The organism is Actinokineospora baliensis, from assembly GCF_016907695.1.
Classification (GTDB): domain Bacteria; phylum Actinomycetota; class Actinomycetes; order Mycobacteriales; family Pseudonocardiaceae; genus Actinokineospora; species Actinokineospora baliensis.
Map to the genome: position 1 here is coordinate 3169388 of NZ_JAFBCK010000001.1, position 57671 is coordinate 3227058.

Here is a 57671-nt window from a genome sequence, read left to right on the forward strand (position 1 = left end):
TTCTCCGACACCGGCACGACGGTGGTGGAGATGGGGGAGCGACCCGCCGGGAGTTCGCGCAGCGCCGAGGTTTCCAGGTCGCCGTAGACGGTCATGGCGACGGTGCGGGGGATGGGCGTCGCGGTCATCACCAGCACGTGCGGGCTCTGGTTCTCGCCCGCCCTGCCGCGCAGCGCGTCGCGTTGCTCCACGCCGAAGCGGTGCTGTTCGTCGACCACCACCAGCCCCAGCGCGGCGAACGACACCTTGTCCTGGATGAGCGCGTGCGTGCCGACCACGATCCCGGCCGCCCCGCTCGCGGCGTCGAGCATGGCCTGCTTGCGTTGCGGCGCGGTCAACGAACCGGTGAGGAGGGTGACCCGGGTGGCGTTGTCCGCCGCGCCCAGTTCACCGCCCTGACCCAGGTCGCCCAAGAGTTCGCGCAGGGACCGGGCGTGCTGGGCGGCCAGGACCTCGGTGGGCGCGAGCATCGCGGCCTGGCGGCCGGAGTCGACGACCTGGAGCATGGCCCGCAGGGCGACGATCGTCTTGCCGGACCCGACTTCCCCCTGCAGCAGCCGGTTCATCGGGTGCGAGCCGGAGAGGTCGGCCGTGATCGCCTCGCCCACCTCGACCTGGCCCGCGGTCAGGGTGAACGGCAACCGCTTGTCGAACTCGTCGTGCAGACCCGCGGGCACGGGCGGGCACACCGGAGCCGGTCGGGCGCCCGCGGCGTGGCGGCGCTGCGCGAGGGCCAACTGCACCGACAGCGCCTCGTCCCACTTGAGCCTGGTGCGCGCCAACTCCAGGTCCGCCCACTCCGCGGGCCGGTGGATCGATCGCACCGCCTGCTCGTAGGGCGGCAGACCCAGCTTGTCGCGCAACGGGTCCGGGAACGGGTCTTCGATCTCGTCGAGCACCGCCAGCACCTGCTGCACGCACTGCGCGATCTGCCAGGACTGGATCTTCGCCGACGCCGGGTACACCGGGATCAGCCCGCCTGCGAACTCCTCCACCGCCTCGGTCTCGGCGTCCCCGTCGAGCAGTTGGTAGTCCGGGTTCGCCAGCTGCAGCTTCTGCCGGAACGCGGTGACCTTGCCGGCGAACAGGGCGCTGATCCCCGGCTTGAGCTTGTCCATGTGCCACGGCTGGTTGAAGAACGCGCAGTCCAGCGTCCGCTTGCCGTCGGTCAGCGACACCTCGACCAGGGTGCCCCGCTTGGTCTTCATCTGCCGCTTGTTCACCGACACGACCTTGGCCATCACCGTGACGTGCTCGCCGACCTCCAGGCCCGCGATGTCGGTCAGCTGGCCGCGCTCGGCGTAGCGGCGGGGGTAGTGGCGCAGCAGGTCGCCCGCCGTCGCCAGGTCGTAGGACGCGGCGAGCGCGTCCGCCGACTTCTTGCCCACCAGCCGGTCCAGCCGCTCGCCCAGCCCAGTCATCGCGCTCCAGCCCGCCTCGTCCGCCGCGTGTCCGCCCGCCACTTCCACCGGGCCGAGTGCATTCTGTCGTCACCCACCGACAGCCCGTCACTCCACTCCGAAGATCACGACCGCCTCGCGCTGGCCGCCCCGGTGCACCGCGAGGTCGGCGTCCGGGCGGTGCAGGCGCAGGTGCTCGGCCACCGCGTCGGCCACCCCGTCCGGGGCGTCCCGGCCGACCAGCGCGGTCACCAGCTCACCACCGGCGGCCAGCATCCGCTCGACGACCCCGACCGCGGCCCCGGCCAGCGCGGCCGGGTCGGCCGGGCCCGCCTCGATGAGCACGACCTCCCCGTCGGCGAACCCGAGCACGTCGCCAGCCCGGCACGGCCCGACCCAGGTGATGCCGTCCTCCTCGGCGACCACCACCTCACCGCGCCTGGTCGCCGCCGCGGCCTCGGCCATCGCCACCACGTCGTCACCGGCGCGCCTGCGCGGGTCGTGCACCGCGATCGCGGCCAGCACCTGCACCGGCGACGCGCACGGCACCACCACCACGTCCTGCCCCGCCGCGACCGCCCGGATCGCGGCCTCGTCGGCCACCGCCATCAGCCGCGCGTCGCCGGGCAGCACCGTCACGTGCGCCGCTGTGGTCCCGGTGATCACCTCGAGCAGTTCGTACGGGTCCGGGTCCCGCGACCGCAGCACCGCGACCCCCTCGGCCAGCAGCAGCTCCGCCAACTCCGCGTCGCGCACCGCGGCGACCACGGCGCGGTCCCTGGCGAAGCGCTCCGGCGCGCTGGCCGGGGCGTCGGCGAAGCGGGCCACCCGGATCCGCGTCGGTCGACCAGCCTCGATCCCCGCCTCGATGGCGCCGCCGATGTCGTTGCAGTGCACGTGCACGGTCCACAGCCCGGCGCCGTCGCCGACCACCGACACGCAGTCGCCGAGGTCGTCCAGCTCGTCGCGCAACCGGTCGGCCGCCGCGTCGTCGGTGTCGCGCAGCAGGTACATGACCTCGTAGGCGTACAGCTCCGAGCCGCCCTCCCTGGCCGTGACCAGCGAGGTCCCGATCGGCTCGGTGGCCCTCGCGCGCACCGCGGCCACCAGCGCAGCGGGCTGCTCGGCGATCACGGCCACCAGGGCGTCCAACAGAACAACGACCCCGCGCCCACCCGCATCGACCACCCCCGCCTCGGCCAACGCGGGCAACTGGTCGGGCGTCCGCTCCAGCGCCGCGGCCGCCGCCTTGGCCGCCGCCGACGCCACTGAGTGGAGATCGGGGCCACCCTTCGCCGCCGCCGCCGCGTCCAGAACGGTCAACATGGTCCCCGCGACCGGCTCGGACACCGCGGCCGACGCCTTCTTCGCGCCCGCGCGCAGCGCCGCCACCAGGTCGGGCCCGGTGATCACGGCCCGCCCGCGCAGCGCCTCGGCCATCCCGCGCAGCAGCTGCGACGCGATCACCCCCGAATTGCCCCGCGCCCCGGCCAACGCCCCCCGCGCTGCCACCCCCACCGCCGCCCCGGCGTCGGCGCGCTCCTCGGCGGGGGCCCGCAACAGCGCCTCCAGCGCCGCCCGCAGCGTGTCCAGCAGGTTCGACCCGGTGTCGCCGTCGGCCACCGGGTAGACGTTGATCCGGTCGATGCCCGCCCGGTGCGCGTCCAGCGACTGCGCGCACGCCGCCACCCACCGGCGCACCTCCGCCGCGTCCAACGCCTCGAGCACGTCCACCTCCAACCGGTTCCCGCGAGGGTAGCCCGCCTGCCCGCCCCGGTTTGGAGCCGCTTGGGCGCACCGGTTACCCTGTTCCGAGCGCCTGGGCACGCCCGGGCTCTCGTACGTGCGTCCGCGGTCGGTTGTTCGCTCGGCGAACGGAACCGGCGCGGGTGATACCCAACGTGAAGGAGTGTCTGACGTGGCTGCCGTGTGCGACGTCTGTGGCAAGGGGCCAGGCTTCGGCAAGTCGGTCTCGCACTCGAACCGGCGGACCAACCGCCGTTGGAACCCGAACATCCAGACCGTGCACGCTCGCCTGGGCATCTCCCAGCGCAAGCGCCTCAACGTGTGCACCTCCTGCCTCAAGGCGGGCAAGGTCGTCCGCGGCTGACGTTCGGCGAGTCACCACAGCAGTGCGGTGAGGCCGGTCCCCTCGGGGACCGGCCTCACTGGCGTTTCCGGCGCGTTCGGTGCACTGCGGCACCCGGACACAGGACAGTGGGGCAGCGAGACGGCTAGCGGGGGCGGCACCGGGTTGGTGTCGCCCCACTGGTGTGATGCGGCTCTAGCGGGGGCGCGGCTTTGGCAGGAGCCACCGTCGGCGGCTGGTCTACGGCGGTGCCGGGCTGCTGGTCGCCGAGGGACGGTGGCCGAGGCTGCTGTCGGCGGCTGGTCTCGCTGGTGGTGCCGGGCGGTGGCGGCAGGCGAGCCTGTGCGGGTGTCGGCTTCCGCACCGTGCTCCACGTGGCCGGCCTGTACCCGGCCGCCACCCCGGCGCTCGCCGAGGGACGGTGGCCGAGGCTGCCGTCGACGGCTGGCTTGATGGCGGTGCTAGTCCGTTCTGTGTGGCGGTGGCAGGGGCTGCCGTCGGCTGCTGGTGCCGGGCGGTGGCGGCAGGCGAGCCTGTGCGGGTGCCGGCCTCCGCACCGTGCTCCACGTGGCCGGGCGGTACCCGGCCGCCACCCCCGGCGCTCGCCGAGGTCGTGCGGCCGTTGCGCCCTCATCGGCGGCCGGCTCGGCAAGATCGGCGCCCGCACCCACCTCGGCACCGCTGCCGCTGGTCCTTCGGGTGTCCGGCCTCCAGCGTGTAGACCTCCCACACGCCAGTGGGCGGGCACCGAATCGGTGCCCGCCCACTGCAGCGACGGGGTTCTAGCGGGCGCCCGCCTTGGCGGGGGTGCCGTTCTTGGAGGCCGCCTTGGCGCCGAGGCTTTCGGCGAAGTGCTGCTTGGCCTCCTCCAGCACGGCGAAGGTGCTGGCGACCTGTTCGGACACCCGGCGCTCGAAGGCGTCGGCCTGCTCGTGGCGGGTGGTGGCGTCGGCGAGTTTGGCTTCGGCGTTGGCGACGAGGTCGCCCGCGTGCTTCTCCGCGCTCTCCCGCTTGGTCTTGATCTCCGCGTCGGCCTTGGTGCGGGCCTCGGTGAGCGACCGCTCGGTGTCGGCCTTCTGCTTCTCGGCGTCGGCGACCAGCTTGGCCGCTGCCTTCTCCGCGGCCTCGCGCTGGGCCTTGATGTCGGCGTCGGCCTTGGTGCGGGCTTCGGTGAGGGCGCGCTCGGTGTCGGCCTTCTGCTTCTCCGTGTCGGCGACCAGGCGGGCCGCGGCCTTCTCGGCGGCGTCGCGCTGGGTCTTGATGTCGGCTTCGGCGCTGGCGCGCTGGTCGGCGAGGGCCTGTTCGGTCTCCTCGGTCTGCGCCAGCAGCGCGGCCTCGATCGCGGCGGTCTGCTCGGCCAGGTTGGTCTCGACCTCGGTGGTGCGGGCGGACAGCGCCTGCTCCACCTCCTCGGTGCGCTTGGCGATCGCGGCCTCGGCGGCGCCGCGGCTGGCGGTGAGCTCGCGCTCGGCCTGCTCCTCGGCGGCGGTGCGGCGACCGGCGGACTCGGTGTCGAGCGCCTCGCGGGCGGCCAGCGCCTCGGTGTCGAGCTTGTCGCGGTGCGCGGCGGCCTCGTCGTAGAGCTGCGCGATGCGCGCCTCGTTCGCCTTGGCCTGCTGCTCGATCTCGGCGCGGGCGTCGGCCATCAGCTTCTTGTGCTCGGCGGCCAGCGCGGCCCGCATCGACTCGTACTCGGCGTCGAGCTCGGCGTGGTTGCGGGTGTAGTCGGCCTCGAGCTGCTTGCGCCGCTCCTCGAGGTCGGCGATCAGCTTGTCGTGCTTGGCCCGCAGGTCCTTGGCGTAGGCGTCGGCCTCGCCGCGGGTCTTGGCCGCCGCGTCGTCGGCCTGCTTGGCGGTCTTGCCCGCGTACGCCTCGGCGTTGAGCCGGGTCTGGGCGGCGTAGTCGTCGGCGGCGGTGCGCGTGGCCGCCGAGTACCCGTCCGCTTCCTTGCGGGTGTTGGCGCCGTAGCCCTCGGCCTCCGCCCGGGTCGCCGCGCCGTAGTCGTCGGCCTGCCGCTTGAACTCGGCGATCTCCTCCTCGGCCAGCTGCATCATCAACCGCACCCGCTCGGTCATGCCCTCGGTGCTGTTGGGGTTGGCGCTGATCCGGTTGAGCCGGGTCGTGGTCTCCAGCAGTTGCTGCTGCAGCGAGCCGAGCGACTTGGTCAGCTCGGCGACCTTCGACGCTGCGTCGTCGCGGCCCTTGGTCGCGTGGCGCAGGTCGTAGGTGAGGCGGGTGACCCGTTCGTTGACCTGCCGTGGGTTGTACCCGCGCAGAACGGTGTCGAAGTGCGGAAGTCGGTCGGTGGACTCGGCGTCACCAGAGGGCATTGCCCCACTTTAGTATGACCGCCTCGGGGGTGAACCCGCCGGAGTAGTTAATTCTCAGGGTAAGAGATGCCGCGTGCCCGCCGCCACGGCCGTGGCGTCCGGTTACGGATTGCCCTGGGGTGCCGCCGGAGCGCCACATTGCGCCCTGCCGCGCTCCATCCGCAACGCCAGGTTGGGGATGCGCAACGGCCGCGGGATCGACATCACCGAGATCTGTCCTTGCACCTGGCGGAATTCCGCGAATGTCGCATCGATCCCGATCCGGTGTTCGGTGGCCGGAACGCGAAGCGGATTCGGTACGGAATTCCCCGCCGCGTCCTTGATCGTTGTGACGTCTTCGCCGGGGACGCCGATTTTCACGACGCCGTCCATGTCCAGCGCGCCGGTCGCCGAGACCACGTCCAGTTCGACGTTGCCGGTCTGGATCTCCCAAGTGGACCGGTTCCCGTCGCCGCCGGTGAGGTAGACGGTGAACCAGGTGCCGAGGACCTGTTGCTGGAAGGACAGGCACAGCTCGTTGAGCCTGCCCTCGGCGAACCCGAGGCGCCCCACCCGGACCTGGGTGGTGCTGCCGTCGGCGTTCTGCCGCGTGACGTCGCCGACCGAGAGCCCGAAGTCAGTCCCATACAAGCCACTGGTGGACAGGGACAACGTGCCGCCTTGGACAACCACCTCCGAGGCGAGCGCACCTTCGGCCACACGTACCCCGAGCACGCCCGCGACCACCAACGCCGGGAGCGCCAGCAGCGCGGCCTTGCGCCAGTGGGTGCGGCCCCTCACGAGGTGCCCTTGCTCGTGACGGTCAACGACGCACCGGGCAGTCGAACCGGGTTGTCCCTGCCCGAGGTGGGGGAGGGGTTGAACGCCTTCAGCGCGTAGAGGTCCATCCGGACGTCGCACAGGTGGACGCTCAGCGAGATGCCGAGGCTCAGCAGCCACGCGGCGGGCAGCGCGCACAGCAGCAGCGGGCTCGACGCGTAGAGGTTGTTCGCCCACAGGTCGGTCTGCATCTGCTGCCCGGCCGAGTTGGTGCCGCCGAGTTGGGTGGTGCCGCTGGAACCGAGGGTGAGCGCGTAGTTGGTGCGGCTACCGTCGGAGATCGTCAGGTTGTCGAGGGTCAGCGCGCGGAAGGTGTAGTGCGCGGCCTGGAACGACACCCCGTTGGCGTCGACGACGGTCTCGGTGCCCTTGTACTGGATCGATGCGGCGTACCCGGCGCTCGCGGTGACCTTGAGCGGTTTGTCCTTGGGCGTGGTCAGGAACCCGATCTGCGGCGCGGGTGTCGGCGCGGGCGCGAGGGCGGCCTGGGCGCTCAGGTACGGCAGGTCGGGCAGCACGGCGCTGGCGACGACCACCGCCAGCGCCGTGCCGAACGCCAGCGCCCGCTTCACGCGGCCGCCTCGACTTCCTCGGTGTCCGCGGTGTCCTTTTCGGACTCCCTGACCCGCTTGGGCCCCCACCCGAAGGTCATCGACCCGCCCAGGACGCCCAGCAGCATGCCGATCAAGAACCCGCCCAGGTTCGAGGCCACCAGCGAGGCCAGCGCGAACAGCACCCCGAGGAAGCCCGCCAGGTGCCGGGACCGGGGGGCGAACCACGCGCACAGTCCGAACAGGACCAGGCCGCCGCCGAGCAGGTACCCGGCGATGCCGCCGAACCCGGCCCCCAGCACCACCGAGATCGGCGCGAAGGTCAGCGACATGATCGCCCACCCGCCCAGCACCAGCCACAGCCCGCCCCAGAACGGGCGGGTGCGCCGGAAGTCGGTGAACCAGCGCCACCCGGTTGCGAGCGCGGGCCAGACCGCTTTCAGAGTCGTCATGGAAGTTCCCTCAGCAGTTGACCGTGCCGGGCACGATGGCCAGGTTCAGCTTCGGCAGCGTGATGTTCCCGCTGATCTCCGCGGTGTAGGCGTCGGCGGTGAGTCCGGTTACCTGGACGACGCCCGCTTCGAGCCCGAATGCGCCGACCGTGCCGCCCTCGAGCGGTTGGCCGCCCATCTGCACCTGGTGCGCTGTCTTGCCGAGCACCATCTCCGAGAATTGGCTCTGCGCGCCCTGCACGGCTTTCGCCTCGAGGATCAGGTTGTAGGCGTCGATGACGTCCGGGCCGCCGTTGGGGGTGCCGTCGACGGGGGAGCCCGCGTTGAGCTTGAGCGTGTACGGCAGCCCGAGGATCGTTTGGTGGATCACCGCGCAGAGGCCGTCGAGCTTGGCCGACTGGAACCCGGCGCGGGCCATCGCCTCGCCCTTGCCAGCCTGGCTGCCGTCGGCGAGTTGCCTGCTGTGCAGGAAAGCGGCGAAACCGCTGCCGTTGACCTGGTCGGAACGCAGCGTGAACGGCTGGCCGGAGACGAAGAAGTTCGCCGCGAGCGCGCCCTGGGCCATCGCGACCCCCAGCGCCGCCGCGACCGCCGCCGCGGGCAGCGCCACCGCCGCGCTGCGGCCCCACCGCGTGCCCGTGCGGGGTCCGGCGGCCGCCGCGCGCATCCGGTCGTTCCAGGCGCGCACGGCGGACAGGCGGTGCTTGGCATGGCGCATCGGCGCTCCCGGCTGTGGTGGCTGCCCGTGGACCAGCACCCGCGCTGACCTGCGCGGGAACGCGTCGGCCCCCGGTGGTCGGGACACCATGGCAAACCGCGCGGGGCAGCGACAAGGGGCCGTTCGCAGTAGGACGTGACCTCAGGTCACAGTTACTTCGACGTAACAGCTACACATCGTGAGGTTGGCCAACAAAGATTGCGAGCGATCTCAATGGTCAGCGCTGTGCAGGCTGGTCGCGCCAAGGTTGGCGATCATCGGCGTGGTGACTGTCCGTACCTCTGTAACGTTTTGATAAGCACTACCGTCAGGTAACGTCTCCGGCTGTGCGGGTCCGGGGTTGGCGGGTGGTCGGTGCGGTCGCGGGGGTGCTCACCGCGCTCGTCGTGGTCGCGGTCGTCGCCGTCGCGGTGCTCGCCGTGCCGGTCTCCGGCGGCAGCATGAGCCCGACCTACCTCGACGGCGACCGCGTCCTGCCCCACCCGTTCCTCGACCAGGACGACGTCGAGCGCGGGGACGTGGTCGAGACCCGGTTCGCCGAGGGCGGCCCGCTGGTGATCAAGCGCGTGATCGCCACGGCGGGCGACCGGGTGCGGATCGATCCAGGCCCGGTCGTGCGTGTACTGCCCGCGGGGGAAACCGAGTGGCACGTCGTCGCGACCGCCACCGACTGGGGTACCAAGCCGGTCGCCTGCTGCGATCGGGACGGCTGTGCGACCGTGGCCGCGGATGCCCTGGTGCCGAACGGGAAAATGTTCTTGCTCGGCGACAACCCCGGCGGGTCCGACGATTCCCGAACCCTCGGTTGGGCCGACCGCGACCTGGTCCGCGCGATTGTCTGGACCAGGGTCTGGCCGCTGGCGCGGTGAACCGGCAACGGTCGTGGCAACTGGTGAACCTTGCCGCCCGACCGCCACCCCCAGTACCGAATTCGAAATGGACATCTCCCCGCGAGAACGGTTCCACCGCGCTTACGGACGGGTCGCCAAGGCCGGTTTAGCCGCCACCTGCCTCGTCGCCGTCATCACCACCCCAGCCACCGCCACCGATAGCGCCGCCCCTACCGGTGGCTACGTGGTCGTCCTGCGCCCCACCGCGACCGCCGACTACGGCACCAGGGTCACCGCGCTGGCCACCCGCTTCGGCGCCGAGGTCGGACACCACTACACCAGCGCCCTGTCCGGATTCTCCGCCCGCCTCACCGCGACCGGCGCCAAGGCGCTCGCCGCCGACCCGTCGGTCGCCTACGTCGTGCCGGACAGCCCGGTCCAGGCCTACGGCGACCAACCCAACCCGCCGTCCTGGGGCCTGGACCGGGTCGACCAGCGCAAGCTCCCGCTCGACAAGCGCTACCGCTACGCGACCACCGCCTCGAACGTCACGGCCTTCGTCCTCGACACCGGTGTCCGCGCCACCCACGGCGACTTCGGCGGCCGGGTCCGCGGCGGCCGCGACTTCGTCGACAACGACGACAACCCCGACGACCTGCACGGCCACGGCACCTTCCTGGCCGGGGTCATCGGCGGCAAGGAGTACGGCCTGGCCAAGGCCGTCACGATCGTCCCGGTCCGGGTGCTCGACAAGAACGGCTCGGGCAGCGTTTCCGGTGTCATCGCGGGCATCGACTGGATCACCGCCAACGCGCACGGCCCGTCCGTGGTGAACATGAGCCTCGGCGGCCCGGCGAACCAGGCCCTCGACGACGCCGTGCGCGGCTCCATCGCCGCGGGCACGACCTACTCCGTCCCGGCCGGGTCCTCCGGTGGTCAAGCGGGCAACATCTCGCCCGCGCGGGTCACCGAGGCCATCACCTCGGCGAGCATCGATCAGTCCGACTGCGCCTACCGCAGTTCCAACTCCGGCCCCGCGGTCGACATCTACGCCCCCGGCGTCGGCATCGTCGGGCCGTGGAACACCGCCGACGACGCCAAGGCCACCTTGAGCGGCACGTCGTTGGCCGCCGCGCACACCAGCGGTGCCGCGGTGCTGCGGTTGGGGCAGCAGCCGACGCTCACGCCCGCGCAGGTGCAGGCGGCGCTCGTGCGGTCCGCGAGCACGGGTGTCTGCAAACTCCCCGCGAACACAGCGGATCGGATCCTCTACACCGGACCGTTCCGGCTTTGAGCCACCTGTCGGCACCGACGCCGCCGTCCGGGTGAGGGCCCTGGCGTGGCGGCGTCGGTGCCGGCACCATCCCCGCGGGCGGGTCCGGCCTGGGGGTCGTGTCGCGGGCGCGCCCACCGCGTTCACCCTGCTGCGTTCTACGGGACGAGTTCGTCCTGACCGAGAGGACCCACCGTGCCCCCAGGTGGCGGACGGCCCCGTGCCGCCGTTCCCCTCGCCATCGCCGCGTTGACCACCGTGGTCGGCGCCGCGCTCGGCACCACCCCGGCCGCCGCGGCCGCCGACCCCGAGCCGGACCGCCTGGCCCCGCGTCGGTCCACTCAGGAGGCTCCGGTGGAGCTGCCCGGCGCGGTGGCCCGCTTCTGGGCCGCCTACGCCGGACGCGGTGACGTCCGCAAGAGCGCCGCGATCGTCGACGCCCTGCTGCGCTCCGAAGGTTCCTCGGCCGACCCGGTCCGCCGCGCGGTGCGGGTGCTGGTCGCGCACGCCACCGGCGACCAGCGGCGCGCTTGGTGTGAGCGGCTGCTGCTGCTCGGCGCGCAGGTCCCGCCCCGGCACGCCGTGTTCGTCGCCGCCGCGCTCACCGCCTCCGACCGGGCGTTCGGCCTGGTCAAGCCCGCACCGGTGTCGACGGCACCCGCCGCCTACGCCGACAACGTGCCCGCCAGGATGGCCGACGGCGACACCGCCACCTTCTACTGGTCCGACGGCGCGCCCCGGCCGGGTGCCCAGTTCGTCCTCGACCTCGGCCGGGTCCGCCCGGTCGAGGAGGTCGCGGTCGCCATGGGCACCTCGGCGCGGCCGAAGGACTTCCTGCGCTCCGGGGTGCTGGAGGGCTCGGTCGACGGCGTCGACTGGGTCACCGTCCGGCAGTTGCCCGGTCGGGCCACCGTGACCGCCACCCTCGGGCCGGACCCGCGTGATGTTCGTTACCTGCGGCTGCGCGCGACGGCGGGTCAGCGGCACTGGCTGGCGGTGCGCGAGGTGTCGGTGCTGCCCGGCCCCACCGACGTCACCACCGACGGCGACCCCGGCACCGGCTACCGGGTCACCGGCGAGCCGCTGGTGGTCAACCTGGGCACCGCCCAGGCCGTCGACCGGGTCGTCGTGCTCGCCGACACCGGCACCCGGCCGGGCGCCCCGATCCAGGTCCGCGACCCCAGCGGCACCTGGCGCACCGTCGGCCGGATCGCGGGCCAGTACACCGACGTGGCCGCGCACGGGCTGGTCGGCGAGCAGGTGCGCGTGCGGTTCGGCCCCGACTCGACGGGGACCTCGGTTCGTGAGATCGTGGTCCGACCCGCGAGGTGAACGCTCGTTAATCGGCGCCGTCGAGCTTTCCCCGCCGCGGTGTCCGCGCGAACCGGAAATCTTCGCAAGACCGGCACCGGACGGCGCAAAACCTAGAATGCTGATCGATCAGGATGGCGCCCGTCACGTGGGACAACGCTCCCGACGCGTGGGACATCCACGATATTCTCCGGCGACCGACTTCTCCAGGTAGCAGGAGGTAACCGGGCATGTTCCGCAAGGTGCTCGTCGCCAACCGAGGCGAGATCGCCATCCGGGCGTTCCGAGCCGGGTATGAACTCGGCGCTGGGACTGTCGCGGTCTTCCCCTACGAGGACCGCAATTCCCCGCACCGGATGAAAGCCGATGAGGCCTACGAGATCGGCGAGCCCGGTCACCCCGTGCGCGCCTACTTGTCGGTCGAGGAGATCATCAAGGCCGCCAAGAAGGCCGGGGCCGACGCGATCTACCCCGGGTACGGCTTCCTGTCGGAGAACCCGGAGCTGGCCGGGGCGTGCGCGGAGGCGGGCATCACCTTCGTCGGCCCCAACGCCGACATCCTCGAGCTGACCGGCAACAAGGCCCGGGCCATCGCGGCGGCCAGGGAGGCAGGCCTGCCGGTGCTGCGCTCCACGGCGCCCTCCACCGACGTCGAGGCGCTGCTGGCCGCGGCGGAGGAGATCGGCTTCCCGATCTTCGTCAAGGCCGTCGCGGGCGGCGGCGGCCGCGGCATGCGCCGGGTCGAGGAGGCCAAGGCGCTGCGCGAGTCGCTGGAGGCGGCGATGCGCGAGGCCGAGTCCGCTTTCGGCGACGCCACGGTGTTCCTCGAGCAGGCCGTGCTCGACCCGCGCCACATCGAGGTGCAGATCCTCGCCGACGGCGCGGGCAACGTGATCCACCTCTACGAGCGCGACTGCTCGCTGCAGCGCCGCCACCAGAAGGTGATCGAGATCGCGCCCGCGCCCAACCTCGACCCCGAGCTGCGCGACCGGATCTGCGCCGACGCCGTGGCCTTCGCCAGGCACATCGGCTACCAGAACGCGGGCACCGTCGAGTTCCTGCTCGACACCCGCGGCAACCACGTCTTCATCGAGATGAACCCGCGCATCCAGGTCGAGCACACGGTCACCGAGGAGGTCACCGACGTCGACCTGGTGCAGTCGCAGCTGCGCATCGCCTCCGGCGAGACCCTGGCCGACCTCGGCCTCGGCCAGGACGACATCTACCTGCGCGGCGCCGCGCTGCAGTGCCGGATCACCACCGAGGACCCGGCCAAGGGGTTCCGCCCGGACACCGGCATGATCAGCGCCTACCGCTCCCCGGGCGGCAGCGGCATCCGCCTCGACGGCGGCACCGCGGCGGGCGCCGAGGTCAGCGCGCACTTCGACTCGATGCTGGTCAAGCTCACCTGCCGCGGCCGCGACTTCGCCGCCGCGGTGCGCAGGGCCAAGCGCGCGGTCGCCGAGTTCCGCATCCGCGGCGTGGCCTCCAACATCCCGTTCCTGCAGGCCGTGCTCGACGACCCGGACTTCGTCGCCGGGCGCGCCACCACCGCCTTCATCGAGCAGCGCCCGCACCTGCTCACCGCCCGCAGCTCCGCCGACCGCGGCACCCGGCTGCTGACCTACCTCGCCGACGTCACGGTCAACAAGCCGCACGGGCCCCGCCCCAAGGTGATCGATCCGCGGGAGAAGCTGCCCGAGGTCGACCTCGCCGCCGAGCCTGCCGCGGGCACCAAGCAGAAGCTGGTCGAGCTCGGCCCGGAGGGCTTCGCCCGCTGGATGCGCGAGAACAAGCGGGTCGGGGTCACCGACACCACCTTCCGCGACGCGCACCAGTCGCTGCTGGCCACCCGGGTCCGCACCAAGGACCTGCTGGCGGTCGCCCCGCACGTGGCGCGCAGCACCCCGGAGCTGTTCTCGGTGGAGTGCTGGGGCGGCGCGACCTACGACGTGGCGCTGCGCTTCCTCGCCGAGGACCCGTGGGAGCGGCTGGCCGCCCTGCGCGAGGCGGTACCCAACATCTGCCTGCAGATGCTGCTGCGCGGGCGCAACACCGTGGGCTACACCCCGTACCCCACCGAGGTGACCGACGCGTTCGTCCGCGAGGCCACCGACACCGGCATCGACATCTTCCGCATCTTCGACGCCCTCAACGACGTCGAGCAGATGCGCCCGGCCATCGAGGCGGTCCGGGAGACCGGGACCGCGATCGCCGAGGTCGCCCTCTGCTACACCGCCGACCTGTCGAACCCGGCCGAGCAGCTCTACACCCTGGACTACTACCTCAAGCTGGCCGAGCAGATCGTCGGCGCGGGCGCGCACGTGCTGGCCGTCAAGGACATGGCGGGCCTGCTGCGCCCGCCTGCCGCGGCCAGGCTGATCACCGCGCTGCGCAAGGAGTTCGACCTCCCGGTGCACCTGCACACCCACGACACCGCTGGCGGGCAGCTGGCGACCTACCTGGCCGCCATCCAGTCCGGTGTGGACGCCGTGGACGGTGCCGTCGCGTCCATGTCGGGCACCACCTCGCAGCCCTCGCTCTCGGCGATCGTGGCCGCCACCGACCACAGCGACCGGGAGACCGGGCTGTCGCTGCAGGCGGTGTCGGACCTGGAGCCGTACTGGGAGACCGTGCGCCGGGTGTACGCGCCGTTCGAGGCGGGCCTGCCCGCGCCGACCGGCCGCGTCTACCTGCACGAGATCCCCGGTGGCCAGCTGTCGAACCTGCGCACCCAGGCCGTCGCGCTGGGCCTGGGCGACCGGTTCGAGGACATCGAGACCATGTACGCCGCCGCGGACCGGATGCTGGGCCGCCTGGTGAAGGTCACCCCGTCGTCCAAGGTGGTCGGCGACCTCGCGCTGCACCTGGTCGGGGCGGGCGTCGACCCGAAGGACTTCGAGGCCGACCCCGGCCGCTTCGACATCCCCGACTCGGTCATCGGCTTCCTGCACGGCGAGCTGGGCGACCCGGCGGGCGGCTGGCCGGAACCGTTCCGCAGCAAGGCGCTCAAGGGCCGCCCGGCCCCCAAGGGCATCGCCGAGCTCACCGAGGCCGACCGCGCCGGGCTGGCCGAGGACCGCCGCGGCACCCTCAACCGGCTGCTGTTCCCCGGCCCGACCAAGGAGTTCCTGGCCCACCGCGACCAGTACGGCGACACCAGCGTGCTGGCCAGCAAGGACTTCTTCTACGGGCTGGAGCAGGGCAAGGAGTACGCGGTGCACCTCGACCGCGGCGTCACCCTGCTGCTGGAGCTCGAGGCGGTCGCCGAGGCCGACGAGCGCGGCATGCGCACCGTGCTGGCCACCCTCAACGGGCAGCTGCGGCCGATCCAGGTCCGCGACCGCTCGGTGGCCTCCGACCTGCCCGCCGCCGAGAAGGCCGACCGGTCCAACGCCAACCACGTCGCCGCCCCGTTCGCGGGCGTGGTCACCCTCGCGGTGGCCGAGGGCGACGCGGTCGAGGCGGGCGCCACCGTCGCCACCATCGAGGCGATGAAGATGGAGGCGGCGATCACCGCCCCCAAGGCGGGCACCGTCGGCCGCCTCGCGATCGGCTCGGTGCAGCAGGTCGAGGGCGGCGACCTGCTGGTCGTGCTCGCCTAGCGGGAAACTGCCGGTTCGCACCCCACCGCCCCCGCGATGACCGCGGGGGCGGTGGCGTGCGCGGTGTCCGGAAAACTACGTACACGCGGGGTGATGTACCTCCCAGTGCTCGGCGTCGCCGCAGGACAGCGCCGGTGCCAGGGGGGTCGGGCGGTCGGGGTGGTGGAGTGGATCTCGGGTGCGGAGTAGACATCCCGGTGTCGGGTGCGGTGGTGCGGGTCGCCCGCTCCCAGCCCGTTGACGGCACATGGGGGTGGGCTGCGGCGTCGGGCGGCCCGCCTGGTGATCGGCTTAGGGTGGCTTGGTGGCCACTGGGGACGAGCTGACCGCGGCGCGGCGCGTTCCGGTCTCGACATTCGTCGGCCGGGACCGCGACCTGCGCGCGCTCGCCGAGCGCGTGCGCGGCACCAGGGTGCTCACCGTGCACGGCCCGGGTGGGGTCGGCAAGACCGCGCTGGTGCAGCGGATGGTCCTCGGGTATCCGGTGCCGGTCCACTTCGCCGACCTGACCCAGGTCTCGGACCCGCGGCTGCTGGCGACCGTGCTCGCCGACTCGATCGGGGTGCGCGACCACTCGGCCCGCCCGCCGCTGACCGCGCTGCTGGAGCACTTCGGCGCGCACGCGGCCCTGCTGGTGCTGGACAACTGCGAGCACCTCGCCGCCGACGTGGCCGACCTGGCCGCGGCGCTGCTTGCCGGTGCGCCCGCGCTGCGGGTGGTGGCCACCAGCCGGATCGCACCGCTGCACGTTCCGGGGGAGCGGCTCTACCGGGTGGAACCGCTGGCCCTGCCCGCGGTCGGCGCGAGCCTGGCCGAGGTGCTGGCGACCGACTCGGTGCGGCTGCTGGTCGACCGGGCGTGCGAGGCGACCCCGGACTTCGCCGTCACCGAGTCGAACCTGGCTGACGTGGTGCACCTGGTGCGGCGGCTCGACGGACTGCCGTTGGCGATAGCGCTGGCCGCTGCCCGGCTGCGCACGTTGACGGTCACCCAGCTGACACTGCGCTTGGAGCGCGCGTTCTCGGTCCTGGCTTCCCGGCGGCGCGACCTCGCCCCGCAGCACCGCGCGCTCACCGGCGTGCTCGACTGGACCCACCAGCTCTGCGACGAGGCCGAGCGGCTCGCCTGGGACCGGCTGTCGGTGTTCGAGGCGGGCTTCGACCTCGACGCCGCCGAGGCGGTCTGCGCCGACGGCACCGCGATCACCCGGGACCGGGTGCTCGACCTGGTCGACGGCCTGATCCAGAAGTCCGTCCTCGACGTGTGCGGCGACGGCGGGGTCGCCAGGTACCGGATGCTGGAGACCACCCGCCAGTACGCCGCCGACCGCCTCGCCGAACGCGGCGAGACCGCGGCCGTGCGCGACCGCCACCTGCGGTATTACCACGACTTCGCCACCACAGCGGCCCGCGAGTGGTTCGCGCCGGGGGAGCAGGAGTTGAGCTGGGTCACCCGCGCGGTCGCCGAGTTCGCCAACCTGCGCGCCGCGATGCAGTACGCGAGCGACACCGGCGGCGAGACCGCGGTGGTCGGCCTCGGGATCGCGGCAGGACTGGCTGGCCTGCGCGTGTGGTTCTTCCGGGGCACCATCCGCGAGGGCTACCACTGGCTCAACCAACTCCTGGCCGCCCAACCACCGTCCTCACCGCTGCCGCCCCGCGTCGAAGCCGCCGTCAACGCCTGCTGGATCGCCGTCTGCATGGGGGACAAGGCCCGCGCCGACGCCGCGCTCACCCGCTGCCAAGCCCTCGCCCCACGCGACCCGGCCACCGCCTTCGCCGAAGGCACCCACCGGCTCGTGATCGCCGGGGACGCCGCGGCCATCCACCAGCTCGCCCGCGCCCGCGCCGAACTCGCCGCCGCGGGCCGCACGGGCGCCGCCCACATGGCGGGCCTGTTCTGGGGCATGGCGGCCGCTTTCCTCGGTTCCGCCGCCGAAGCCCGCGCCGCCAGCACCGAGATCCACACCGAAGCCCTCACCCACACCGCGGCCTGGGCCACCACCTGGACCCGCTGGGTGCAAGCGCTGACCGAACTCCGACACGGCTCACCCACCCGCGCGGTCACCCTGTTCCGGCAGTCCCTGGCCGAACAGCGCTCCTGGGACGAGCGCTGGGGCGCGGTGTGGAGCGTGCACGGCATCGCCTGGTCGCTGGCCGCGTCCGGTCAGCACGCACTGGCCACCCGAGTGCTCGGGGTCAGCCACACCCTCCGGGCGGCCACCGGCGTCCGGATCATCGGCATGATCCCCTTCGGCGAAGTCCACGCCGAAGTGGAACGCCTCTGCCTGCGCGCCTTGGGCTCCACCCAGTACCGAACCGCGTTCGAAGCAGGCGCCGCGATGACCCCGGCAGCGGGCCAGTCCCTCGCCCTCGGCGAATCGTCCGGTGTGGACGACCCCTGGCTGGAGGTGACCGCCCGCGAACGGGAGGTGGCCGAACTCGCGGCGCAGGGCCTGAGCAACCGAGAGGTAGCCGACCTCCTGAGCATCGGCGTCCGCACAGTGGAAACCCACGTCCGCCGCCTGCTACCCAAACTCGGCCTGCGCCGCCGCGCCCAACTCGCCAGCTGGGTAGCCGACCACCGATTACCCGGCGCCTAGGCCGGGAAGGTCAGCCTGGCCATGAGGGGTTGGAGGTCACCACGGTCAGGCGTTGGGTGGCTCGGGTCAGGGCCACGTAGAGGGTGCGGGGGCCGGTGGAGGACTCGCGGACCAGTTCGTCCGGTTCGACCAGGACCACCGCGTCGTACTCCAGGCCCTTGGACTCCAGGCCGTCGACCACCCGCAGGCGGGGTTCGCCCGCCGCCTCCGCGCTCGCGCGGAAGGACTCCACTCGGCTGGTCGCGGTGATGACGCCGACTGTTCCGTCCACTGTGGACAACAGGGTGCCCGCTTCCTCGAACGCCGCGTCCACCAGGTCCTGGGTCACCCTGATCACCGGGTCGACCCCGGTCGAGCGCACCGCGTGCGGCAGCTGGTCCGGGGTGGCCACGTCCCTGACCACCTTGCCTGCCAGGTCGAAGATCTCGGCCGAGTTCCGGTAGTTGGTGCGCAGCCCGAACCGGCGCCGCTGGGTGCGGGGGCCGCCGAACGCGGCGTCCATCGCCTGGCGGGCCTCGGCCGGGTCCGGCCACGAGCTCTGCACCGGGTCGCCGACCACGGTCCAGCTCGCATACTTGCCGCGCCGACCGACCATGCGCCACTGCATGGGGGACAGGTCCTGCGCCTCGTCGATGACGATGTGGGAGTACTCGTCGTAGTCCTGGCGGCGGCCGCTGGCGACCGAGACCGGGGCGAACGGGTCGACCTCGGCGCGGCGGCGGCGCTTGGGCGGTTTGCCGAGCATGACCCGCAGTTCGTCGAGCAGCGCGATGTCGGCGACCGACCAACCGGTGCCCGCGGCCCACGAGTCGGCGACCAGGTCGACCTCCGCGCGGGTCAGCACCCGGCCCGCCGCGCGGGCCAACTGCCTGCGGTCGGCCAGCGTGCGCAGCACGTCGGCGGGGGTGACCAACTGCCACCACACCACCACGAACCGGTGGAAGTCGATGCGCTCGCCCAGTTCGGCGATCAGGTCGGCGCGCTTGACCGGGAAGTCCTCGTAGGAGTCCGCCTTGCGCCACAGCGCTTCCAGCAACGCCTCCGCCGCGTCTACCCGCGACTGGTTGGGCAGCCGACGCCCGTTGTGCACCGCGGCGCGGACCGTGGCCAGCTCGCGCGCCTCCAGCTTCAGCACCTCGCCGCGGTAGACGATCCGCAGCTCGGTGGGGGCGTCGTGCGGCGCCTCGCGGATCGCGCGCTTGAGCACGCGGCGCATCCGCAGCGAACCCTTGACCGCCGCGACCGGCGCCGGGTCCACCTTGGTCGCGGCGGCGCCGTCGAGCAGATCCGAAAGGGACCGCAGTTCCACGTTGTCCTCGCCCATCGAGGGCAGGACCCGGGAGATGTAGGAGGTGAACGCGGGGGAGGGGCCGACGACCAGGACACCGGTGCCGCCCATGCGCCGCCGGTCGCGGTAGAGCAGGTACGCCACCCGGTGCAGCGCGACGGCCGTCTTGCCGGTGCCCGGCCCGCCGGTGATCTCGGTGACGCCGCGCCACGGCGCGCGGATCGCCTCGTCCTGCTCCTTCTGGATCGTGGCCACGATGTCGCGCATGTTCTCGCCGCGCGCCCTGGTCAGGCTCGCCATCAGCGCGCCCTCGCCGACCACCGGCATCGACTCCTGCCTGCTCTCCGGCATCAGCAGGTCGTCGTCGATGTCGACCACGGACTGTCCGGTCGAGCGGATCACCCGCCGCCGGATCACCTCCATCGGCATCTCCGCCGTCGCCTGGTAGAACGGCGCCGCCGCGGGGGCGCGCCAGTCGGTCACCAGGTTCTCGAAGTCCCCGTCGCGCACCCCGAGCCGGCCCACGTACTGGGTCTCGCCGTCGGTGCTGTCCAACCTGCCGAACACCAGGCCCTCGTGCTCGGCGTCGAGCGTGCGCAGGATCTGCGTGGCGTGGCGGACCATCACGTCCCGCTCGAACAGCATCGCGGCCTGCTCGAACACGGCCTCGTTGCGCGCACCGTGGGCGAGTTCGTCGCCCCGGACGCGCATGGCCTCCGCTTCGTCGCGCATCTCGGCGACACGGGCGTAGACGATGTCGACGTGCTTCTGCTCGACCGCGATCTCGGCCTCTCTCACAGAGGTTTCCGACACGCAGCGCTCCCGGGGTGTTCTTCGGACGGAAGAGTGAGATTACGCGTTCGCGCCTGCACGTGAATCGGTCGCCGGGTGGATGTGCTCCGCCTCACCCACCCACCGTCCCCCCTGCCCGCCTACCCCCCGCTCGCACCCGGCACCATTGGACCGGTGACCAGGATCGTGGCGGGCGCCGCGGGCGGGCGCAGGCTGGCCGTCCCGCCCAAGGGGACCCGCCCCACCGCCGACCGCGTCCGGGAGGCCCTCTTCAGCGCGCTGGAAGCCGCCGTCGACCTCGACGGGGCCCGCGTGCTCGACCTCTACGCGGGGTCCGGCGCGCTCGGCTTCGAGGCGCTCTCGCGCGGAGCCGCCCTGGTCACCCTGGTCGAGCAGGACCGCGCGGCCGTCGAGGTCCTGCGGCGCAACGCCGCCACGGTGGCCATGCCCGGGGTCGACATCCGCGCCTCGCGGGTCGACCGCGTCCTGGCCGCCGCCCCCACCGCGCCCTACGACCTCGTGTTCGCCGACCCGCCCTACGCCCTCGACGACGCCGAGTTGGCCGCCGCGCTGACAGCGCTCACCGCGGGCTGGCTCGGACCGGAGGCCACAGTGGTGGTGGAACGGTCCACCCGCTCAGGTGACCCGCACTGGCCACCGGCACTGGTCGGCACCCGCTCCCGCCGCTACGGCGAGACCACCCTGCACTGGGCGGTCCACTCGGGCCACCGCGCCGGGTGAGCGCCGCGACAGCGACCGCCGGGGGCGTTGTCCTGCTGCTACGGTCCGGATCATGACGCGCGCGGTCTGCCCGGGTTCTTACGACCCGCCAACCAACGGTCACCTGGACATCATCGAGCGGGCCGCCGCCCTGTTCGACGAGGTCGTGGTCGCCGTCATGATCAACAAGACCAAGCGCGGGCTGTTCACCGTCGACGAGCGGCTGGCCCTGCTGGCCGAGACCGCCGCGCACCTGCCCAACGTGCGGGTCGACTCTTGGCACGGGCTGCTGGTCGACTACTGCGCCCAGCACGACGTCCAGGCGATCGTCAAGGGCCTGCGCGCGGTCAGCGACTTCGACTACGAGCTGCAGATGGCCCAGATGAACCAGGGCCTCACCGGCGTCGAGACCATGTTCATGCCGACCAAGCCGCTCAACAGCTTCCTGTCCAGCTCCCTGGTCAAGGAGGTCGCCACCTACGGCGGCGACGTGGCGCACCTGCTGCCGCCCACCGTGCACAAGCGACTGCTGGCCCGCCTCGCCGAAAACCAGGGCGCCTGACTACAACGGAAGCTTCATCCCTATGTGGCTGGCGACGAAACCGAGGCGTTCGTAGAAGCGGTGCGCGTCCTTGCGGGAGACGTCGGTGGTGAGCTGCACGAGGATCGCGCCGCGCTCCTTGGCCGCGTCCACCGCCCACTCGATCAGCGCCTGTCCGAGCCCGCTGCCCCGTTGCGCTGAGTGAACGCGCACCCCCTCGATCGTGGCGCGAGTGGCCCCCACCCGGGAAAGCCCCGGGGTGAACGTCAGCTGCAGCGTGCCCACCACCTCGCCGTCGAGCTCGGCCACCACCAGCACCTGCCGCTGGTCCGCCGCGATCTCGACGAACGCCTCGTCGTAGCGGGGATCCCCGGGCTGTTCGCGCGCCGCGCCCAACGGGTCGTCGGCCAGCATGGCCACGATCGCGGGGACGTCGGCTGCGGTCGCGGGGCGGATCAGCACGTTCACAGCCTGCCACAGTCCGGTTCACGCCACCGACAGACACAGCTCACCTGATCGGGTTACGTTCGGTGAATGAGCAACTTCGCTGCGCGATCCGCAAAGGCCCTGCTCGCCCTCGTCCTCGCGACCCTCGGGGTGTTCGGCGTCGCGTCCGCCCCCGCCGCGTCCGCCGCCACAGCCGCCCAGCCCGCGTGCGGCAACACGTCCTCTTACACCCGCGTGGCCCTGTCCAGCCTGCCGTCGCAGGCCACCGACACCTACCGCCTCATCCGCTCCGGCGGCCCGTTCCCGTACCCGCAGGACGGCACCGTCTTCCAGAACCGGGAGCGGATCCTGCCCAACTGCGCGACCGGCTACTACCACGAGTACACCGTCAAGACCCCCGGCTCCTCGACCCGCGGCGCCCGGCGCATCGTCACCGGCAACGGCGGCGAGTACTTCTACACCGCCGACCACTACGCCTCCTTCCGGCTGATCACCTCCTAGGGGTGGCAGGCCGCCGGGACACGCCCGGCGGCCACGTCCCCCGAGGGTCGTCGTCGAGCGGGCAGAATCCCCGCACGGGGGCCTGTCGTGCCCGGACGGCGACCGGCGGAGGAGGAGTCGTGTACAAGGTCTTCGAGGCCATCGATGAACTGGTCACCATCGTGGAGGAGGCCAGGGGCCTGCCGATGACCTCCGGCTGCGTGGTGCCCCGCGGCGACGTCCTCGAACTGCTCGACGAGATCCGCGACGCGCTGCCCGCGGAGGTCGACGACGCCCAGGACGTGCTCGACCGCAAGGACGAGATCGTCGGCGGCGCCGAGCACCAGGCCGAGCAGGCGCTGAGCAAGGCCACCATGGAGGCCGAGAACGCCGTCGCCCAGGCCCGCGCCCAGGCCGAGGCGCTCATCGCCGAGGCCACCGCGCACGCCGACCGGATGGTCGCCGACGCCCGCGACGAGGCCGACCGCGCCGTCGCCGCGGGCCGCGCCGAGTACGAGAGCCTGGTCGGCCGCTCGCAGGCCGAGGCGGACCGGATGCTGCAGGCGGGCCGCGAGTCCTACGAGCGCGCCGTCGAGGAGGGCCGCTTCGAGCAGGGCAGGCTCGTCTCGCAGACCGAGGTCGTGCAGGCCGCGCACGCCGAGTCGGCCAGGGTGCTCGACGCCACCGCCGAGGAGGCCGCCCGCCAGCGCGCCGAGTGCGACGCCTACGTCGACGGCAAGCTCGCCGAGTTCGAGGACCTGCTCACCCACACGCTGCGCACCGTCGGCAAGGGCCGCTCGCACCTGCGCGGCCCGATGAGCATGTCCGCCGCGGTGCCCTACGACTACGACGGCGGCTGATTTCCGGCGGGACACCGCCATCGCGTACCCTGTTGGGGCTGTGCGCGAGCGCAGCCGACGACCGCTTCCCCCGTGCCGAAGGTGCTGACCAGAACCGCCATGTCCGCGAACCGCAAGGGCTCCGCCCGCCCGGTGGCCACCAGCCCGTGGGTCATCGATACCCGCGAACTGGGCAGGCGACCCGGGTCGAGCCGTCCGGTGCGCCGCACCGCGACCGCGACCTACGTCCTCGGCCTCGAGGGCGTCATCGGGGTACCGGTCGGCGCCGAGGTCGAGCTGGACGTGCTGCTGGAGTCGGTCGTCGAGGGCGTCCTGGTCACCGGGACCGCGTCGGGGCCGCTGGCCGGGGAGTGCTCGCGCTGCCTGGACCCGCTGACCGACGAGGTCACCGTGCACGTCACCGAGCTGTTCGCCTACCCGGCCAGCGCGACCGACGAGACCACCGACGAAGACGAGGTCAGCAGGCTCGTCGACGACCTGATCGACCTGGAACCGGTGGTGCGCGACGCGGTCGTGCTCGCCGTCCCGCACGTCCCGCTGTGCGCCGACGACTGCCCTGGGCTCTGCCCGGGGTGCGGCGGCAAGTGGGCCGATCTCGGCCCCGATCACCGGCATGAGACCATTGACCCTCGGTGGGCCGCGCTGCAAGGGCGGTTCCAACAGGATCAGGGGCAGTAGTACCCGGCCCCACCCAGCAGATCCCGCTCAACGCACTTGTCAGAGGAGAGTCAGTCGTGGCCGTCCCCAAGCGGAAGATGTCGCGTTCGAACACCCGGGCGCGCCGCTCGCAGTGGAAGACCACTGCGGTGTCCCTGGTGAACTGCTCGAACAAGGCGTGCCGCGCCCTCAAGCCGCAGCACATCGCCTGCCCGACCTGTGGCCAGTACGACGGTCGCCAGGTCACGCAGCCCGCGTAGCCCCGGCGGAAGCAGAACCACGGCATGGGGGGTAAAGCGTCCCGGGGTCCGCGAGCGGACCCGGAAACGCTGCTCGACGCGCTCGGCGTCCGCTTGGACGCCGAGCTGCTCGTGCTCGCCTTGACCCACCGCTCGTACGCGTACGAGAACGGTGGGCTGCCGCCCAACGAGCGGCTGGAGTTCCTCGGCGACGCCGTGCTCGGACTCGTGGTCACCGACCACCTCTACCGCACCCACCCCGATCTGCCCGAGGGGCAGTTGGCCAAGCTGCGCGCCAGCGTGGTCAACATGCACGCGCTCGCGGGCGTGGCCAGGGGGATGGGTGAGGGCGGCCTCGGTTCGCACCTGCTGTTGGGCAAGGGCGAAGAGCTGACCGGCGGCCGCGACAAGGCCAGCATCCTCGCCGACGGCATGGAGGCGGTCATCGGCGCCGTCTACCTGCAGCACGGCATCGAGGTCGCGCGGGAGGTCGTGCACCGGCACTTCGACCCGCTGCTGACCGCGGCACCGCTGCGCGGGGCGGGCCTGGACTGGAAGACCAGCCTGCAGGAGCTCACCGCCTCGGCCGGGCTCGGCGTGCCCGAGTACCGCGTCCGCGAGGAGGGCCCCGACCACCGCAAGGAGTTCACCGCCATCGTCGTGGTCAACGGCCAGGGCTACGGCAACGGCGACGGGCGCACCAAGAAGGAAGCCGAGCAGAAGGCCGCCGAGGCCGCCTGGCGCGAGCTCTCGGAGAAGACCACCGGCGACGCGGCCGACGGCGACGGTGCCTGAGCTCCCTGAGGTGGAGGTCGTCCGGCGCGGCCTGCAGGACCACGTGGCCGGTCGGGTGGTGTCCCGGGTGGAGGTCTTCCACCCGCGCGCCATCCGACGCCACCTGCCCGGCATGGTCGACTTCGCCGGGCGCATCGCGGGTCGCGAACTCGTCGCCGCCCGGCGCCGGGGCAAGTACCTGTGGGTGGACCTGAGCTCGGGTGAGGCCGTGCTGGCGCACCTGGGGATGAGCGGCCAGATGCTGGTCCAACCCCCCGGTGCCCCCGACGAGAAGCACCTGCGCGTCCGCCTCTCCTTCGCCGATGACGGCCCGGAACTGCGCTTCGTCGACCAGCGGACCTTCGGCGGCCTCTCGGTGGAACAGGTCGTCGAGGTCGACGGCGTGCCGCTGCCCGCCCCGGTCGCCCACATCGCCCGCGACCCCATGGACCCGGCCTTCGACCGCGCCGCCGCCGTCGCGGCCCTGCGCCGCCGCCGCACCGAGGTCAAGCGGGCCCTGCTGGACCAGACCGTGGTCTCCGGCGTGGGCAACATCTACGCCGACGAAGCCCTCTGGCTCACCCGCCTGCACTGGTCCCGCCCGGTCGACGGCCTGTCGGCCCGCAAGACCGGCGAGCTGGTCGACGCGGCCACCTCGGTGATGAACGCGGCCCTCGCGGCGGGCGGGACGTCCTTCGACGCGTTGTACGTGAACATCAACGGCCAGTCGGGCTACTTCGACCGGTCGCTGCACGCCTATGGGCAAGAGGGCTTGCCTTGTGAGCGCTGCGGACGCGCGATCGTCCGCGAACCCTTCATGAACCGTTCCTCCTTCTCCTGCCCCCGCTGTCAGCCGCGCCCCGCGTAGCTCCGGGATTTCTTGGCACCTCGCGACCAAGGGGGTGTGGCTTGCGCGGTAGTGCGCAATGCGTAATAGTGTCCACAGTGCGATAGCGGGAGGTGCGCGTGGATACCAGCCAGCTGCTCAAGGGAGTGCTGGACCTCGCCGTGCTCGCCGTTCTGCGGGACGAGGACGGGTACGGGTACGACGTGTTGCGGCGGCTTCGGGGTGGGGGGATGGAGGAGGTCGGGGACGCCTCCGTGTACGGGACCCTGCGGCGGCTGTACCGGGCCGGGCTGTTGACCTCCTACGTGGTCCCCAGCGACGAGGGGCCGCACCGCAAGTACTACGGGGTCAACGACGCCGGGCGGGAGCGGTTGGTCGAGTCGGAGCGCGCCTGGCGCGCGTTCGCCGAGGCGATGGACGGGATTTTGGCGAAGGGGGCCGCGGCGTGAGCGCGCAGACGAAGGCAGATCCGGGACTGGCCGAGTACCTCGGTCGGGTGCGGGCCGCGCTGGCGGACCTGCCCGCCGACGAGCTCGCCGAGGTGATGGAGGACGTCGAGCCGCACGTCACCGAGGTGTTCGCCGAGACGGGTGACCTCGAGGGCGTGGTCGGCCGGTTGGGGACGCCGGAGGCGTACGCGGCCGAGCTGCGGGCCGCGGGCGGGTACCCGCCGCCGGGGCCGACCGGGGGGAAGGCGCTGTGGTCGGCCAGGTACGTCCTGCTCATCACCGTGGTGTCGCTGGTCGTCGCGTTCGCCACCGGGCTGATGTCCTTGACCGGCAGCGACGACAAGTTCGCGGTGCTGGGGCTGTGCGCGGTCTTCGCGATCCCCGCGCTGATGCTGCTGTTCACCGACCGGGTCCGCCCGACCGACGTCGAAGCCCTCGGCTCGTACCGGTTCGCCCGCCGCGGGGCGCTCGCGGTGGCCAACCGGCTGCCGCACCGCGCGGTGGCGTACCTGCGTTCGCTGCGCCCCGCGTGGTGGCTGCTGCGGGTGCTGCTGGTGGTGGTCACCGTCATGGCGGACCGGGAGGAGTCCGCGCTCGTGGTGCTCGCGGTCGTCGTGCTGGTGTCCTGGGCGGGGCCGCGCTCCCGCGAAGACCGGCGGCTGCTGCCGGTTGTCGTGGTGGCGAACACCTTCCTCGCGGGCGTGGCGATCGCGCTGCTGGCACTGGGCATCGACTCGAGCACGCGGGACGGGGAGTACTACCCGTACAGCCCGAACGGCTTGTACTACAACGGTTCTTACGTCAGCAACCTCTACGCGGTGGACGAGGACGGCAACGCGATCCCGCAGTTCTACCTCTACGACGAGGACGGGAACCCGCTGAAGCTCTACGGCACCCGCTGCGAAGCCGACGTCAACGGTCAGGACTACGACAACAGGTTCCCGTTGCCGCACGTCGAGTACCGGGGCCGCGCCTGCGTCCAGGCGTCCGGCCTGCCGTTCGTCCCGCTGCCACCGGGGGCGACCGACCGCACGCCCGCCAAGCCCACGCGGCCGACCTCGCCCGGCGCGCCGACGTCGACGGCACCGACAACCGCGCCGACCACCACGGCGGCGACACCTTCGGTGACCCCGACGACGTCCGCGCCGACGACGACGCCGGGCTCATAGCGTCAAGATGCCGTCAAGGTTCGGCAGGGCGTGACGAGGTCCGGCCGCGGGGGTGCAAGCTTGTCCTGCGGCCGGACCGCCTGCGTGGTGCGAGGATGCACGGGACCGCCCTGATCTGGAGCTGCCGTGACCACCGTGCTCGTTGTCGACGACGAACCCCAGATCGTCCGCGCGCTGCGCATCAACCTGACCGCCCGCGGCTACGACGTCCGCACCGCCCACGACGGCGCGGCAGCCTTGCGCGCGGCAGCGGAAAGCAAGCCGGATGTCGTCGTGCTCGACCTAGGCCTGCCGGACATCGACGGTGCTGAAGTCATTGAGGGCCTAAGAGGCTGGAGCACGGTGCCCATCATCGTTCTCTCCGCGCGCGGCGACTCCACCGACAAGGTCAAGGCATTGGACGCGGGCGCGGATGACTACGTCACCAAGCCCTTCGGCATGGACGAACTCCTCGCCCGCCTACGCGCCGCCGTGCGCAGAGGAACCACTGCCGCCACAACGGAAGAGGCCGTGGTGGAGACGAGTTCCTTCACCGTTGACCTAGTGGCGAAGAAGGTCCACCGCGACGGCGGCGAGGTGCACCTGACCCCGACCGAATGGGGCATCCTCGAAGTGTTGGCGCGCAATAGAGGCCGGTTGGTGTCGCAGAAGCAGTTGCTGCAAGAGGTCTGGGGACCCGCCTACGCCAACGAAACCCACTACCTGCGGGTGTACGTGGCCCAGCTGCGCCGAAAGCTCGAACCGGAGCCGTCCCGCCCACGCCACCTGATCACGGAGGCGGGAATGGGCTACCGGTTCGAACTCTCTCACCAACCAAACTCGCCTTACCAACCGAACTCGTCTTACCAACCGAACATCTGAGTCCAGTAGTACCCGCTCTGCACGAACCCCAGCCCCATGGTCTTGAGGCCGCAGTTGAGGATGTTGGCGCGGTGCCCGGCGGAGTTCATCCACGCGGTCATCACCTGGGCCGAGGTGCGCTGGCCCTTGGCGATGTTCTCCGCGCCGGGGCTGTTGTAGCCCGCGGCCTTCGCCCGGTCGACGAACGAGCGGCCGTCGAGGCTGGTGTGCGAGAAGTAGTTCTGCGCCGACATGTCCGCGCTGTGCGCCTGCGCGGCCTGGTTGAGCCGCGAGTCCAGGGTCACCGGCGCGCAGCCGGCCTTCGCCCGCTCCTCGTTGGTGATCGCCAGGACCTGCCCGGCCACCGACGAGTCCACCGGCGGCGGCTTCGTGGTGGTCGTGGTCGGCTTCGGCGTCGTGGTGGTCGGCTTGACCGCGGTGGTGGTCGTGGTGACCGGGACCGTGGTCGTGGTGGTCGTCGTGGTCGGGGTCGTGCTCGCCGAGGACGGGGTGGTCGGGGTGCTGGTCGGGGCGGCCGCGGTGGAGCCCGCGGTGGCCCCGTCGACCATGGTCATCTCACGGTCGAGGGACGCCTGATCGGGTGTACCAATCGTGCCGTCACCCACGCTGGGTGCCGTGAGCACCGTGGTGATTCCCGCCGTCCCCGCCCCGATCGCCAGGGCGACGAGCACGGCGGACAGCACACCGATCCGGCGACCGCCTGGGCGGCGTCGTCGTGTCACGGTTTGGCAACGTACCACTAAAGGGTGATAACGCCACCCTCGGTCACTCGTTGTATCGAGATTTACGTGGTGGTCGTCGTCGTGGGCGGCACCGTCGTGGTGGTGGTCGTGGTTGTGGTCGTCGGGTCCGACGTCGGCGGCACCGTGGTCGGGCTGTTGGGCGGCCGGACCGTGGTGGTCGTCGTGGTCGGCCGGTTCGGCCGCTTGGTGGTGGTCGTCGTGGTCGTCGGCTCCGCCTCGGTGGTCGTCGTGGTGGTCGACTCCGTGGTGGTCGGGTCCGTCGTCGTCGTGACGTCCGTGGTCGTGGCGTCGGACGTCGTCGTGGTGGTGGTCGTGGTGGTCGTCTGGTTGACCGTGACCTCGGTACCGGGGGACTGGGCGTCCTCACCGTCCCCGGCGGCGAACGCGGCCACGGCGGCGAACACGGTCGCGCTCACGACTCCGGCCACGCCGAGCACGACGTAGGGGGAGCGGCGCGGCCCGGGACGGTCGTCGGTGTCGTCCTCGAAGTCGTCGAAATCGTGGTCGGCTGGCTCGGACATGCGGGTCCTACCTCCCTGACCCGTCGGCAAGGCGGGCCACGGCGCGGCAAGCTATCACCCGCCCGGGGGGCCGGTGCGGCCGGCCACGCCGATCGACCGCCCGCGACAGCTGTTCACCCACCGTTCGGTCGCCGAACGACCGCTGTCCGTTGCCGATGACTTGTCTGTACAGGAGCCTACCGCCGTACTCGCCGGACCCCAGTCCTTGGAGGAACCCTTGCGGCGAAACCGACTCCCCGCCCTGCTCGCGTCCCTGGCCGTCGCGACCGGGGCGCTGCTGGTCCCCGCGCTCACCGCCCCGGCGGCCCACGCGGCGGCCAAGACGCCAAAAGTCCTGGTCATCGGCATCGACGGGCTGCTGTTCGACCGGATCGCCCCGGCCGACGCCCCCACCCTCGACAGCCTGATCGCCACCGGGTCGTCGAGCAAGACGGTGCTCTACGACAACCCTTTCGCGCCCACCCTGTCCGGCCCCGGCTGGGCCACCCTGGCCACCGGAACTTGGCCAGACAAGCACCGCGTGCTCAGCAACAGCTGGGGGAGCTCGACCAACCTGGCGACCTACCCGGACTTCCTGACCCGGATCGAGTCGGCCCGCCCGGCGCTGTCCACCTTCGCGGCGGCCACCTGGGACCCGCTGGTCAACGACTCGGCGGGCAAGGCGATCTTCTCCAGCGCGGTCGACGCGCGGGCCAACGGCGCCAACGACACCGACACCACCAACCAGACCGTGGCCCGGCTGCGCGACGTCGGCCCGGACGCGAGCTTCGTCGTGCTCGACGACGTCGACGCCGCAGGCCACAACTGCGGTGCGGCGACCACCTGCTACCTCAACGCCATCGCGGCCACCGACGCGCGGGTCAAGCAGTTCGTCGACACCATCCGGGCACGGGCGAACTACCCCGACGAGGACTGGACCATCCTGGTCTCGGCCGACCACGGCCACACCGACGCGGGCGGCCACGGCGGGCTCACCCCGCCGGAGCGCGCCTCGTTCATCATCCGCAACGGCCCGGGCACCACCCCGGGCACGCCCGCCATCGCGCCCAAGAACGTCGACGTGGCCCCGACTGCGCTGTCCCTGCTCGGTGTCGCCATCCCCGCCACGCTCGACGGTCGGGTGCTGGGTACCGCCACCAACGACCCGTTCGACGGCCTCGTCGGCTCGCTGCAGGCGCGCGTGGACGAGACCGGCATCCCCACGTCGGTGCGCGGCTGGACCAAGACCACTCCGGCTGGCTGGACCATCGACAACTCCGCGATGGGCACCGGCGGCATGACCGAGTGGCGCGGCTGGTCGTTCACCACCGACGACTTCTGGACCAGGACCGAGACCGGGCAGAGCCGCGAGAACAACGTCCGCGCCCGCGGCGTGTTCGCCGTCGCCGACTCCGACGAGTGGTCGGACAAGGCCACCTCGGGCACCTTCACCAGCGCGCTGACCTCGCCCGCGGTCTCCGTGTCCGGCAAGGCCACCCTCAAGGTCGGCTTCAGCTCGCACTACCGCAAGGAGGGCGGCGAGACCGCCACGGTGACGGTGTCCTTCGACGGCGGCGCGGCCAAGACCGTCCTGACCTACACCGGTGACGCCATCGCCAAGATCGAGGCCCTCTCGGTCGCGGTGCCCGCCGGGGCCCAGTCGGCCAAGGTGACCTGGCGGCTGGGCAACGGTGCCAACAACTGGTACTGGGCCGTCGACTCGCCCACCTTCGCCACCGCCTAGCGATCTCCGGCACGGGTCCCGTGACAACACGTGCGATCATGGGACCCGTGTCGGGGATTCGGCTCACCGCGTTCGTCCGCGGGCACGTCCAAGGTGTGGGTTTCCGCTGGTGGACGCGGTCGCAGGCGCTGCGCCTCGGCTTGCTCGGCTGGGCCCGCAACACCCGGGACGGGCGGGTCGAGGTGGTCGCCGAGGGGCCGCGTGAACGGTGCGCCGAACTGCTCGAGGCGCTGCGCTCCGGCCAGACCCCCGGCACCGTCGTCTCGGTCGTCGAGCGGTGGGATCCGGCCAAGGGGAACCTGAGCGGGTTTCTCGAACGTTGAGTGACCGGGTCCACAGTGAACCAACCGGCACCGGGAGGCGTAAGCCCTGAACGTGGGGAGCCCGGGGCAGGACGACGAGTTCGTCCGAGAGCTCTACAGCCGATACCGGCGACCGCTGCTCGGCTACGTGCTGCGCGCGGTCGGCGGTGACCACCAGCGCGCCGAGGATGTCGTGCAGGAGACTCTGTTGCGGGCATGGCGACACGCCGGGTCGCTCGAGGCCGACAAGGCCGGGCCGTGGCTCTACACGGTCGCGAAGAACCTTGTCATCTCCGGGTACCGCAGGCAGAGCGCCCGGGTCGCCGAGGTGCCCATCGACGGCGCCGACTGGCCGCGCTCGGGCGACGAGTTCGAGCAGGTCCTGCAGGGCTGGCAGGTCGCGGAGGCCATGCGCGCGCTCTCCCGCGACCACCGCGCGGTGATCGCCGAGCTGTTCTACCGCCGCCGCACGGTCGCCGAGGCGGCCAAGGTGCTCGGCGTCCCGCCCGGCACGGTCAAGTCCCGCTCGTTCTACGCCCTGCGGGCCCTGCGCGACGCGCTGGAGGAGCGGGGGGTGACGGAGCTGTGACCTGCTCGCACACGTCCTCGCTCGGTGCGTACCTGCTCGGCGCGCTCGACCCGGCGGAGCGCTCCGCCTTCGAGGCGCACGCCACCGACTGCACCGACTGCCGCGGCGAGCTGGTCCGGTTGGCCCCGCTGCCCGGCCTGCTGCACCGCATCTCGGCCGCGGACTTCGAAGACACCCCAGAGGTGCCCGCGGACCTGCGCTCGATCAGCGGCCCGGTCGACCGGCCCGCCTGGTACGACGACGACCCGCTCGACGACGACCCGCCCGCCCCGGTGCCGGTCGCGGCGCCGCCGGCGCCCGTGGTCGCCGACATCGACATGTCCCGGCGGGCGCGCAGGTGGGCCCTCATGGGTGCCGCCGCGGCCGTGGTGGTCGCGCTCTCGGTGGGCGGCGCGCTGGTCTACGAGCGGCTGCACGAGCCGGACGCGCCGCGGCCGACGATGGTCAGCTGGTCGGCCACCGACCCGGCCAGCGGGGTCCGCGCCGACATCGACCTGACCGACCGCGCCTGGGGCACCGAGGTCAAGATCCGCCTGCACGACGTGCCGCCGGGCAAGCCGTGCAAGCTGGTGGTGCGCGGCCGCGACGGCTACCCGGAGATCGCGGGCTGGTGGGCCACCAGCTACGGCGAGGGCGACCAGATCCCGGGCAGCACGTCGATCAACCTGACCAGGATCTCCCGGGTCCAGGTGATGACCGACGACAACGTCGTGCTGGTCGATATCCCGGCCCCGTCGTGACCTGCGGGGACGGCGCGATCACCCGGTCATGTGGGCCCCGCCTCCCCGGAACGGCCATCCGGCCCGGGTAGTCTCGCTCGGATGACGGCGGCTCGTGTCCCGCTGAGCCTCACCGGAAGGGTCTCGCCTCGTGCACCTCAAGAGCTTGACGCTGAAGGGGTTCAAGTCCTTCGCCTCGGCGACGACGCTCAAGTTCGAGCCGGGTATCACCTGCGTCGTCGGCCCCAACGGCTCCGGCAAGTCCAACGTGCTCGACGCGTTGCGCTGGGTGATGGGTGAGGGCAGCGCCAAGGGCCTGCGCGGCGGCAAGATGGAAGACGTCATCTTCGCGGGGACCTCCGGCCGGGCGCCCCTTGGCCGGGCCGAGGTGACCCTGACCATCGACAACGCCGACGGCGCGCTGCCCATCGACTACGCCGAGGTGTCGATCACCCGCCGGATGTTCCGCGACGGGGCCAGCGAGTACGAGATCAACGGCCAGGGCTGCCGCCTGATGGACGTCCAGGAGTTGCTGTCGGACTCGGGCATCGGGCGCGAGATGCACGTGATCGTGGGGCAGGGCCAGCTCGCGGCGATCTTGGAGTCCAAGCCGGAGGAGCGCCGCGCGTTCATCGAGGAGGCCGCAGGCGTCCTCAAGCACCGCAAGCGCAAAGAGAAGGCCATCCGCAAGCTCGACGCGATGCAGGCCAACCTCACCCGGCTCAACGACCTCACCGCCGAACTGCGCCGCCAGCTCAAGCCGTTGGGCAAGCAGGCCGAGATCGCGCGCAAGGCGCAGACCGTGCAGTCCGAGCTGCGTGACTCCCGCCTGCGCCTGCACGCGGACGATCTGGTCACCCAGCGCGGCGACATCGCGCGTGAAGAGGCCGATGAGGCGACCGCTAGGCGTAAGAGGGCTGAAGTCGAGCAAGCGCTGGAGATCGGGCAGGCGCGGCAGACGGAGCTTGAGGACAACCTCGCCATAGATCAGCCGAAGCTCGCTGCGGCTCAAGAGACCTGGTACCGGCTTTCCGCACTAGAGGAGCGGTTGCGCGGCACTGTTCGGCTCGCTGTCGAGCGAGCCCGGCACCTGTCGGCCGCGGTGGAAGCGCCGCGCGGCGGGCGCGATCCGGAGGAGCTGGAAGAAGAGGCCGAGCACACCGCGATGCGCGAGGCCGAGCTGTTCGAGGCCGTCGCCGAGGCCCGCTACGCGCTGGCCGAGGCCACCGAGCGGCGCGCGGAGCTGGAGCGCATGGTGCAGGCGGCCGAGAAGGCACACATGGCGGCCGTCCGCGCCATCGCCGACCGCCGCGAGGGGCTGGCCAGGCTCGCCGGGCAGGTCGAGGCGTTCCGCAGCAAGGCGGGGGCGACCGACGAGGAGATCGAGCGGCTGTCGTTCACCCTCGGCGAGGCCGGGGAACGCGCCGAGATCGCCGCCGAGGAACTGGCTGTGGCCCAGGAGGTGACCGGGGTCGAGGACACCGACGACGCCGCCCTCGCCGAGCGCCACAGCCAGGCCACATCTTCCCTGGACGCGGCCCGCGCCCGGGTCGAGGAACTGGTCCGGTCCGAGCGGCAGGCGGAGAAGGACATCGCCTCGTGGCGGGCCCGCGTCGACGCGCTCTCCCTCGGTCTCTCCCGCAAGGACGGGGCGGGCGCGCTGCTCGCCGCTTCCGGGCGGCTTCCGGGGCTGCTGGGGTCGGTCGCCGCGCTGCTGACCGTCGAGCCCGGCGCCGAGGCCGCCTTGGCCGCGGCCCTCGGTCCGGTCGCCGACGCCGTGGCCGTCGCGAACCCCGACGGCGCGCTCGACGCACTGCGGCTGCTGCGCGCCGGTGACGCTGGTCGGGCCGGGATGCTCATCGGCGGCCCGGACACCCCGCTGGACCGCTCGACGTGGCCCGCGCTGCCCCCCGGCGCCCGTTGGGCGGTCGACCTGGTCCGCGCGCCGGACGCCCTGGTGCCCGCCGTGCACCGGGCCCTCGACCGGATGGCGGTCGTCGACGGCCTCGACCAGGCCAGGGCCTTGGTCGCCCAGCACGCCGACGTCCGCGCGGTCACCGGCGAAGGGGACGTCCTCGGCGCCCACTGGGCGGTGGGCGGGTCGGAGAAGGCCCGCAGCGTCATCGAGGTCCAGGCCGCCGTGGACGAGGCCAACGCCAAGCTCTCGGCCGCCGAGCGCGCCGTCGAACAGGCCTCCGCCGCGCTGGAGGGCGCCCGCGCCGAGCAGCAGGCCCGCCGCACCGAGGTCGACGCGGTCAAGGAGGCGCTCAACGAGGGCAAGGTCCGCGCCGCCCGCTCGGCCGAGCGCCTCAACCGGCTGCGCGCGGCCGTGCGGTCCGCCGAGGCCGAGGTCGAGCGGGCCAGGAGCCAGCGCGCCAAGGTCGAGCAGGCCCGAGCCGACGCCCTGACCCGGCTCGCCGAGCTGGAGGAGCGGCTCGCCCTCGTCGAGCAGGAGCAGTCCGCCGACGACGAGCCGGACTCCGCCGAGCGCGACGAGTACACCGCCGCGCTGGCCACCGCCCGCCAGGAGGAGATGGAGAGCAGGCTCACCCTGCGCACCTCCGAGGAGCGCCACCGCGCGCTGCAGGGCAAGGCCGACCAGTTGCGCCGCGCCGCGCGCGCCGAGCGCGAGGCCCGTGAGCGCTCCGCCAGGGCTCTTGCCTCCCGCAAGCGGGGCGCCACCATCGCCCAGGCCGTGGTGGACGGGGGTGAGCTGGCGCTGCGGCGCATCGCCGAGTCGCTCGCCCGCTCCGCCCAGGAGCGCGACGAGATCCAGGCCCAGCGGGCTGAGCGCGAGCGGGTGCTCGCCGAGGTGCGCGGCAAGGTCCGCGAGCTGAGCACCGAGCTGGAGAAGCTGACCGACGCCGTGCACCGCGACGAGGTGCTGCGCGCCGAGCAGCGGCTGCGGCTGGAGCAGCTGGAGGTCAAGATCGCCGAGACGTTCGGCATCGGCCTGGAGGACCTCGTCGCCGAGTACGGCCCGCACGTCCCAGTGCCGCCGAGCCCCGGCGAGCTGGCCGAGTACGAGGCGGCCAAGGAGCGCGGCGAAGAGGTGACCATGCCGCCCTCGTCCCCGTACGACCGGGAGACCCAGGCGCGGCGGGCCAAGCGCGCCGAACGCGACCTGACGATGCTCGGCAAGGTCAACCCGTTGGCACTGGAGGAGTTCGCCGCGCTGGAGGAGCGCTACAAGTTCCTCTCCACGCAGCTGGAAGACCTCAAGGCGACCAGGCGCGACCTGCTCACGGTCATCAAGGAGGTCGACGACAAGATCCTCGAGGTCTTCGCCTCGGCCTACGAGGACGTCGCCCGCGAGTTCGTCACCGTGTTCAACGTGCTGTTCCCCGGCGGCGAGGGCCGGATGATCCTCACCGAGCCGGAGGACATGCTCAGCACCGGCGTCGACGTCGAGGCCCGCCCGCCCGGTAAGAAGGTCAAGCGCCTGTCGCTGCTCTCCGGCGGGGAGAAGTCGCTGGTCGCGGTGGCCATGCTGGTCGCCATCTTCCGCGCGCGGCCCTCGCCGTTCTACGTGATGGACGAGGTCGAGGCCGCGCTCGACGACACCAACATGCGGCGGCTGATCGGCCTGCTCGAGCAGCTGCGGGCCAGCTCGCAGCTGATCATCATCACCCACCAGAAGCCGACCATGGAGATCGCCGACGCGCTCTACGGCGTCAGCATGCGCGGCGACGGCATCACCCAGGTCATCTCGCAGCGGCTGCAGCGGCCTGCCAAGGCCGAGATCCCGGCGGTGCCCATCCCGGCGGCGGCACCCGCGCCCGCGGTGGAGTCGATCCCGGCGGACCAGGAGTCCGCGCAGGCGGAGTGACCCGAACGTCCCAACCGGACAAAACCGGGTGAACCCGCCTCTGGACAAAGGAAAACCCCGACCGCTGGGGGTGCGGCCGGGGTTGTGGTCCTTCGTGGCTCAGGCGGCCGGGTAACCCGGGGCCGGGGGAGCCTGCGGCGGGACGGCCTTGCGGGTGTTGGCGAAGGCCAGGCCCGCACCGACCGCGGAGGCGATGGCCGCGAGCAGGCCGAGGTAGAGGCCGAAGCCCGCGCCCGCGCTCACACCGAGGCCCTCGACGCCCGAGGTGCCGTCCAGGGTCAGCCAGCGGATCAGGATGATCACCACGGCCGCGGCGGCGAGGCCGAGCCAGATGGTGACCAGGTTCGGCACCGCGGTCCCGAAGTGCGGCAGCAGCAGGACCACCGCGGCCGCGACCAGCAGCAGGACCGGCAGCCAGCCGCCGATGCCGATGCTCCACGCGCCGAACGAGGTGTTGAAGCCCGCCATGCCGAGGCCGGAGGGGCCGTCGTAGGACACCGAGTACCACGGGAAGAAGCTGAAGATGAACGCCAGCGCGCCTGCGCCGATGCCCGCCCACTCGATCGGGGTGACGCGCTTGGGGTCGAAGTTAGCCATCGGCTGGGGCCTTCCTGGGGAGATCTCTGGGGTCGCGCGAACCCGCGCGCACGTGCGGGTCGCGGTGAGGATCGCACAAAGTATGGGCTGATCCGATCGTTTCGCAAATAACGGGACCGTCTCGGGTCGACGGACGGGGCCATCCGGGCTACCGGCGGTCGGTTGCGGGGTGCCCTGGTGCTGGGCGCGGTCACTGCCAGCGGTGATCCGGTCGCGGTGCGCATCCGGACTGTCCACATGGAGCGGTCGGGCGTGCTCTCCCGGATCGTGGGCACCGCTCGGGTGGGTGGCCGCCGCCGGTAATCCGCTCGCGCGGGGGTGTGCGCGGCGTTCACGATTTCGGACATGTATTCGCTACGCGCCGCCACTGAGGCGGATCTCCCCGCCGCGGTCGAGTTGGTGACCCGGCTGCAGGCCGACCCCGGCCACCACGTCGGCTACCACGGCACCACCCGGGAGGAGGTCACCGAGGAACTGACCCGGCTGACCCCGGACTGGGCCACCGGCGCTGTCGTCGGCGTGGACGGCGACGGCGCCGTGCGCGCCTTGTTGACCGTGGAAACCGACGCCGAGCTGGGCAGGGCCTGGCTGTACGGTCCGTTCGTGGACGTCCCGGCCGAGCACCCGGCCGCCCGCCAGCTCTGGCACAACACCGCCGACGACCTGCTCGACCTGGCCACCGCGCCGACCGCCCGCGCGGGCATCACCGACCTGGAGCTCTACGGGCACCGGCGCAACCGGTTCCTGGGCGACTTCGCCGCCAGGCACGGGTTCGCCGCGGGCGCCGCGAGCCGGGTGTTCACCCTCACCGGGTCCGCGTTGCGGTCGGTCTTGATCAGCGCGGCCGAGGACACCGTCGGCCCGCGCTCGCTCGGCGACGACCCCGACACCCTGGCCCAGGTGATCGACCTGCACGAGCGGTGTTTCCCCAACCGCAGCGCCAGCGGTGAGCAGGTGGTCAGCGGGGCCCGTGGCCACACCGTGGTGGTGCTGACCGGCGCCGACGGCGTCATCGGCTACGCGGCCGGATTCGTGCAACAGGACGAGTTGTACGTGGACTACGTCGCCGTCGACCCCAACATGCGCGACGCGGGCGCGGGCCGGTCACTGGTGCGGTCGCTGCTGCGCACGTTGGCCGCCGAGCAGGGCGTGCGGTGCCGGGCCGCGGCGGTGATCGCGCTGGGCAACGACGCCTCGGAGCGGATGTTCACCGCCCTCGGGTTCACCCTCCACCTGGAACTGGTCGCCTACCGGCTGCGGTGATCGGCGGTTATCGTGGCGCGGTTGTTGATCATCTCTGGCGAGGAGAGCCGCATGCCCCACCGCCGTCAGGTCCTCACCCTCGGCGCCGCGATCGTCGCGTTCGACGCGCTGGGCCTGGGCTGGGTCACCCAGGCCCAGGCCGACACCGGTGCCGCCGGGATCCCGGTGCCGCGGCTCGACGGTGAGCTGGTCACCGACGCGGCCGCCCTCGCCGAGGCCGCCGACGACTACGGCCAGATCGCGCACCGCCGTCCGCGCGCGGTGCTGCGACCGGGATCGGTGGCCGACGTGGTGAAGGTGGTGCGCTTCGCCGCCGAGCACCGGATCCCGGTCGCCGTGCGCGGCCAGGGGCATTCGACCTACGGGCAGGCCCAAGCGCCCGCGGGTGTGGTCATCGACTCGCGGACGCTCGCGCGGGTGCACCGGGTTTCCGCCGCGGGCGCGGTGGTCGACGCGGGCGCCACCTGGCTCGAGGTCACCAAAGCGGCGCTGGCGGTCGGGCTGGTTCCGCCGGTCGCGACCGACTACCTGGGACTCTCGGTGGGCGGCACGCTGTCGGTCGGCGGTGTCGGGGGCGCCACGTCCCACCACGGGATGCTCGTCGACACCGTGCGGGAACTGGAGGTCGTGACCGGCGAGGGCAAGCTCGTCCGGTGTTCGCCGACCGTCGAACGTGAACTGTTCGAGGCCGTGCTCGGCGGTCTCGGCCAGTACGCGGTCATCGTCAAGGCGACGCTGCGGCTCGTCCCGGCGGCCACCACCGCCCGGATCTACCACCTCAGCTACCCGGACCTGCGCTCGATGACCGCGGCGCAGCGGATCGCACTCGCCGATGGTCGGTTCGACTACCTGGAGGGCCAGGTCACCTGGACCGGCAGCGGCTGGGGCTACTTGCTGGAAGGCGGCATCTACCACTGCGCGGGCACTCCCGACGACAACGCCGTCTTACGCGGGTTACCCAAGGCCGCCAAGACCGAGGTCACGCCGATGCCGTACTTCGACTGGCTCAACCGGATCTACGCACTCGTCGAGCAGTTGCGGCCGCTCAAGTTCCCCAACCCGTGGCTCAACCTGTTCTTGCCCGATCGCGCCACGGACTCCTACGTCGAGAACCTCCTCGCGAAGTTCACGCCAGCGGACACAGGCGGCGGCCCGATCCTGCTGTACCCGTTCGCCGGTAAGCGAATCACGCGACCGATGGTGGCCCTTCCCAACAGCCCGATCGTGTTCCTCTTGTCCGTCCTGCGCGTGGTAGCCCCACCGGAGGAGTCGGTGGTCCAGAAGTTGTTGGCCGACAACCGCTCCGCCTACGAGCAAGCGCTTGCGGTCGGCGGTACCCAGTACCCGATCGGCTCAATCCCGGGTCGACCGCAGGACTGGCAGCGTCACTACGGCACCGCCTACGGCCGCGCGCGCCGCCTCAAGAGCAGGTTCGACCCGCGCGGCATCCTCGCCCCCGAGCAAGGCATCTTCTAAGTCGGGCTGTCGGTGCGGTGGCGCAGGGAGAGCAGTCCGCCCACGAACAGCGTCACCGCCACCCCCAGCGGCGTGTACCAGGGGAACGCCAGGGCGACCGAGTCCCCGGCGGGCTTGGCCGGGTCGACCCCGAGGAACGCCCCGGTCGACTTGCTGAACTTCAAGGTGAGGATCACGAACGCCATCACCGCGACGGTCACCAGGAACGCGATGATCGCGTCCGCCTGCCGCGCGCGCTTGGCCACCAGGCCCAGGACGAACGCGCCTAGAAGCGCACCGTAGGTGTACCCGGTGATGGCGAGGGCGGTCTCGACGATCGGGTTCTTGGTCGTGGTGAACAGGGACGCGAACACGACGAGAGCACCCGCCCACACCACCGTCCACATGCGACCCAGTCGCAGCTTCTCCGCGTCGGACAGCGGCTTGCGCACCACCCGCTGGTAGATGTCGGTCACCGTGGACGAGGCCAGCGCGCCCAACGACGAACTCAGCGCGGCGGCGAGGATGCCCGCGATGACGAACCCGGACAGGCCCGAGGGCAACTCGGTCACGACGAACGAGGCGAACAGCTCGTCCCCCGCCGTCAAACCCAGGCCCTTGACCGGGTCCAGGCCGCGGTAGAACGACCAGAGCATGGTGCCGATCAGCAGGAACATCGCGAACTGCAGGAACACCACGACACCGCTGGCGATCAGCGCCTTCTGGCTCGACCGCACGTCGTTGCACGCCATGAGCCGCTGCACCACGAGCTGGTCGGCGCCGTGCGAGGCCATCGACAACACCGCGCCACCCAGGATGGCGGTCACCGCCGCGTACTGGTTGCTCAGCGGCGCGGCGGCGAAGTCGAACAGCTGCGTCTTGCCCGCGTCCACCGCCGCGCCAAACCAGCCGTCCGGCAACCGCGTCGACAGCACCCAAATCACCGCGGCCCCGCCGAGCACGTACCAGAGCATCTGGATCGCATCGACCCACACGACAGCGCGGACACCGCCGAAGAACGTGTACGCCACCATCGCCACGCCGAGCACGGCGGTGATCTGCCAGTAGGCCGCGTCCACTCCGTACGCCGCCAGGACCACCTTCACCGGGATGGCCGTGGCGAAGAGCCGGACCCCGTCGGCGAGCAGGCGCGTCAGCAGGAACGTCGCCGACGCGGTCGCCTGCAGACCACCGCCGAACCGCTGCCCGAGGTAGTTGTAGGCGGTGGTCATGTTGCCCGCGACGTAGCGCGGCAAGAGGACGAACGCGACGACCGTTCGGCCGATCACGTAACCGATCGCCAGTTGCAGGTAGGTGAACGCGCCGAGGTAGGCGACGGTCGGCACGCTCAGGACGGTCAGGGTGGACGTCTCGGCCGACACCACCGACAGGCAGGCCACCCACCACGAGATCTTGCCGTCGCCGACGAAGTAGTCGTTGGCGGAGCGCTGCTTGCCGCCGATGAACACACCCAACAGCGGCATGCCCACCAGGAACACCACGATGATCGCGAGATCGAGCACGCGCACGGAACGGCTCCCGCCGGGTCGGGGTTCGGGCTGGGACCAGGGGCCGGTCGCGTTCGACGCGGGACGGCCGCCGAGGACCTATTGGACCATGAACCCCCGTCCCCAGCCGGTGTCCGGCACAACGCCGAACCGGGATGCGAGGATGGCCGGGTGTCGAACACCCTGATCGTCATCCTCGTCGTCGCGCTGGTGCTCCTCGCCGCCCTGGTCACCGGCTTCGTGCTGGCCAAGCGCAGGCGGATCAGCCTGGAGCAGCGCAGGCCGCGGGTCGCCGAGCGCCCCAAGGGCGGCGGGTACCAGGCGGGCGGCGGGATCAGCCTGGCCCAGGGCGGCACGCAGGCGCCCCCGCACCCGGCGGGCGAACGGACCGAGGTGGACGGCCAGCCCGGCGTCGGCGACGACGCCTCGGTGCCCCGCGACTCGCCCAAGCGGCCGATCGTCGACATCACGCTCCCCGACACCCCCGCACCCGAGGTCGTCGAACCGGCCCCGGTCGAGACCGCCATCCCGGCGCCGGTGGTCCCGGAGGTCGTCGAGCCCGAGGTCGCGCCCGCACCGGAGCCGGTCGAGGAGATCGCCCCGACCACCGGCCGGTTGGAGCGCCTGCGCGGCAGGCTCTCCCGCAGCCGCTCCACCCTCGGCCAGGGCCTGCTCGGCCTGCTCGGCGCGGGCGACCTCGACGAGGACTCCTGGACCGAGGTCGAGGACACCCTGCTGCTCGCCGATCTCGGCGCCACCACCACGCAGGAGATCGTCGACCGGCTGCGCGCCGAACTCGTGTCCCGGGGTGTTCGCACCCCGGACCAGGCCCGCACACTCCTGCGCGAGGTCCTCGTCGACGCGCTGCGCCCGGACATGGACCGCTCGGTGCGCGCGCTGCCGCACGGCACGGGCGACGCCCAGCAGCCCGCCGTCGTCCTGGTCGTGGGCGTCAACGGCACCGGCAAGACCACCACGACCGGCAAGCTGGCCCGGGTCCTCGTCGCCGACGGCCGGACCGTCGTCCTCGGCGCCGCCGACACCTTCCGCGCCGCGGCCGCCGACCAGCTCCAGACGTGGGCCGACCGGGTGGGCGCCCAGGTCGTCCGGGGCAAGGAAGGCGCCGACCCGGCCGCCGTCGCGTTCGACGCCGTGAAGCTCGGTCGCGAGAGCGGTGTCGACACCGTCCTGGTCGACACCGCGGGCAGGCTGCACACCAAGACCGGCCTGATGGACGAGCTGGGCAAGGTCAAGCGGGTGGTCGAGAAGCAGGCCGAGGTGGACGAGGTCCTGCTCGTCCTCGACGCCACCACGGGGCAGAACGGGCTCACCCAGGCCAGGGTGTTCGGCGAGGTCGTCGCCGTCACCGGCATCGTGCTGACCAAGCTCGACGGCACCGCCAAGGGCGGCATCGTCTTCCAGGTGCAGCGCGAGCTCGGTGTCCCGGTCAAGCTGGTGGGCCTCGGCGAGGGCGCCGACGACCTGGCGCCGTTCGACCCGCGCGCCTTCGTCGACGCCCTGCTGGACTGACCCGCCCTGCTTGACCGAACCGCCCTGCCGGGCCGAGCCGGTGGTCACACGAACGGGTGAGTCTCCTCCATCTGGATGAGGACACGGCGGCCCGGCTGCTGCACCGTGTGCGGCCGTGGACCCCATCAAGCTGTGGCTCGTCGACGACCACACCCTGCTCACCGAGGCGCTGACCAGCAGGCTCGCCGCGTTCGGCGACCTGTGGGTGGCGGGTCGCGGCGCCAGCGACGACCCGAGGCTGCCGATCCGACTGGCCCAGGAGCGGCCGACGATCATCACCGTCGAGCCGGAGGCGGCCAGGGTGCCGCTGCCGGAGCTGGTGGCGTCGCTGCGCGCGGCGGCGCCCGAGGCCAGGTTGGTCGCGCTGACCGGGAGCAAGGACCCGGACCGGGCGCTCGCGGCCGCGCGCCTCGGCGTGGACGCGTGGGTCTCCAAGGCGTCGGGCATGGCGCACCTGGTCGAGGTGCTGCGCGGCGTCGCGCGCGGGGACGCGTGGTTCCCGCCGCGACTGCTCGGGACCGTGTTGCGCGGGCTGCGGGCGGACCGCACGCGGTCCGGCGACGGGCCGCTGGACGCGCTGTCGGGCCGTGAGCGCGAGGTCCTCGTGTGCATGGTGGACGGGATGCGCGGCCCGGAGATCGCCGAACGGTTGGGACTGTCCACCAACACCGTCCGAACGCACACGCACAGCGTCTACGCCAAACTCGGTGTGCACAGCCGGTTGCAGGCGGTGAGCGCCGCTCGCGCCGCTGGTCTGCTGCCCCGCGCGAAGGATCCCGTCCAGATGTCGTAGGCGGTCTCATCCAGCCGGGTGAGCCGATTTCCGCCGTCGGATCCTACGGTCGCTGCGGTTGCCGCCGCAGGAGGCGGCGTGGGGGTGGAGCGGTGATCCCGGCCTGGGTGTTGGCGGTGTTGGTGGTGGGCATCGGGTCCACTGCCAGCGCTGTCTTCGGGTTCCTGCGGCGGGACCGCGAGCACGGGTCCCCGCCACTGGAGTCCGTCGAGCAGCCGCGCGGTGCGGTCGCTGTCCTTGTCCGTGGGGGAGAGGGACCAGCGGTCGCGGCGGCCGAGCGGTTGGTGGGCCGCGCGCACATCTACTTCGATGCCGCGCACGTGCCTGCCGAGCGGTACGACTACGTGCTGCTGCTCGACTCGGACCACCGCCCGCACCCGCACTACCTCGGCCGGACCCTGCCGTTGTTCGAAGACCCTGATGTCGCTGCCGTGGCCGGGTACGCCCAGTTGGATTGGGGTAGCGCGCGCAAGAACCCGCTCGCGCTGGCACTGACCGCCTATAGGGCCCGCACGCTCGCGTTGACCCAGTGGCTGCTGACCGTCGCGCGAACTCGTCCACGCATAGATGTGGCGCGACTCATCCCCAGCCCAGCCCCACTGCTGCGGTCGATGGTGTTCGCGACCCTCGATCTCGACTCTGACCTGTCGCTGCAGATCTACCGACGTCGACTCGGTCGCGTGCTGGTCGTGCGTGGAGCTCTTGTTGACGTTCCCGCACCGGACAACCTGCGTACCTATAGCGGCCAGGTCCGGCTCTGGGCACAGGGGTTCTGGCGGAACGCGGCGCGAAATCGCTTTCCTCGGGGCGTTCCCGCGTTCGCTCTGGAGACCTTCGTCGCGTCGGTCGTGTTCGTGGCTCTACCGGTGTTGGCGGTAAGAGGGCTGGTCACCGTCCCAGCGCTGATACTGGGCGTGTTCCTGCCCGACGTCCTACTCACTGTTGTCGTCGCAGTACGTCAGCGGCGGGCACGGTACTTGCTTGTCGCCCTCCTGCTGCCGTTCGTCCGCTTCCTCGACGCGGTACTGGTGCTGAGCGCCGTTGTACCGCGCAGAACCGCAACGGTTGCGGGATGGATTCTGGCCACGGCTTCCGCCGCGGTCTTCGTGTTCCGCGTGCACTTCATGGCCGTGCGTTTGCCCGTGACCTCTCTCGAACCCTCGCTCGTCGACGCCGCCTACGCGCGCGTGGCGGGGATCCAATCCATCCCGGTCTCGTTCGACCTCTGGGCCACCAACCTCCAAGTGGTCCTCTATGGCGGGGTCAGCGGTTCCTTCGAGCGGTACGACAGCGTCTTGGTCAGCGCCCGCGAAGCCGCTGTGGCCGCGGCCGCCGTGCTGGCGTTGTGCGTCCTGCTGACAACGGCCCTGCTTCGGCTCCAACCGCTGTTGGTCACCGCGGTCCTGCTCGGCTGCTGTGCCACTGCCCCGCTGTTCGCCACGGTCGATCCCGGAAGTTTCGCCGCGGCTTGGCTGGCCATTGGCGCGCTCGCACTCGTCGCGGCGATAACGCGCCACGACACGAAACCTGTCCCCGTGGTCATCATCGCCGCCGGGGCCGTAGTGCTGACAGCCCTGCCCAACCCCCTTGCTCTCGCCGTTCCGGGATTGCTGGTCGCGGCGATGGTCGCTGTCGCTGTCGTGGTGGACAGGCTCCCGCAAGAGGTACGGCGACCGGGGATCGCGGTAGCGGCGTTGGCGGCGATCGCCGTCTTCGCGCTGAACATCACCGTCGTTCCACCGAACCCGCCCGCGGTCGCCCACCGCGAAGTGGCCGAGTGGTTCGACACGGCCGCGACCGGCAGCATGGACCTCTCCGCCCCACCCCTGCTGTGGGCGGACCTCACGCGGGACCTCGCCGACACCAACGGGCGTGTCCGCCGCGAGGGACCAGCCTCGCTCGCCGCCAATGGCGACGGTCTCCCGGTGGCGACCTTCCCCGGCGTCACCATCAGCCTGACCGCCGGGGGCGCGGGGTTCGTCGGCGACGGCAACCGGACCGTCGCGGGCGTCGACCTCGCCGCCAACACGAGGATCACCGCGCCGGAACCGGTCCGCGCCGCCTTCCGCTCGGGCAGGCTCGACTTCCGGATCATGGCGGTGCTCGCCGAGATCAGCGCCCAGCACACCATCACCGTGGCCGAGGTGAGCAACCCCGAGCCTGAAGCGGGATCGGAGCTGCCGCTGCGCACGGTGGTGCTCTCCGCAGTGGACGGACGACCCGTCAGCGATCCCGCAGTGGCCGAAGAACTCCGGACCTGGCTCTCAGCCCAACTACCGCCTTACGCCCCCGACGACGCCCGCCTCACCGACCGGGGGTTCGCCTTGTCATGGCGCCTCTCCGGCAACCCCGTCCCGAACTGACCTAAGGACCACCGATGCGCTCGACCCTGATCCTGCTCGTCGCGGCGATCCTCACCGCCGTGGGCGTGGCTCCCGCGCACGCCGCCACCGGCACCTACCTCCGATTGGCCCACCTGTCGCCGGACACACCCGCGGTCGACGTCACGGTCACCAACTTCGCCAGACCCGACTGGTCGGTGAAGCTCAACGGCGTCGCCTACGGCGCCGTCTCGGGCTACCAGCGCGTCGAGCCCGGCACCTACACGATCGCGATGCGCGCGGCGGGTGCCGACCCCAAGACCCCGCCGGTCATCTCCGCGACCTTGCAGGCCACCGAGGGCCGCGCCTACACCGTGGCCGGGCTCGGCACCTTCGCCGCGCTGGCGCTCAAGGTCCTCGACGACGACATCTCGCTGCCGCCCCAGGGCCAGGCCCGGATGCGCGTGGTCAACGCGGCACCGAAGACCGGCGAACTCGACATCGACCGGGCGGGCGTGCCGGTCATCGAGCGGGCCGTCTTCGGCCAAGCGACCACCTACAGCCTGGTCCCGGCGGGCGCGAGCGTCCTGCAGGTCGTCCCCAAGGACGCCACCCCCACCGACCTCCCGGTGTCGCTCGACCCGGGCGGCGTCTACACCGTGCTCGTCCTGGAGAAGAACGGTGCTCTCACCGCCGAGGTGAAGGCCGACGCCAAGGGCGCCGAGGTGGTGCCGACCGGTGGGGTGGAGACCGGCGGGGGCGGTACCAGCCCCGCGTTGGTCATCACCCTGGGGCTGTTGGTCGTGGCAGGCGCGGCCGGAGCCCTCTTCACCACGATGGTCCGTCGCCGCGGATGATCCTCAGGGTCGCGTTCGGCGCGCTGGGTGCTGTCGTCGTCCTGTTCTGCCTCGCCATCACAAGCGCGACGGAGCACCCGGGCGTCGCCAGTCCCTCCAGCGCGCCCAGCGCACCCACCTGGTCGGTGGAGACGACCTCGGCCGCGGCCACCGACCCCAGGCCCGTCCGGCTCCGCATCCCCGCCATCGACGTGGACACCCCGCTGATCGACATCGGCACCGACGGCACGGGTGCCCTCATCCCGCCCACCGCGGCCGACATCGCGGGCTGGTTCACGGCGGGACCGGTCCCCGGCGCGGTCGGTCCCGCGCTGCTCGCCGGGCACGTCGACTCCAGAGCGGGTCCCGGCGTGTTCTACCGGCTGGTCGACCTGCGCCCCGGCGACAGCGTCGAGGTCGAGCGCGCCGACGGCACCCGGGTCACCTTCGCCGTCGCCAGCACGACCCGCACGCCCAAGACCGCCTTCCCCACCGACCTCGTCTACGCCCCGGCCCCCGGCCCCGAACTGCGGCTGGTGACCTGCGGGGGTGCCTTCGACCGCGCCATCCGCAGCTACCGCGACAACGTCATCGTCGAGGCTGTTCTCACCGTCGGATGAGTCTCGATCACATCGAGTAGTCGCCGGGGGTGTGTGAGGTCCGACATTCGGGTGAACCATTGCGCCGTTCGCGACGAATACCGCGAAACGCGCGTGCCCCGCGCACCGATCTCGCAAGTGGACTCTCCACAGGGGGTGCCGGATGCACTGGCCGAACGACCGCCGGGTGGGCCCCGGGCGGCGCAGCACCGACCGGGCGAACCCGCTCGGCGCGACCCAGGACGTCCTGCACGACCTCGGCCACGAGCTGGCCACCCTCGCCCTGCTCACCGCCGCCGTCGCCGCCGACCCCGGGTTGTCCGCGCCGACCAGCACCCGGGTCGAGCTGATCCAGGCCCAGGTCGCCAGGCTCGTCGACCTCGTGCACGGCACCCCGGTCACCGCCCCGGTCGACGTGCGGGCCGTGCTCGACCAGGTCGTCGCGGTCGCCGCCGCGGCGGGCGCCCCGGTCGAACTGGCCCCGGGGGAGCCGGTCACCTCGACTTTGGACCCCGGGGTGCTGTGGCGCGTGGTGTCCAACCTGGTCGCCAACGCGGTTCGGGCGGGTGGCGCCGTCCTGGTCGAGATCACCGGGACCGATCCGCTGGTGGTGGAGGTCGTCGACACCGGACCGGGCTTCGGCGCCGGTCCCCCCGGTCGGTCCGGCCGCGGTCTGGGCATTGTGGACGGTCTGGTCCGGTCGGTGGGCGGGATCACCCGGATCACCCCGGAACTACCAGCGGGTACGCGCATCCGCGTGGCCTTCGGCGTCGTTGAGCCCACCGAAGGCACCCCGGAGGCGACATGACCGACCTGGTGTTGTGCGACGACCACACGGTCTTCGCCGACGCGTTGAGCACCGTGCTCACCCAACACGGCTTCACCGTGCGCGCGGTCACCGCGACGGTGTCCGGCGCGGTCACGGCGCTGCGCGGCCTCAACCCCGACCTGTGCCTGCTCGACCGCACCCTCGGCGACGGCGACGGCCTGGCCGCGCTCGGCGAGCTGACCAGGGCGAGCGCCCGCACCAAGATCCTCATGCTCACCGCGGACGAGAACCCCGACACCGCCGCCCGCGCGCTCGACGCCGGAGCAGTCGGCTACCTCCACAAAACCGGCAGCGTCAGCTCCCTCACCCAAGCCCTCCGCCGCGCCATGGACGGCGAGGTGGTGGTCGAACTCCCCACCCGCGGCGACCGCCCCCGCTCCCCAGACCCCGGCGACCCCCACCGCCTCGCCGCGCACCTCACCCCCCGCGAACGGCAGTGCCTAGCCCTGCTCGTCGAAGGCGCCAGCACCGTCGCGATGCAACGCAGGATGGGCATCTCCTCCACCACCGTGCGCACCCACATCCAGGCCCTGCTGACCAAACTCGGTGTCCACTCGCGCTTAGAGGCGGCCTCCTTCGCCGTCCGCCACCGCCTCCTGGTGGACCCGCCCCACCGCGCCACCGGGACCTGACTCGCCCAGGGGACCCGGCACCGGGCTTCGACCATCCGAACGGCGCCAGGGTGGTCACCCCGACCGGCTCGGGCATCTCCGCGCGCCTTGGCGACGGTGTCCGCCGGGCGTGCGCTTGGTCGGCCGCGTCGATCGCCCAGTTGGCCCATAGCGTGCCCAGCGTGGCGTTTGAGGTTGCCGTCGACTCGGCCAGCTCCGGCTGCGGTGACACCCGCGCGGGGGACCCGGCGCCGGTGATCCAACTGTCTGAATCGGCCAGGCGGGGTCACTATGGAGCCATGCGGACGACCCTCGACGGCTCCCTGATCGCGGGCCTCGTCGCCACCCTGGCCGAGACCGGGCCTGAGCCGTCCCCGGTGGACAGTCGGGCCGTTGTCCGCCAGCCGGTGCACACCTGCCTCGTGCCGGTGCAGGAGGCCACCGACGACATGCCCGCGCGGTGGGGTGCGAACGCCGCTGCCGCGCTCGCCGAGCACGCTCCTGACCCGGCGGCGTTGGCCGGGATCGTCGGCTTGCCCCCGGCGCTGGCGACCGTCGTGTACGAGCGGATCCGCGGGAAGCTCGCCACCGACCCGGTGGAGGACGTGCGGATCGACCTCAGCCACCGCGAGCACGACACCGGTGACGCCGACGCCGCGCGCGCCGCTGAGCTCCTGGCCCGCTGGTGCTTGCCCGAGTCCGGTATCCGTGTCCGGTCGTTCGCCACCGCGGACTCGTTCCGCCGCGCGGTCCGGTCGCTCGACCTCGCGGTCACCTCTCTCGGCCGCCCGGTGACGCTCACCCTGCCCGAGGTCACCTGGGCCGAGCAGGTCAGCGTCATGGTCGGCCTGTTGGAGGTCCTCGAACGGCGGCTCGGCCTGCCCGACGGCGCCCTGCGGTTCGAGGTCGGCGTCGACACCGCCCGCGCAGTTGTCGACCACGTGGGACGAGCCGCGGTACCGGCTTTCATCGCCGCGGGCGAGGGCCGGGTGTCCGGGCTCGTCTTCGGCGCCGACACCTACGCCGCCACCTGTGGTCTCACCGACGCGGACGCCGATCATCCGGCCTGCGATTTCGCGCGGCACCTGATCCTGGTGGGAGCGGCAGGCAGCGGGGTTCGACTGTGCGACAGCCCGACGACTCTGCTCCCCACAGGAGATAACGTCGCCGAGGGCTGGCGGCGGCACTATAGGCAGGTCCGGCGATCGTTGGCGCTTGGCTTCCCACAAGGCGTGGACATCCACCCCACCCAACTCGTCGCCCGCTATGCAGCCGTGTTCACCCACCGGCTGGAGAGTCACAGCGCGGAGAGTCTGGCCAATCTCTCTTCTGGCAGCTGACGGGGACAAGACACGCACTTGGGTCCGCCCGTCGCCTCGTAGATCAGGCAGCACGACCCCCGGCGGACGTAGTCGCGGCCGTTGACGTTCACGAACCGCGGCGCAGGCGACTCCGGCATGTCCGCCGCCAACGACAACGCCAAGCCCGGCGTCCCGCCCGACCAGAGCACCCGGTTCGCCAGCGAGTCCGCGCCCACCGCCCACAGCGTGCGGGCCTTGGCGCCGGTCACCGCCGCCACCGCGGAGATCACCGACTCGAACACCCCGTGCAACGCCGCCCCCGGCGTCGAGCACAAGGAGTCCGAAGTGGTGCCCAAGATCCGCCCGTCCGGGTGCAGGTGCAGGGTGACGGCGGCCGGGTCCAACGCCTTCCCCGTCACCACAAGCGATTCCACCGTCGGCGCGGGCACCATCATGCTCGCCGAGTACCACCACAACACGCCCAGCACCCGCCGGTCGCGGAACCGGTACATGCGCCCCGCGGCGGTGATCTGCTCGGCCACCCAGTCCGCGTCCGCGGCCTGGGAAACCGGGACCGGCGCGAGGCCCGCCGCCACCGCACCGGAGTGGTACGGCAACCGCGCGGCGATCGCCGCGTACACCTCCGGGACCCCGCTCATCGGCGGCCACGTTACAGACACGCTTCCGTGGTCGACCAATCACTGCTCGTGAGCGAAACGTGGCCGTAACACCGCCGGGCCGGTAGTTCACCGGCCCGAAACCAACGGCGCGGTCGCGCGAAACAGCCCGCCCCGATGCTTCCCGGCAATCAACAGTTCACGGGAGGACGATGTGAACGCAGGAGATACCGCCTGGGTACTGGTGAGCGCGGCGCTGGTCATGCTCATGACCCCCGGCCTCGCCTTCTTCTACGGCGGCATGGTGCGGGCCAAGAGCGTGCTCAACATGCTGATGATGAGCTTCATCGCGCTGGCCGTCGTCACCGTGCTGTGGGTGCTCTACGGCTACAGCTTGGCCTTCGGCAACGACCTCGGTGGTGGCCTGCTCGGCGGCTTCGACTTCGCGGGCCTCAAGGGCGTAGTCGGCACCCTCGTCGGGACAGCCCCCACCGACCCGAACACCCCGTGGGCCGACGGCCACCAGATCCCGCACCTGGTCTTCGTCGTGTTCCAGTTGATGTTCGCCATCATCACCGCGGCGCTGATCTCCGGCGCCATCGCCGACCGGGCCCGGTTCTGGGCGTGGACGCTGTTCATCGCGGTGTGGGTGACCATCGTCTACTTCCCGGTGGCGCACTGGGTGTTCAACTTCAACGGCTTCACCGGCGTCGACTTCGTCGGCGGCTGGATCGCCACCAAGCTCGGCGCGCTCGACTTCGCGGGCGGCACGGCCGTGCACATCAACGCGGGCGCCGCGGGCCTGGCCCTGGCCATCGTCCTGGGCAAGCGCAGGGGCTGGCCGCGCGAACCCATGCGCCCGCACAACCTCCCGTTCGTCATGCTCGGTGCCGGGCTGCTCTGGTTCGGCTGGTACGGCTTCAACGCGGGCTCCGCGCTGGGCGCAGGTGACCTGGCGGGCGTCGCGTTCATCACGACCACCGCCGCCACCGCCGCCGCGGTCCTGGGCTGGCTGGTGGTCGAGCAGATCCGCGACGGCAAGCCCACCACCCTCGGCGCGGCCTCCGGCGCGGTCGCCGGTCTGGTCGCGATCACCCCGGCCTGCGGCTTCGTCAGCCCGCTCGGCGCGCTGGCGATCGGGCTCGTCGCGGGCGTGCTGTGCGCCCTCGCGGTCAGCCTCAAGTACCGCTTCGGCTTCGACGACTCACTCGACGTGGTCGGCGTTCACCTGGTCGGTGGGCTCGTCGGCACCCTGATGATCGGTCTGCTGGCCACCACGTCGGTCAACCAGGCGGGCAAGGACGGCCTGCTCTACGGTGGCGGACTGGACCTGCTGGGCAAGCAGGCCATCGCCGCGGTCGCGGTGCTCGGCTACTCGTTCACGCTCACCCTGGTGATCGGCTTCCTGATCCAGAAGACCATCGGCTTCCGGGTCTCCGCCGAGGCCGAGCGCACCGGCGTCGACGAGGCCGAGCACGCCGAGAGCGGCTACGAGTTCTCCAGCCTGCGCGGCGGCGGGTCCTCCCTGTCGAGGACCGCCGAGGTGCTGGCGGGCAAGGTCACCGCAGGCGCTGGCAAGGAAGGCTGAGGGCCATGAAGCTGGTCACCGCGATCATCAAGCCGTTCACCCTCGACGAGGTCAAGTCGGCGCTCGAGCAGATCGGCGTGCTGGGCATGACCGTCAGCGAGGTGCAGGGCTACGGCAGGCAGAAGGGCCACACCGAGGTCTACCGCGGCGCGGAGTACTCGGTGGACTTCGTGCCCAAGGTCCGCGTCGAGGTGCTCGCCGACGACGCCACCGCCGACAAGGTCGTCGACGCGGTCGTCGAGGCCGCCCGCACCGGCAAGATCGGCGACGGCAAGGTCTGGGTCACCCCGGTGGACACCGTGGTCCGGGTCCGCACCGGGGAGCGCGGGACGGACGCGATCTAGCCGATGCCCGGGGACACCACCCCGACGGCGGCGGACCTGGTCCTGGCCCGCGACCGGCTCCTGCGAGCCGCCGCGGTGCCCAGGTCCGCCGCGGGCGGGCACCGGCTCACGCCTGCCGCGCTGCGCGAGGCGCTCACCGACCTGCACGAGTTCTGGCTCACCGCGCACGCCGCGCGGGCCGGGGTCGGCGGATCGGCAGGCGCCGCCCTGTTCGCCGTCGGCGGCCTCGGCAGGCGTGAGTTGGTGCCCTACGCCGATCTCGACCTGGTCCTGGTGCACGACGGGCGGACCAAAGTGGACGCTCTGGCCGAGCGGCTGTGGTACCCCCTGTGGAACTCGGGGGTGGGTCTGGACCACTCGGTGCGCACCGTCGGCGAGGCGCTCGACGTCGCCGCCTCGGACCTGCGCACCGCGCTGGGCCTGCTCGACGCCCGGCACCTGGCGGGGGACGCGGAGATCACCGCCCGGCTCGCGGCCTCGGCCAAGGAGCGGTGGCGGGCCGGGGCGCGCAAGCGGCTCGGGGAGCTCATCGAGTCGGTGCGCAAGCGGTGGGTGCGCGCGGGGGAGGTGGCGCACTGGGTCGAGCCGGACCTCAAGCACGGCCGCGGCGGTCTGCGCGACCTCGACATCCTGCGGGCGCTTTCCCTCGCCCAGCTCATCGATCGCCCGGGTGCGGAGGTCACCGCGGCGCACGTGCTGCTGATGGACACCCGGACCGAACTGCGCCGCATCGCGGGCCGTCCCCGCGACGTCCTCCGCCCGCAAGACGGCGACGAAGTCGCCACCGCGCTCGGGCTGGAGGACCGCTTCGCGTTGGCGAGGGCGTTGTCCGGTGCGGGCAGGACCATCGCCTACGCCCTCGACGTCGCCCTCCGCTCAACCGGTGCTTCCGCGGCGCCCCGGCGGGTCCTGGGTGTCTTGCGCCGCACGCCTGATCGCCGCCCGTTGGACGAAGGTGTTGTCCTGCACGGCAACGAGGTCGTGCTCGCCAGGGATGCCGCCCCGGGGAAGGATCCCGGTCTGCTGCTGCGGGTCGCCGCCGCCTCCGGCCGCACCGGCCACCCCATCGCCCCCGCCGCGTTGGCCCGGCTCGCCGAGTCCGCACCGGAGCCGCGTTCGCCTTGGCCTGCCGAGGCCCGGCAGGACCTGGTGGCGTTGCTGGGCGCGGGGGAGGGGCTGGCCGATGTCGTCGAGGCGATGGACCGGGGTGGCCTGTGGGCGCGGCTGTTCCCCGAGTGGGGCGCGGTCCGCGACCTGCCGCCGCGCGACCCGGCCCACGTGTGGACCGTCGACCGGCACCTGGTGCAGACCACGGTCAACGCCGCCCGCCTGGTGACGTCGGTGGCGCGGCCGGACCTGCTCCTGCTCGGTGCGCTGCTGCACGACATCGGCAAGGGCCGCGACCAGGACCACTCCGTCGTCGGCGCCGCCCTCGCCGCCCAGATCGGCCGCCGCCTGGGCCTGCCCGCGGCCGATGTGGACACCCTCGCCGCGATGGTCCGCCACCACCTGCTGCTCCCGCACACCGCCACCCGCCGCGACGTCGACGACGAGTCCACCATCCACCGCGTCGTCGACACCCTCGGCGGTGACCCGGTCCTGCTCGACCTGCTGCACGCCCTCGCCCAAGCCGACTCCCTGGCCACCGGCCCAGGCGTGTGGACCGAGTGGAAGGCGCGCCTGCTGGCGGACCTGGTCACCCACTGCCGCACCGCCATGGCGGGCGGCACCCTCCCGGAACCCGTCGGCCTCGACGCCGCCCAACGCACCCTCGCCGAGTCCGTCGCCACCACCGGCAAACCGGACGTCCTGATCGAGCGGACTGCGGGCCAGGCGGCCACCACGATCACCCTGGCCACCCCCGACCGCCCCGGCGTCCTCTCCCGAGCAGCGGGCGTCCTGGCCCTCAACTCCCTAGAAGTCCACGCGGCCACCGTCGCCACCCACGCCACCACCGCCGTCGGCGTCTTCAGCGTGACCCCCCGGTTCGGCTCCCTGCCCGACCCGACCCTGCTGCGCGAGCAGTTCACCCGAGCCCTCTCCGGCTCCCTCTCCCTGGCCGCCGTCCTAGCCGCCAAAGAACGCGACTACGGCGGCCGGGCCACCGACGCCCCAGCCCCCAAAGTCCTCTGGTTCGACGACGAAGCGGGCGCCCCGCACTCGGTGGTCCTGGAACTGCGCGCCACCGACCGGATCGGCCTCCTCCACGACATAGCCACCGCCCTCGAATCCACCGACGTGAACGTCCAGTGGTCCAGGGCCACCACCCTCGGCCCCTCCGCCGTGGACGCCTTCGGCTTCACCCCACCCCCCATCCCCGACTGGCGGGCGCGGATCACCCAACGCGTACTGGACGCCGCCCGAGGTTGAGTAGTCCTACCCACCCCCACCCAAGTGCCCTCACACTGTGGCCCCCACCCTCCCCCCACAAGACTTCCCCTCGTCACGCCGAGCTCCACCACAGGCCGGGACCGGGACCCGCCGGGAATCCACACCCCCCGCCCCCGCCCAACTCGCCGCGACAAACCCCCGGGCGGGGCCCGAACGAGGGGTCGGGCCCCGCACCCGGGCGTTCCCCTTGCGCCGAGCGAGCCCACTCGCCCGCTCCGTCTCCGAGCCGGCCACCCCACCCCGGCTCACCGGCAGGCCAGTTCACTCGGTTTCCGGCCAGGCCACCCACTCGGTTCCCGGGCCAGCCCACGTACCCAGCTCATCGAGCCAGCCCACCCGGCCCGGCCATCGCTCCCGTAAGCCGCCGGTGCCCACCCGGCTCACCAAGCCAACCCACCCAACCCCAACCGCCCGGGCCAGCCCCGCCGCTGCTTCCGGAAGCCGCCGCCCCCAACTGCTCGATGGGGCGAACTTGGTTTGCGCGGGGCCCCTGCGCCACCCGTGGCAGGACCGCAAAGCTGGGGCCGAAAAGCATGGCCCTGTCCGCGCACAACGCTACGGGCACCGCTCCCCCACGCAAACCAAGTCCGCCCCATCGAGCCGCCGCGCGCAGCCCCCTGAGCTGGCCCACTCAACCCAATCGCCCGAGTGAGCCGCGTCAGCCTCACGGCTGCTCTCGGGGGCCGCTGCCTCTAACTGCTCGATGGGGCGAACTTGTTTTGCGCGGGGCCCCTGCGCCAGTCGTGGCAGGACCGCAAAGCTGGGGCCGAAGAGCATGGCCCTGTCCGCGCAGAACGCTACGACTGCCGCTCCCCCACGCAAAACAAGTCCGCCCCATCGAGCCGTCGCACTCAGCCCCCGAGCCAGCCCGCCCAGCCCAGCCGCCCGAGTCAGCCCCGCCAACCCAGCCATCGCTCCCGGAAGCCGCCGCCCCCAACTGCTCGATGGGGCGAACTTGTTTTGCGCGGGGCCCCTGCACCAGCCGTGGCAGGACCGCAAAGCTGGGGCCGAAAAGCATGGCCCTGCAGCGCACAACGCTACGACTGCCGCCACCCCCACACAAAACAAGTCCGCCCCATCGAGCCGCCGCACCCAGCCCCCGAGCCAGCCCACCAAACCAGCCCCCCGAGCCAGCCCGCCCAACCCAGCCCCCCGGGTCAGCCCCGCCAGCCCAACCCACCGAGCCGACCCACCCAGCCCAACCACCGCTCCCGGAAGTCGCTGGTGCCAACTGCTCGATGGGGTGGACCTGTTTTGTGTGGGGGGACGTCAGCCGTAGCTTTGTCGCGCTGCAGGGCCATGCTTTTCGGCCCCGGCTTTTGCGGTCCTGCCACGGCTGTCGTAGGGGCCCCGCACAAAACAGGTCCACCGCATCGAGCCTGCACTCAAATCGCGGATCCAGCCGATGGCGCAGCCGAGGCGAGGATCCAGCGTAAGGCGCGAAGCGACGAGCCGACCCTGTCCACACCCCATCCAATGGTCAGAACCGAGACGTCCGGGCAGCCTGCCCCCCAGGCCGACTACCCTCGACCCCAAGACCGCGTCACGCCGATCCACCGGGCCAGCGCCGCGGCCGACCGATCCGACCCGCAAGGCTGGAGTGCCGCACCCGTGTTCGACACCCTCTCCGACCGGCTCACCTCGGTCCTGCAGAACCTGCGGGGCAAGGGGCGGCTGAGCGAAACCGACATCGACACCACCGCGCGCGAGATCCGCATCGCGCTGCTGGAGGCCGACGTCGCGCTGCCCGTGGTGCGCGCCTTCATCGCCAAGGTCAAGGACCGCGCCAAGGGCGCTGAGGTGTCCGCGGCGCTGAACCCGGCGCAGCAGGTTGTCAAGATCGTCAACGATGAGCTGGTCGCGATCCTCGGCGGTGAGACCCGGCGGCTCAACCTGGCCAAGACCCCGCCGACGGTGATCATGCTCGCCGGTCTGCAGGGTGCCGGTAAGACGACGCTGGCTGGCAAGCTCGCCCGCTACCTCAAGGGGCAGGGCCACGCGCCGCTGCTGGTCGCCTGTGACCTGCAGCGCCCGAACGCGGTCACCCAGCTGCAGGTCGTGGCCGAGCGCGCGGGTGTGGCGGTGTTCGCCCCCGAGCCGGGCAACGGCGTCGGGGACCCGGTCGACGTGGCCAGGCGCGGTATCGACGAGGCCCGCCGTAGCCAGCACGACGTCGTCGTGGTCGACACCGCGGGTCGCCTCGGTGTCGACGAGGAGCTGATGCGCCAGGCCGCGGACATCAAGGCCGCGGTGGCCGCCGACGAGGTCCTCTTCGTCGTGGACGCGATGATCGGTCAGGACGCGGTGTCCACCGCGGAGGCCTTCCGCGACGGCGTCGGGTTCACCGGTGTCGTGCTGACCAAGCTCGACGGCGACGCCCGCGGTGGTGCCGCGCTCTCGGTGCGCGAGGTCACCGGTGTCCCGATCATGTTCGCCTCCAACGGCGAGAAGCTCGAGGACTTCGACGCCTTCCACCCGGACCGGATGGCGTCGCGGATCCTGGGCATGGGCGACGTGCTCACCCTCATCGAGCAGGCCGAGCAGCACTTCGACCAGGA

50 protein-coding genes (2 of these 50 running past the window's edge) are annotated in these 57671 nt (G+C 72.1%); 36 read left to right on the plus strand and 14 right to left on the minus strand.

The features are described 5' to 3' along the window. Both recG and JOD54_RS15190 read right to left on the minus strand, forming a co-directional pair. A protein-coding gene (recG, locus tag JOD54_RS15185) for an ATP-dependent DNA helicase RecG (RefSeq protein WP_204451153.1) crosses the window boundary here: on the minus strand, nucleotides 1–1421 show its 5' portion. The gene continues 742 nt to the left of window position 1, outside the view; only the first 1421 of its 2163 coding nucleotides appear in the window; it begins with the start codon at nucleotides 1419–1421; the stop codon falls past the left edge of the window. Between the two features lie 87 nt (nucleotides 1422–1508). Further along, nucleotides 1509–3128, minus strand: a complete 1620-nt coding sequence (locus JOD54_RS15190) for a DAK2 domain-containing protein (protein ID WP_204457031.1) — start codon at nucleotides 3126–3128, stop codon at nucleotides 1509–1511. Between the two features lie 190 nt (nucleotides 3129–3318). Here JOD54_RS15190 and rpmB point away from each other — a divergent pair, with 190 nt between their 5' ends. Next, nucleotides 3319–3510: a 50S ribosomal protein L28 gene (rpmB, locus tag JOD54_RS15195; RefSeq protein WP_018682090.1), complete on the plus strand. Its 192-nt coding sequence runs from the start codon at nucleotides 3319–3321 to the stop codon at nucleotides 3508–3510. A 761-nt stretch (nucleotides 3511–4271) separates the two neighbouring features. Here the strand turns inward: rpmB and JOD54_RS15200 are convergent. From JOD54_RS15200 to JOD54_RS15220, 5 genes are all read right to left on the minus strand, one after another. After that, the gene (locus JOD54_RS15200; RefSeq protein ID WP_204451154.1) at nucleotides 4272–5819 is read right to left on the minus strand and encodes a coiled-coil domain-containing protein; all 1548 of its coding nucleotides are present in this window, start codon (nucleotides 5817–5819) and stop codon (nucleotides 4272–4274) included. Nucleotides 5820–5921: 102 nt separating this feature from the next. Further along, nucleotides 5922–6599 carry a DUF6230 family protein gene (locus JOD54_RS15205; RefSeq protein ID WP_204451155.1) on the minus strand — a complete coding sequence of 226 codons (678 nt, stop codon included), beginning with the start codon at nucleotides 6597–6599 and terminating at the stop codon, nucleotides 5922–5924. Continuing rightward, entirely contained in the window at nucleotides 6596–7210 is a 615-nt protein-coding gene (locus tag JOD54_RS15210) for a hypothetical protein (protein ID WP_204451156.1), read from the minus strand. The genes JOD54_RS15205 and JOD54_RS15210 overlap by 4 nt, the downstream gene beginning before the upstream one ends. Continuing rightward, nucleotides 7207–7641, minus strand: coding sequence for a DUF6114 domain-containing protein (locus JOD54_RS15215; protein ID WP_204451157.1), 435 nt, complete (start codon nucleotides 7639–7641; stop codon nucleotides 7207–7209). Before JOD54_RS15215 ends, JOD54_RS15210 begins: the two co-directional genes overlap by 4 nt. 10 nt (nucleotides 7642–7651) lie before the next feature. Continuing rightward, on the minus strand, nucleotides 7652–8359 hold the full coding sequence (locus JOD54_RS15220) for a DUF6230 family protein (protein WP_204451158.1): 708 nt from the start codon (nucleotides 8357–8359) through the stop codon (nucleotides 7652–7654). Nucleotides 8360–8685: 326 nt separating this feature from the next. On the opposite strand from JOD54_RS15220, the gene lepB reads away from it, so the two are divergent. From lepB to JOD54_RS15245, 5 genes are all read left to right on the plus strand, one after another. Continuing rightward, nucleotides 8686–9228 carry a signal peptidase I gene (gene lepB / locus JOD54_RS15225; protein WP_204451159.1) on the plus strand — a complete coding sequence of 181 codons (543 nt, stop codon included), beginning with the start codon at nucleotides 8686–8688 and terminating at the stop codon, nucleotides 9226–9228. A gap of 67 nt (nucleotides 9229–9295) precedes the next feature. Then, nucleotides 9296–10483, plus strand: coding sequence for a S8 family peptidase (locus tag JOD54_RS15230; protein ID WP_204451160.1), 1188 nt, complete (start codon nucleotides 9296–9298; stop codon nucleotides 10481–10483). 174 nt (nucleotides 10484–10657) lie between these two features. Beyond that, nucleotides 10658–11794: a discoidin domain-containing protein gene (locus JOD54_RS35045; protein ID WP_204451161.1), complete on the plus strand. Its 1137-nt coding sequence runs from the start codon at nucleotides 10658–10660 to the stop codon at nucleotides 11792–11794. A 209-nt stretch (nucleotides 11795–12003) separates the two neighbouring features. Next, nucleotides 12004–15378: a pyruvate carboxylase gene (locus JOD54_RS15240; RefSeq protein ID WP_204451162.1), complete on the plus strand. Its 3375-nt coding sequence runs from the start codon at nucleotides 12004–12006 to the stop codon at nucleotides 15376–15378. Between the two features lie 304 nt (nucleotides 15379–15682). Next, nucleotides 15683–17980 (plus strand): ATP-binding protein, encoded by a 2298-nt coding sequence (locus tag JOD54_RS15245; protein WP_204451163.1) that lies wholly within the window; start codon nucleotides 15683–15685, stop codon nucleotides 17978–17980. Between the two features lie 10 nt (nucleotides 17981–17990). Here the strand turns inward: JOD54_RS15245 and JOD54_RS15250 are convergent, their stop codons facing one another. Beyond that, nucleotides 17991–20081, minus strand: coding sequence for a HelD family protein (locus tag JOD54_RS15250; RefSeq protein ID WP_204451164.1), 2091 nt, complete (start codon nucleotides 20079–20081; stop codon nucleotides 17991–17993). 153 nt (nucleotides 20082–20234) lie between these two features. Here JOD54_RS15250 and rsmD point away from each other — a divergent pair, with 153 nt between their 5' ends. After that, a complete protein-coding gene (gene rsmD, locus JOD54_RS15255; RefSeq protein ID WP_204451165.1) occupies nucleotides 20235–20801 on the plus strand; it encodes a 16S rRNA (guanine(966)-N(2))-methyltransferase RsmD in 567 nt (188 codons plus the stop codon). A gap of 52 nt (nucleotides 20802–20853) precedes the next feature. Beyond that, complete coding sequence (gene coaD / locus JOD54_RS15260; protein ID WP_204451166.1) at nucleotides 20854–21342, plus strand: pantetheine-phosphate adenylyltransferase; 489 nt, start codon at nucleotides 20854–20856, stop codon at nucleotides 21340–21342. Here coaD and JOD54_RS15265 read toward each other — a convergent pair whose 3' ends face one another. Continuing rightward, a complete protein-coding gene (locus JOD54_RS15265) occupies nucleotides 21343–21783 on the minus strand; it encodes a GNAT family N-acetyltransferase (protein WP_204456297.1) in 441 nt (146 codons plus the stop codon). A gap of 72 nt (nucleotides 21784–21855) precedes the next feature. On the opposite strand from JOD54_RS15265, the gene JOD54_RS15270 reads away from it, so the two are divergent. From JOD54_RS15270 to JOD54_RS15310, 9 genes are all read left to right on the plus strand, one after another. Further along, complete coding sequence (locus tag JOD54_RS15270; RefSeq protein ID WP_204451167.1) at nucleotides 21856–22269, plus strand: guanyl-specific ribonuclease; 414 nt, start codon at nucleotides 21856–21858, stop codon at nucleotides 22267–22269. A gap of 119 nt (nucleotides 22270–22388) precedes the next feature. Then, nucleotides 22389–23108 carry a DivIVA domain-containing protein gene (locus tag JOD54_RS15275; protein WP_204451168.1) on the plus strand — a complete coding sequence of 240 codons (720 nt, stop codon included), beginning with the start codon at nucleotides 22389–22391 and terminating at the stop codon, nucleotides 23106–23108. Between the two features lie 99 nt (nucleotides 23109–23207). Then, complete coding sequence (locus JOD54_RS15280; protein ID WP_204456298.1) at nucleotides 23208–23786, plus strand: YceD family protein; 579 nt, start codon at nucleotides 23208–23210, stop codon at nucleotides 23784–23786. Nucleotides 23787–23842: 56 nt separating this feature from the next. Next, on the plus strand, nucleotides 23843–24025 hold the full coding sequence (rpmF, locus tag JOD54_RS15285; protein ID WP_204451169.1) for a 50S ribosomal protein L32: 183 nt from the start codon (nucleotides 23843–23845) through the stop codon (nucleotides 24023–24025). A 24-nt stretch (nucleotides 24026–24049) separates the two neighbouring features. Next, nucleotides 24050–24799 carry a ribonuclease III gene (gene rnc / locus JOD54_RS15290; RefSeq protein WP_204451170.1) on the plus strand — a complete coding sequence of 250 codons (750 nt, stop codon included), beginning with the start codon at nucleotides 24050–24052 and terminating at the stop codon, nucleotides 24797–24799. Next, the gene (gene mutM, locus JOD54_RS15295; RefSeq protein WP_204451171.1) at nucleotides 24792–25646 is read left to right on the plus strand and encodes a bifunctional DNA-formamidopyrimidine glycosylase/DNA-(apurinic or apyrimidinic site) lyase; all 855 of its coding nucleotides are present in this window, start codon (nucleotides 24792–24794) and stop codon (nucleotides 25644–25646) included. Before rnc ends, mutM begins: the two co-directional genes overlap by 8 nt. Before the next feature lie 98 nt (nucleotides 25647–25744). Continuing rightward, on the plus strand, nucleotides 25745–26074 hold the full coding sequence (locus tag JOD54_RS15300; protein WP_204451172.1) for a PadR family transcriptional regulator: 330 nt from the start codon (nucleotides 25745–25747) through the stop codon (nucleotides 26072–26074). Continuing rightward, nucleotides 26071–27243, plus strand: a complete 1173-nt coding sequence (locus JOD54_RS15305; protein ID WP_204451173.1) for an HAAS signaling domain-containing protein — start codon at nucleotides 26071–26073, stop codon at nucleotides 27241–27243. Before JOD54_RS15300 ends, JOD54_RS15305 begins: the two co-directional genes overlap by 4 nt. 126 nt (nucleotides 27244–27369) lie before the next feature. Then, a complete protein-coding gene (locus JOD54_RS15310) occupies nucleotides 27370–28104 on the plus strand; it encodes a response regulator (protein ID WP_204451174.1) in 735 nt (244 codons plus the stop codon). Here the strand turns inward: JOD54_RS15310 and JOD54_RS15315 are convergent. Continuing rightward, nucleotides 28086–28826 carry a CAP domain-containing protein gene (locus tag JOD54_RS15315; protein ID WP_307860073.1) on the minus strand — a complete coding sequence of 247 codons (741 nt, stop codon included), beginning with the start codon at nucleotides 28824–28826 and terminating at the stop codon, nucleotides 28086–28088. The genes JOD54_RS15310 and JOD54_RS15315 overlap by 19 nt on opposite strands. Before the next feature lie 62 nt (nucleotides 28827–28888). After that, entirely contained in the window at nucleotides 28889–29368 is a 480-nt protein-coding gene (locus JOD54_RS15320) for a hypothetical protein (protein ID WP_204451175.1), read from the minus strand. 217 nt (nucleotides 29369–29585) lie between these two features. On the opposite strand from JOD54_RS15320, the gene JOD54_RS15325 reads away from it, so the two are divergent. The 5 genes from JOD54_RS15325 to smc all read left to right on the plus strand — a co-directional run bounded on the left by JOD54_RS15325 (nucleotide 29586) and on the right by smc (nucleotide 36530). Further along, nucleotides 29586–31091, plus strand: coding sequence for an alkaline phosphatase family protein (locus tag JOD54_RS15325; RefSeq protein ID WP_204451176.1), 1506 nt, complete (start codon nucleotides 29586–29588; stop codon nucleotides 31089–31091). Nucleotides 31092–31129: 38 nt separating this feature from the next. Further along, complete coding sequence (locus tag JOD54_RS15330) at nucleotides 31130–31414, plus strand: acylphosphatase (protein ID WP_204451177.1); 285 nt, start codon at nucleotides 31130–31132, stop codon at nucleotides 31412–31414. A gap of 52 nt (nucleotides 31415–31466) precedes the next feature. Further along, complete coding sequence (locus JOD54_RS15335; protein WP_204451178.1) at nucleotides 31467–31982, plus strand: sigma-70 family RNA polymerase sigma factor; 516 nt, start codon at nucleotides 31467–31469, stop codon at nucleotides 31980–31982. Next, nucleotides 31979–32722, plus strand: coding sequence for an anti-sigma factor family protein (locus JOD54_RS15340; protein WP_204451179.1), 744 nt, complete (start codon nucleotides 31979–31981; stop codon nucleotides 32720–32722). The genes JOD54_RS15335 and JOD54_RS15340 overlap by 4 nt, the downstream gene beginning before the upstream one ends. 130 nt (nucleotides 32723–32852) lie before the next feature. Beyond that, the gene (gene smc / locus JOD54_RS15345) at nucleotides 32853–36530 is read left to right on the plus strand and encodes a chromosome segregation protein SMC (protein WP_204451180.1); all 3678 of its coding nucleotides are present in this window, start codon (nucleotides 32853–32855) and stop codon (nucleotides 36528–36530) included. A gap of 99 nt (nucleotides 36531–36629) precedes the next feature. Here the strand turns inward: smc and JOD54_RS15350 are convergent, their stop codons facing one another. Further along, a complete protein-coding gene (locus tag JOD54_RS15350; RefSeq protein ID WP_204451181.1) occupies nucleotides 36630–37127 on the minus strand; it encodes a hypothetical protein in 498 nt (165 codons plus the stop codon). Between the two features lie 345 nt (nucleotides 37128–37472). Between JOD54_RS15350 and JOD54_RS15355 the strand changes: the two genes are divergently transcribed. Beyond that, on the plus strand, nucleotides 37473–38390 hold the full coding sequence (locus JOD54_RS15355; protein ID WP_204451182.1) for a GNAT family N-acetyltransferase: 918 nt from the start codon (nucleotides 37473–37475) through the stop codon (nucleotides 38388–38390). 51 nt (nucleotides 38391–38441) lie between these two features. Beyond that, nucleotides 38442–39866 (plus strand): FAD-binding protein, encoded by a 1425-nt coding sequence (locus tag JOD54_RS15360; RefSeq protein ID WP_204451183.1) that lies wholly within the window; start codon nucleotides 38442–38444, stop codon nucleotides 39864–39866. Here the strand turns inward: JOD54_RS15360 and JOD54_RS15365 are convergent. Continuing rightward, nucleotides 39863–41374, minus strand: a complete 1512-nt coding sequence (locus JOD54_RS15365) for a sodium:solute symporter (RefSeq protein ID WP_204451184.1) — start codon at nucleotides 41372–41374, stop codon at nucleotides 39863–39865. The genes JOD54_RS15360 and JOD54_RS15365 overlap by 4 nt on opposite strands. 150 nt (nucleotides 41375–41524) lie before the next feature. On the opposite strand from JOD54_RS15365, the gene ftsY reads away from it, so the two are divergent. The 8 genes from ftsY to JOD54_RS15405 all read left to right on the plus strand — a co-directional run bounded on the left by ftsY (nucleotide 41525) and on the right by JOD54_RS15405 (nucleotide 50212). Further along, on the plus strand, nucleotides 41525–42883 hold the full coding sequence (gene ftsY, locus JOD54_RS15370) for a signal recognition particle-docking protein FtsY (protein ID WP_204451185.1): 1359 nt from the start codon (nucleotides 41525–41527) through the stop codon (nucleotides 42881–42883). A 115-nt stretch (nucleotides 42884–42998) separates the two neighbouring features. Further along, nucleotides 42999–43676: a response regulator transcription factor gene (locus JOD54_RS15375; RefSeq protein ID WP_204451186.1), complete on the plus strand. Its 678-nt coding sequence runs from the start codon at nucleotides 42999–43001 to the stop codon at nucleotides 43674–43676. Nucleotides 43677–43768: 92 nt separating this feature from the next. Further along, nucleotides 43769–46039 carry a glycosyltransferase family 2 protein gene (locus tag JOD54_RS15380; RefSeq protein ID WP_204451187.1) on the plus strand — a complete coding sequence of 757 codons (2271 nt, stop codon included), beginning with the start codon at nucleotides 43769–43771 and terminating at the stop codon, nucleotides 46037–46039. A 14-nt stretch (nucleotides 46040–46053) separates the two neighbouring features. Continuing rightward, complete coding sequence (locus JOD54_RS15385; protein WP_204451188.1) at nucleotides 46054–46854, plus strand: DUF4397 domain-containing protein; 801 nt, start codon at nucleotides 46054–46056, stop codon at nucleotides 46852–46854. Next, nucleotides 46851–47453, plus strand: a complete 603-nt coding sequence (locus JOD54_RS15390; protein ID WP_204451189.1) for a class F sortase — start codon at nucleotides 46851–46853, stop codon at nucleotides 47451–47453. The genes JOD54_RS15385 and JOD54_RS15390 overlap by 4 nt, the downstream gene beginning before the upstream one ends. Nucleotides 47454–47595: 142 nt before the next feature. Then, a complete protein-coding gene (locus tag JOD54_RS15395) occupies nucleotides 47596–48240 on the plus strand; it encodes an ATP-binding protein (RefSeq protein ID WP_204451190.1) in 645 nt (214 codons plus the stop codon). Further along, nucleotides 48237–48893, plus strand: coding sequence for a response regulator (locus JOD54_RS15400; protein ID WP_204451191.1), 657 nt, complete (start codon nucleotides 48237–48239; stop codon nucleotides 48891–48893). Before JOD54_RS15395 ends, JOD54_RS15400 begins: the two co-directional genes overlap by 4 nt. A gap of 161 nt (nucleotides 48894–49054) precedes the next feature. Further along, nucleotides 49055–50212 carry a DUF6986 family protein gene (locus JOD54_RS15405; RefSeq protein WP_204451192.1) on the plus strand — a complete coding sequence of 386 codons (1158 nt, stop codon included), beginning with the start codon at nucleotides 49055–49057 and terminating at the stop codon, nucleotides 50210–50212. On the opposite strand, the gene JOD54_RS15410 is transcribed toward JOD54_RS15405, so the two are convergent. Beyond that, nucleotides 50170–50832: a (2Fe-2S)-binding protein gene (locus JOD54_RS15410; RefSeq protein WP_204451193.1), complete on the minus strand. Its 663-nt coding sequence runs from the start codon at nucleotides 50830–50832 to the stop codon at nucleotides 50170–50172. The two genes, JOD54_RS15405 and JOD54_RS15410, sit on opposite strands and share 43 nt — an antisense overlap. Before the next feature lie 172 nt (nucleotides 50833–51004). Between JOD54_RS15410 and JOD54_RS15415 the strand changes: the two genes are divergently transcribed. The 4 genes from JOD54_RS15415 to ffh form a co-directional block, all read left to right on the plus strand. After that, complete coding sequence (locus JOD54_RS15415) at nucleotides 51005–52378, plus strand: ammonium transporter (protein WP_307860074.1); 1374 nt, start codon at nucleotides 51005–51007, stop codon at nucleotides 52376–52378. A gap of 5 nt (nucleotides 52379–52383) precedes the next feature. Beyond that, nucleotides 52384–52722 carry a P-II family nitrogen regulator gene (locus JOD54_RS15420; protein WP_204451194.1) on the plus strand — a complete coding sequence of 113 codons (339 nt, stop codon included), beginning with the start codon at nucleotides 52384–52386 and terminating at the stop codon, nucleotides 52720–52722. Nucleotides 52723–52725: 3 nt separating this feature from the next. Next, entirely contained in the window at nucleotides 52726–55092 is a 2367-nt protein-coding gene (locus tag JOD54_RS15425) for a [protein-PII] uridylyltransferase (RefSeq protein WP_204451195.1), read from the plus strand. 1632 nt (nucleotides 55093–56724) lie between these two features. Beyond that, nucleotides 56725–57671, plus strand: partial view of a signal recognition particle protein gene (ffh, locus tag JOD54_RS15430; protein ID WP_204451196.1) — the 5' portion only. The gene runs 577 nt beyond the window's last position; 947 of the gene's 1524 nt are visible here — the first part of the coding sequence; it begins with the start codon at nucleotides 56725–56727; the stop codon falls past the right edge of the window.

Excerpts from the sequence above, each read along its gene's own strand:
- JOD54_RS15400 (WP_204451191.1), top strand. The coding sequence starts at position 48,237 with ATGACCGACCTGGTGTTGTGCGACGACCACACGGTCTTCGCCGACGCG.
- JOD54_RS15215 (WP_204451157.1), bottom strand. The coding sequence starts at position 7,641 with ATGACGACTCTGAAAGCGGTCTGGCCCGCGCTCGCAACCGGGTGGCGC.
- coaD (WP_204451166.1), top strand. The coding sequence starts at position 20,854 with ATGACGCGCGCGGTCTGCCCGGGTTCTTACGACCCGCCAACCAACGGT.
- JOD54_RS15360 (WP_204451183.1), top strand. The coding sequence starts at position 38,442 with ATGCCCCACCGCCGTCAGGTCCTCACCCTCGGCGCCGCGATCGTCGCG.
- JOD54_RS15320 (WP_204451175.1), bottom strand. The coding sequence starts at position 29,368 with ATGTCCGAGCCAGCCGACCACGATTTCGACGACTTCGAGGACGACACC.
- JOD54_RS15270 (WP_204451167.1), top strand. The coding sequence starts at position 21,856 with ATGAGCAACTTCGCTGCGCGATCCGCAAAGGCCCTGCTCGCCCTCGTC.
- JOD54_RS15410 (WP_204451193.1), bottom strand. The coding sequence starts at position 50,832 with ATGAGCGGGGTCCCGGAGGTGTACGCGGCGATCGCCGCGCGGTTGCCG.
- JOD54_RS15240 (WP_204451162.1), top strand. The coding sequence starts at position 12,004 with ATGTTCCGCAAGGTGCTCGTCGCCAACCGAGGCGAGATCGCCATCCGG.
- JOD54_RS15385 (WP_204451188.1), top strand. The coding sequence starts at position 46,054 with ATGCGCTCGACCCTGATCCTGCTCGTCGCGGCGATCCTCACCGCCGTG.
- JOD54_RS15425 (WP_204451195.1), top strand. The coding sequence starts at position 52,726 with ATGCCCGGGGACACCACCCCGACGGCGGCGGACCTGGTCCTGGCCCGC.
- JOD54_RS15390 (WP_204451189.1), top strand. The coding sequence starts at position 46,851 with ATGATCCTCAGGGTCGCGTTCGGCGCGCTGGGTGCTGTCGTCGTCCTG.
- JOD54_RS15330 (WP_204451177.1), top strand. The coding sequence starts at position 31,130 with ATGGGACCCGTGTCGGGGATTCGGCTCACCGCGTTCGTCCGCGGGCAC.
- JOD54_RS15420 (WP_204451194.1), top strand. The coding sequence starts at position 52,384 with ATGAAGCTGGTCACCGCGATCATCAAGCCGTTCACCCTCGACGAGGTC.
- rnc (WP_204451170.1), top strand. The coding sequence starts at position 24,050 with ATGGGGGGTAAAGCGTCCCGGGGTCCGCGAGCGGACCCGGAAACGCTG.
- JOD54_RS15395 (WP_204451190.1), top strand. The coding sequence starts at position 47,596 with ATGCACTGGCCGAACGACCGCCGGGTGGGCCCCGGGCGGCGCAGCACC.
- JOD54_RS15355 (WP_204451182.1), top strand. The coding sequence starts at position 37,473 with ATGTATTCGCTACGCGCCGCCACTGAGGCGGATCTCCCCGCCGCGGTC.
- JOD54_RS15230 (WP_204451160.1), top strand. The coding sequence starts at position 9,296 with ATGGACATCTCCCCGCGAGAACGGTTCCACCGCGCTTACGGACGGGTC.
- JOD54_RS15200 (WP_204451154.1), bottom strand. The coding sequence starts at position 5,819 with ATGCCCTCTGGTGACGCCGAGTCCACCGACCGACTTCCGCACTTCGAC.
- JOD54_RS15280 (WP_204456298.1), top strand. The coding sequence starts at position 23,208 with ATGTCCGCGAACCGCAAGGGCTCCGCCCGCCCGGTGGCCACCAGCCCG.
- JOD54_RS15350 (WP_204451181.1), bottom strand. The coding sequence starts at position 37,127 with ATGGCTAACTTCGACCCCAAGCGCGTCACCCCGATCGAGTGGGCGGGC.
- JOD54_RS15220 (WP_204451158.1), bottom strand. The coding sequence starts at position 8,359 with ATGCGCCATGCCAAGCACCGCCTGTCCGCCGTGCGCGCCTGGAACGAC.